Source organism: Vibrio sp. R15-SG3-ISO1B (assembly GCF_059833835.1).
This window is the reverse complement of the sequence record NZ_JCBDGG010000051.1, coordinates 56005-113675: the sequence shown is the minus strand read 5'-3', so window position 1 is coordinate 113675 and position 57671 is coordinate 56005. Positions and strand designations below refer to the sequence as shown.

Annotated in this window: 54 protein-coding genes (1 of these 54 running past the window's edge); 28 read left to right on the top strand and 26 right to left on the bottom strand. The window is 50.1% G+C overall.

Annotated features, from left to right (window positions below):
- Positions 1 to 9 precede the first annotated feature (9 nt).
- Together ispE and lolB are read right to left on the bottom strand one after the other, a co-directional pair.
- The gene (gene ispE, locus AC6R0S_RS16750; RefSeq protein WP_487903618.1) at positions 10 to 882 is read right to left on the bottom strand and encodes a 4-(cytidine 5'-diphospho)-2-C-methyl-D-erythritol kinase; all 873 of its coding nucleotides are present in this window, start codon (positions 880 to 882) and stop codon (positions 10 to 12) included.
- On the bottom strand, positions 882 to 1493 hold the full coding sequence (gene lolB / locus AC6R0S_RS16745) for a lipoprotein insertase outer membrane protein LolB (protein ID WP_334551489.1): 612 nt from the start codon (positions 1491 to 1493) through the stop codon (positions 882 to 884). Before lolB ends, ispE begins: the two co-directional genes overlap by 1 nt.
- Before the next feature lie 163 nt (positions 1494 to 1656).
- Here lolB and hemA point away from each other — a divergent pair, with 163 nt between their 5' ends.
- The 8 genes from hemA (at position 1657) to ybaK (ending at position 9759) form a co-directional block, all read left to right on the top strand.
- On the top strand, positions 1657 to 2913 hold the full coding sequence (gene hemA / locus AC6R0S_RS16740) for a glutamyl-tRNA reductase (RefSeq protein ID WP_500638407.1): 1257 nt from the start codon (positions 1657 to 1659) through the stop codon (positions 2911 to 2913).
- 67 nt (positions 2914 to 2980) lie between these two features.
- Positions 2981 to 4069 (top strand): peptide chain release factor 1, encoded by a 1089-nt coding sequence (prfA, locus tag AC6R0S_RS16735; RefSeq protein ID WP_334551174.1) that lies wholly within the window; start codon positions 2981 to 2983, stop codon positions 4067 to 4069.
- Positions 4070 to 4106: 37 nt separating this feature from the next.
- Entirely contained in the window at positions 4107 to 4964 is an 858-nt protein-coding gene (prmC, locus tag AC6R0S_RS16730) for a peptide chain release factor N(5)-glutamine methyltransferase (protein ID WP_500631843.1), read from the top strand.
- 23 nt (positions 4965 to 4987) lie between these two features.
- Positions 4988 to 5371 carry a SirB2 family protein gene (locus AC6R0S_RS16725; RefSeq protein ID WP_500638406.1) on the top strand — a complete coding sequence of 128 codons (384 nt, stop codon included), beginning with the start codon at positions 4988 to 4990 and terminating at the stop codon, positions 5369 to 5371.
- Positions 5372 to 5428: 57 nt separating this feature from the next.
- Positions 5429 to 6238, top strand: a complete 810-nt coding sequence (locus tag AC6R0S_RS16720; protein WP_487903621.1) for a SirB1 family protein — start codon at positions 5429 to 5431, stop codon at positions 6236 to 6238.
- Between the two features lie 78 nt (positions 6239 to 6316).
- Positions 6317 to 7168, top strand: a complete 852-nt coding sequence (kdsA, locus tag AC6R0S_RS16715; protein WP_334551169.1) for a 3-deoxy-8-phosphooctulonate synthase — start codon at positions 6317 to 6319, stop codon at positions 7166 to 7168.
- A gap of 379 nt (positions 7169 to 7547) precedes the next feature.
- Positions 7548 to 9209, top strand: a complete 1662-nt coding sequence (gene ushA, locus AC6R0S_RS16710; RefSeq protein ID WP_500638405.1) for a bifunctional UDP-sugar hydrolase/5'-nucleotidase UshA — start codon at positions 7548 to 7550, stop codon at positions 9207 to 9209.
- Positions 9210 to 9282: 73 nt separating this feature from the next.
- A complete protein-coding gene (gene ybaK, locus AC6R0S_RS16705; protein WP_500638404.1) occupies positions 9283 to 9759 on the top strand; it encodes a Cys-tRNA(Pro) deacylase in 477 nt (158 codons plus the stop codon).
- Positions 9760 to 9766: 7 nt separating this feature from the next.
- Here ybaK and AC6R0S_RS16700 read toward each other — a convergent pair whose 3' ends face one another.
- Positions 9767 to 11017 (bottom strand): uracil-xanthine permease family protein, encoded by a 1251-nt coding sequence (locus tag AC6R0S_RS16700; protein WP_500638403.1) that lies wholly within the window; start codon positions 11015 to 11017, stop codon positions 9767 to 9769.
- 331 nt (positions 11018 to 11348) lie between these two features.
- Between AC6R0S_RS16700 and AC6R0S_RS16695 the strand changes: the two genes are divergently transcribed.
- On the top strand, positions 11349 to 12635 hold the full coding sequence (locus AC6R0S_RS16695; protein ID WP_500638402.1) for a DUF2066 domain-containing protein: 1287 nt from the start codon (positions 11349 to 11351) through the stop codon (positions 12633 to 12635).
- 110 nt (positions 12636 to 12745) lie between these two features.
- Here AC6R0S_RS16695 and AC6R0S_RS16690 read toward each other — a convergent pair whose 3' ends face one another.
- From AC6R0S_RS16690 to bepA, 4 genes are read right to left on the bottom strand one after another with little or no spacing between them, the layout of a single operon-like run.
- Positions 12746 to 13186, bottom strand: a complete 441-nt coding sequence (locus AC6R0S_RS16690) for a DUF2069 domain-containing protein (protein WP_500638401.1) — start codon at positions 13184 to 13186, stop codon at positions 12746 to 12748.
- Between the two features lie 2 nt (positions 13187 to 13188).
- On the bottom strand, positions 13189 to 13761 hold the full coding sequence (wrbA, locus tag AC6R0S_RS16685) for an NAD(P)H:quinone oxidoreductase (RefSeq protein WP_500638400.1): 573 nt from the start codon (positions 13759 to 13761) through the stop codon (positions 13189 to 13191).
- Complete coding sequence (gene arsC, locus AC6R0S_RS16680) at positions 13758 to 14102, bottom strand: arsenate reductase (glutaredoxin) (RefSeq protein WP_500638399.1); 345 nt, start codon at positions 14100 to 14102, stop codon at positions 13758 to 13760. Before arsC ends, wrbA begins: the two co-directional genes overlap by 4 nt.
- 36 nt (positions 14103 to 14138) lie before the next feature.
- Positions 14139 to 15614 carry a beta-barrel assembly-enhancing protease gene (bepA, locus tag AC6R0S_RS16675; RefSeq protein ID WP_334551160.1) on the bottom strand — a complete coding sequence of 492 codons (1476 nt, stop codon included), beginning with the start codon at positions 15612 to 15614 and terminating at the stop codon, positions 14139 to 14141.
- A gap of 253 nt (positions 15615 to 15867) precedes the next feature.
- Between bepA and AC6R0S_RS16670 the strand changes: the two genes are divergently transcribed.
- The 3 genes from AC6R0S_RS16670 to AC6R0S_RS16660 all read left to right on the top strand — a co-directional run bounded on the left by AC6R0S_RS16670 (position 15868) and on the right by AC6R0S_RS16660 (position 19461).
- Positions 15868 to 16113 (top strand): sulfurtransferase TusA family protein, encoded by a 246-nt coding sequence (locus tag AC6R0S_RS16670; protein WP_500632791.1) that lies wholly within the window; start codon positions 15868 to 15870, stop codon positions 16111 to 16113.
- A complete protein-coding gene (locus AC6R0S_RS16665) occupies positions 16114 to 17181 on the top strand; it encodes an AI-2E family transporter (protein ID WP_334551158.1) in 1068 nt (355 codons plus the stop codon).
- Positions 17182 to 17589: 408 nt separating this feature from the next.
- A complete protein-coding gene (locus AC6R0S_RS16660) occupies positions 17590 to 19461 on the top strand; it encodes a methyl-accepting chemotaxis protein (protein ID WP_500638398.1) in 1872 nt (623 codons plus the stop codon).
- A gap of 115 nt (positions 19462 to 19576) precedes the next feature.
- Here AC6R0S_RS16660 and bcp read toward each other — a convergent pair whose 3' ends face one another.
- On the bottom strand, positions 19577 to 20047 hold the full coding sequence (bcp, locus tag AC6R0S_RS16655) for a thioredoxin-dependent thiol peroxidase (protein ID WP_500638397.1): 471 nt from the start codon (positions 20045 to 20047) through the stop codon (positions 19577 to 19579).
- Between the two features lie 14 nt (positions 20048 to 20061).
- On the bottom strand, positions 20062 to 20604 hold the full coding sequence (locus AC6R0S_RS16650) for a glycine cleavage system transcriptional repressor (protein ID WP_500625749.1): 543 nt from the start codon (positions 20602 to 20604) through the stop codon (positions 20062 to 20064).
- 313 nt (positions 20605 to 20917) lie between these two features.
- Between AC6R0S_RS16650 and dapA the strand changes: the two genes are divergently transcribed.
- Positions 20918 to 21796: a 4-hydroxy-tetrahydrodipicolinate synthase gene (gene dapA, locus AC6R0S_RS16645; protein WP_500628592.1), complete on the top strand. Its 879-nt coding sequence runs from the start codon at positions 20918 to 20920 to the stop codon at positions 21794 to 21796.
- Between the two features lie 52 nt (positions 21797 to 21848).
- Positions 21849 to 22874 carry an outer membrane protein assembly factor BamC gene (gene bamC, locus AC6R0S_RS16640; RefSeq protein WP_500631857.1) on the top strand — a complete coding sequence of 342 codons (1026 nt, stop codon included), beginning with the start codon at positions 21849 to 21851 and terminating at the stop codon, positions 22872 to 22874.
- Between the two features lie 99 nt (positions 22875 to 22973).
- On the opposite strand, the gene AC6R0S_RS16635 is transcribed toward bamC, so the two are convergent.
- Positions 22974 to 24299 (bottom strand): Na+/H+ antiporter family protein, encoded by a 1326-nt coding sequence (locus AC6R0S_RS16635; RefSeq protein ID WP_500638396.1) that lies wholly within the window; start codon positions 24297 to 24299, stop codon positions 22974 to 22976.
- A 36-nt stretch (positions 24300 to 24335) separates the two neighbouring features.
- Positions 24336 to 24983: a ribonuclease T gene (gene rnt / locus AC6R0S_RS16630; protein ID WP_334551149.1), complete on the bottom strand. Its 648-nt coding sequence runs from the start codon at positions 24981 to 24983 to the stop codon at positions 24336 to 24338.
- A gap of 195 nt (positions 24984 to 25178) precedes the next feature.
- Between rnt and motY the strand changes: the two genes are divergently transcribed.
- A complete protein-coding gene (motY, locus tag AC6R0S_RS16625; RefSeq protein ID WP_334551147.1) occupies positions 25179 to 26060 on the top strand; it encodes a flagellar protein MotY in 882 nt (293 codons plus the stop codon).
- Positions 26061 to 26157: 97 nt separating this feature from the next.
- On the opposite strand, the gene AC6R0S_RS16620 is transcribed toward motY, so the two are convergent.
- The 12 genes from AC6R0S_RS16620 to znuC form a co-directional block, all read right to left on the bottom strand.
- Entirely contained in the window at positions 26158 to 26595 is a 438-nt protein-coding gene (locus tag AC6R0S_RS16620; RefSeq protein ID WP_500638395.1) for a DUF2753 domain-containing protein, read from the bottom strand.
- Positions 26596 to 26706: 111 nt separating this feature from the next.
- Complete coding sequence (gene gloA / locus AC6R0S_RS16615; protein WP_334551144.1) at positions 26707 to 27123, bottom strand: lactoylglutathione lyase; 417 nt, start codon at positions 27121 to 27123, stop codon at positions 26707 to 26709.
- Positions 27124 to 27134: 11 nt separating this feature from the next.
- Positions 27135 to 27776 carry an endonuclease III gene (nth, locus tag AC6R0S_RS16610; RefSeq protein WP_334551142.1) on the bottom strand — a complete coding sequence of 214 codons (642 nt, stop codon included), beginning with the start codon at positions 27774 to 27776 and terminating at the stop codon, positions 27135 to 27137.
- A gap of 25 nt (positions 27777 to 27801) precedes the next feature.
- Positions 27802 to 28488 carry an electron transport complex subunit E gene (locus AC6R0S_RS16605; protein WP_334551141.1) on the bottom strand — a complete coding sequence of 229 codons (687 nt, stop codon included), beginning with the start codon at positions 28486 to 28488 and terminating at the stop codon, positions 27802 to 27804.
- Entirely contained in the window at positions 28481 to 29116 is a 636-nt protein-coding gene (gene rsxG / locus AC6R0S_RS16600) for an electron transport complex subunit RsxG (protein ID WP_500633259.1), read from the bottom strand. The genes AC6R0S_RS16605 and rsxG overlap by 8 nt, the downstream gene beginning before the upstream one ends.
- Positions 29117 to 29124: 8 nt before the next feature.
- Entirely contained in the window at positions 29125 to 30171 is a 1047-nt protein-coding gene (rsxD, locus tag AC6R0S_RS16595; protein ID WP_500638394.1) for an electron transport complex subunit RsxD, read from the bottom strand.
- On the bottom strand, positions 30171 to 32606 hold the full coding sequence (rsxC, locus tag AC6R0S_RS16590) for an electron transport complex subunit RsxC (RefSeq protein ID WP_500638393.1): 2436 nt from the start codon (positions 32604 to 32606) through the stop codon (positions 30171 to 30173). Before rsxC ends, rsxD begins: the two co-directional genes overlap by 1 nt.
- Positions 32607 to 32614: 8 nt before the next feature.
- Positions 32615 to 33199, bottom strand: a complete 585-nt coding sequence (gene rsxB, locus AC6R0S_RS16585) for an electron transport complex subunit RsxB (RefSeq protein ID WP_334551134.1) — start codon at positions 33197 to 33199, stop codon at positions 32615 to 32617.
- On the bottom strand, positions 33199 to 33780 hold the full coding sequence (gene rsxA / locus AC6R0S_RS16580) for an electron transport complex subunit RsxA (protein WP_334551133.1): 582 nt from the start codon (positions 33778 to 33780) through the stop codon (positions 33199 to 33201). The genes rsxB and rsxA overlap by 1 nt, the downstream gene beginning before the upstream one ends.
- 134 nt (positions 33781 to 33914) lie before the next feature.
- Entirely contained in the window at positions 33915 to 35060 is a 1146-nt protein-coding gene (locus tag AC6R0S_RS16575; protein WP_500638392.1) for an HD domain-containing phosphohydrolase, read from the bottom strand.
- A gap of 256 nt (positions 35061 to 35316) precedes the next feature.
- Positions 35317 to 36099: a zinc ABC transporter permease subunit ZnuB gene (gene znuB / locus AC6R0S_RS16570; protein ID WP_500638409.1), complete on the bottom strand. Its 783-nt coding sequence runs from the start codon at positions 36097 to 36099 to the stop codon at positions 35317 to 35319.
- Positions 36092 to 36880 (bottom strand): zinc ABC transporter ATP-binding protein ZnuC, encoded by a 789-nt coding sequence (gene znuC / locus AC6R0S_RS16565; RefSeq protein ID WP_334551129.1) that lies wholly within the window; start codon positions 36878 to 36880, stop codon positions 36092 to 36094. The genes znuB and znuC overlap by 8 nt, the downstream gene beginning before the upstream one ends.
- A gap of 80 nt (positions 36881 to 36960) precedes the next feature.
- Between znuC and znuA the strand changes: the two genes are divergently transcribed.
- The 5 genes from znuA (at position 36961) to AC6R0S_RS16540 (ending at position 44587) form a co-directional block, all read left to right on the top strand.
- Positions 36961 to 37851 carry a zinc ABC transporter substrate-binding protein ZnuA gene (gene znuA, locus AC6R0S_RS16560; RefSeq protein WP_500638391.1) on the top strand — a complete coding sequence of 297 codons (891 nt, stop codon included), beginning with the start codon at positions 36961 to 36963 and terminating at the stop codon, positions 37849 to 37851.
- Between the two features lie 282 nt (positions 37852 to 38133).
- Positions 38134 to 41415 carry a helix-turn-helix domain-containing protein gene (locus AC6R0S_RS16555; protein WP_500638390.1) on the top strand — a complete coding sequence of 1094 codons (3282 nt, stop codon included), beginning with the start codon at positions 38134 to 38136 and terminating at the stop codon, positions 41413 to 41415.
- 441 nt (positions 41416 to 41856) lie between these two features.
- A complete protein-coding gene (locus tag AC6R0S_RS16550) occupies positions 41857 to 42087 on the top strand; it encodes a FeoA family protein (protein WP_500631867.1) in 231 nt (76 codons plus the stop codon).
- The gene (gene feoB, locus AC6R0S_RS16545; protein ID WP_500638389.1) at positions 42084 to 44360 is read left to right on the top strand and encodes a Fe(2+) transporter permease subunit FeoB; all 2277 of its coding nucleotides are present in this window, start codon (positions 42084 to 42086) and stop codon (positions 44358 to 44360) included. The genes AC6R0S_RS16550 and feoB overlap by 4 nt, the downstream gene beginning before the upstream one ends.
- Positions 44357 to 44587 (top strand): FeoC-like transcriptional regulator, encoded by a 231-nt coding sequence (locus AC6R0S_RS16540; RefSeq protein ID WP_500631869.1) that lies wholly within the window; start codon positions 44357 to 44359, stop codon positions 44585 to 44587. The genes feoB and AC6R0S_RS16540 overlap by 4 nt, the downstream gene beginning before the upstream one ends.
- A gap of 30 nt (positions 44588 to 44617) precedes the next feature.
- On the opposite strand, the gene AC6R0S_RS16535 is transcribed toward AC6R0S_RS16540, so the two are convergent.
- A complete protein-coding gene (locus AC6R0S_RS16535; protein WP_500631870.1) occupies positions 44618 to 45046 on the bottom strand; it encodes an HIT family protein in 429 nt (142 codons plus the stop codon).
- A 91-nt stretch (positions 45047 to 45137) separates the two neighbouring features.
- The gene (argS, locus tag AC6R0S_RS16530; RefSeq protein WP_500638388.1) at positions 45138 to 46871 is read right to left on the bottom strand and encodes an arginine--tRNA ligase; all 1734 of its coding nucleotides are present in this window, start codon (positions 46869 to 46871) and stop codon (positions 45138 to 45140) included.
- Between the two features lie 245 nt (positions 46872 to 47116).
- Here argS and AC6R0S_RS16525 point away from each other — a divergent pair, with 245 nt between their 5' ends.
- A complete protein-coding gene (locus AC6R0S_RS16525) occupies positions 47117 to 47713 on the top strand; it encodes a VOC family protein (protein WP_500631872.1) in 597 nt (198 codons plus the stop codon).
- Here the strand turns inward: AC6R0S_RS16525 and AC6R0S_RS16520 are convergent.
- Complete coding sequence (locus AC6R0S_RS16520; RefSeq protein WP_500638387.1) at positions 47705 to 50479, bottom strand: insulinase family protein; 2775 nt, start codon at positions 50477 to 50479, stop codon at positions 47705 to 47707. The genes AC6R0S_RS16525 and AC6R0S_RS16520 overlap by 9 nt on opposite strands.
- Positions 50480 to 50792: 313 nt before the next feature.
- Here AC6R0S_RS16520 and sixA point away from each other — a divergent pair, with 313 nt between their 5' ends.
- The 7 genes from sixA to AC6R0S_RS16485 all read left to right on the top strand — a co-directional run.
- Positions 50793 to 51257 carry a phosphohistidine phosphatase SixA gene (sixA, locus tag AC6R0S_RS16515; RefSeq protein WP_500625768.1) on the top strand — a complete coding sequence of 155 codons (465 nt, stop codon included), beginning with the start codon at positions 50793 to 50795 and terminating at the stop codon, positions 51255 to 51257.
- Positions 51258 to 51426: 169 nt separating this feature from the next.
- Complete coding sequence (gene flhA / locus AC6R0S_RS16510; protein WP_500625769.1) at positions 51427 to 53520, top strand: flagellar biosynthesis protein FlhA; 2094 nt, start codon at positions 51427 to 51429, stop codon at positions 53518 to 53520.
- A gap of 29 nt (positions 53521 to 53549) precedes the next feature.
- Positions 53550 to 55049 (top strand): flagellar biosynthesis GTPase FlhF, encoded by a 1500-nt coding sequence (flhF, locus tag AC6R0S_RS16505; RefSeq protein ID WP_500628705.1) that lies wholly within the window; start codon positions 53550 to 53552, stop codon positions 55047 to 55049.
- A gap of 13 nt (positions 55050 to 55062) precedes the next feature.
- Entirely contained in the window at positions 55063 to 55950 is an 888-nt protein-coding gene (locus AC6R0S_RS16500) for a MinD/ParA family protein (protein ID WP_334551112.1), read from the top strand.
- Entirely contained in the window at positions 55943 to 56677 is a 735-nt protein-coding gene (locus tag AC6R0S_RS16495; RefSeq protein ID WP_334551111.1) for an RNA polymerase sigma factor FliA, read from the top strand. Before AC6R0S_RS16500 ends, AC6R0S_RS16495 begins: the two co-directional genes overlap by 8 nt.
- A 44-nt stretch (positions 56678 to 56721) precedes the next feature.
- Positions 56722 to 57090 carry a chemotaxis response regulator CheY gene (cheY, locus tag AC6R0S_RS16490; protein WP_017635949.1) on the top strand — a complete coding sequence of 123 codons (369 nt, stop codon included), beginning with the start codon at positions 56722 to 56724 and terminating at the stop codon, positions 57088 to 57090.
- A gap of 41 nt (positions 57091 to 57131) precedes the next feature.
- Positions 57132 to 57671: the 5' portion of a protein phosphatase CheZ gene (locus tag AC6R0S_RS16485; protein ID WP_500625771.1), read on the top strand. 180 nt of this gene lie beyond the right edge of the window; the window shows 540 of its 720 coding nt (coding positions 1-540); its start codon is at positions 57132 to 57134; its stop codon lies off the right edge, out of view.

Below are 57671 nucleotides of genomic sequence, written 5' to 3'. Positions count from 1 at the left end.
CGTCCAGTTTTAGATAGATTGTGTGTGGGCTAAGCGATACTTAGCCAAAGTCTCGTGTAAAGGCGAAATGTTTTTCCCTTGGGCTACAAAAGCCGAGACGGCGTCAGGTAATTTTTCGAAGACAGATTGTGCCGCATTTTTGCTCGAAAATTCGGCAAAAATGCACGATCCAGTCCCAGTCAATCTTGACGGCGCATATTGTAGCAGCCATGAAAGTTGCTTATCAACCTCTGGGTAAAGCATTCGAACAATTTTTTCGCAATCGTTTCCGTAAGGATCGGCGAGAAGGGTTGTCAGCGCTCGCTTTGGTGAATTTCTGCACAAATCTGGATGGGTGAATATATCCACCGTCGCAATGCTTACGGAGGGTTTGATAACTAAGTACCACTTTTCCTCTGGCGATGCCGGCGTTAGCTGCTCACCCACACCCTCAGCAAAGGCGGCAAAACCTCGGGTGAACACTGGGACATCTGCTCCTAGAGCCAATCCAATCTCGGCGAGAGCATCGTCGCTCAGTTCGGTTTGCCATAAGTGATTGAGCGCGACAAGCGTTGTTGCGGCGTTAGAGGAACCGCCGCCAATGCCACCGCCCATAGGTAAAATTTTGTTGAGTTCGATATGAGCGCCGAGTGGACATTGACTCGCACTTTTCAGTGCCATTGCCGCTTTCCAGATCAAATTGTCCTCTAGCGCAACGCCCTCGATAGCAGGTGAGAGCGTAATGTTTCCACTGTGATTGGCGGTGATGGTTAGCTCATCGCCATACTCAAGGAATTGAAACAGCGTCTGCAGTTCATGGTAACCATTGGCTCGTCGGCCTGTGATGTAGAGAAAGAGATTCAGTTTGGCCGGTGAGGGCCAAGTGGTGGTTTGGGTAATCATCAGTTCAGTGTCCAAGTCGAAATAATGATGTTGATGGTCGTGTCACCTTGGCGAAGGGCAATGCGTTGTGGTAACGGTGTGGGTAGCCCAGCGACGAGCACATCTTGATACCGTTGGTATTCCAACTGCCAGGTTTGGCCGCTGACCGTTTTGGTTAAGGTAGCGAGCGTGTTAGTTGGGTTGAGTGTGTAATCGTCGGCTTGCGTAGGGCGGCCCAATAGCCAGTCATGGAGATAATCAACGGGAATCGACAGACCGGTTAAGTGTTCAATCAGAGTTTGAGCACTCGGCGCTTGAAAGGTTTGCTCATCCATGGTCTCCACTTTGGCCATGGTGGGCGTGTCTTCTAGCAGTAACACGGTTTGGCCGAGGAAGGTGGTCAGCCTGAGGCGATTCGATTCACTGGCATGGTGCCACTGGAAATTGAGCGATTGTCTTTGGTCTGGGGCGATGTAGCCCAGCTTGCCATTGGCTCGGTATTGCTCGATGGCCGCAAGCTGTTGTTGATGAGTTTGCCACTGCACGTTGGTGGTGCTCTCCATCGTCGCACAGCCATTAAGTAACACAAGCGTCATAAGCGCAAGGATTAGGGGTCGCAAATAGAGCGTCATTGCTGATAATTTGTCCGTTTCTTCTGCTGCCATGGGAATCACTATATCATTGATATCACGAACTCATGAAAACATATCCTCAATGCCCTTTCATTAACTTGGGGCATAAAGTAAAATTCCGTCCTCATTTGTTAACTGCCTGATTCAGAGAACCTTCGAATACATGTCTTTGCTTGCTATAGGTATCAATCACAACACGGCCTCAGTGGAACTTCGTGAAAAAGTTGCCTTTGGACCGGAAAAGCTGCCTGAAGCACTCAAGCAACTGAGCGACAATGCCGCCGTCAATGGCAGCGTGATTGTCTCTACCTGTAACCGAACGGAAGTCTACTGCGATGTCAAATCCTCCGGTAAAAGCAAGCTTATTGAGTGGTTATCTCAGTTTCATCAGGTCAGCCCTGAAGAGTTAAAGCCCAGTTTATACATCCATGAAGAGCAGGCCGCTATCAAGCATCTGATGCGTGTTTCGTGCGGGTTAGACTCGCTTGTTTTGGGCGAGCCGCAAATTCTAGGTCAGGTGAAACAAGCGTATGCCGATTCGCGTGAACACCGCTCGGTGGACAGCGCGATGGAGAAGCTGTTTCAAAAAACCTTTTCCGTTGCCAAGCGCGTGCGCACAGAGACGGACATCGGCGGCCAAGCGGTCTCGGTTGCCTACGCCGCTTGTACGTTGGCGAAGCACATTTTCGAATCGCTTGAAGCCTCCACCGTGCTGTTGGTGGGCGCTGGCGAGACGATTGAACTGGTCGCTAAACACCTCTCTGCCAATGGCTGTAAAAAGATGATCGTGGCTAACCGAACCCGAGAGCGGGCCTTGCCACTGGCGCGCGAGTTTGGCGCTGAGATCATCAGTTTGCCCGAGATTCCAGAGCATCTTGGCCGAGCTGACATTGTGATCAGCTCGACGGCTAGCCCGCTACCGATTATCGGCAAAGGCATGGTGGAAAGTGCCATCAAGGCAAGACGTCACCGTCCTATGTTGTTTGTTGATATCGCCGTACCGCGTGATGTTGAATCTCAGGTCGGCGATTTGAGCGATGTGTACCTTTACACCGTCGATGATTTGCAGTCGATCATAGACAGCAACATCGAGCAGCGCAAAGTGGAAGCCATTCAAGCCGAAGCGATTGTCAGCGAAGAGAGCGCGGCGTTTATGTCTTCACTGCGCTCGTTGCAGGCGGTAGATAGCATCCGCGATTATCGCCGCAGCGCGAATGCCATTCGTGAAGAGTTGTTGGCGAAAAGCTTACAAGCATTGGCAACCGGTGCCGATCCTGAAAAACTGCTCCATGAACTCAGCAACAAATTGACCAACCGATTGATTCACGCTCCGACGCGCGCCATGCAAAGTGCTGCGGAGCAGGGCGAGCCTGCAAAGCTTGCTATCATTAGACAAAGTTTAGGCCTAGACGATAACTAGCGGAGTCACTTTGCCGTGCCCTTACGTTATTGATTGTGCCCACTTACCCTATCTTGAGAAATACAATATGAAACCCTCGATTCTAACTAAGCTAGAAACACTGGTTGAACGTTACGAAGAAGTTCAACACTTACTTGGCGATCCGGATGTGATTGGTAACCAAGATAAATTCCGTGCTCTGTCGAAAGAGTACTCGCAACTTGAAGAAGTCACTCAGTGTTTCCAAGCTTACCAACAAGCTCAAGAAGACTTAGTCGCGGCGCAAGATATGGCCAATGAAGACGACGAAGAGATGCGTGAAATGGCGCAAGAAGAGATCTCAGCGGCCAAAGACGCGATTGAGCGTCTGGAAGCGGAGCTGCAGATTCTACTGCTGCCAAAAGATCCTAATGACGATCGCAACTGTTTCCTTGAGATTCGTGCGGGTGCGGGCGGCGATGAAGCGGGCATTTTTGCCGGTGATCTGTTCCGTATGTACAGTAAGTTTGCTGAAAAGAAAGGCTGGCGCATCGAAGTGATGTCTGCCAGTGAAGCCGAGCATGGTGGTTACAAAGAGATGATTGCCAAAGTGAGCGGTGAAGGCGCTTACGGCATCTTGAAATTTGAGTCAGGCGGTCATCGCGTGCAGCGCGTACCGGCAACCGAGTCGCAAGGTCGTGTGCATACCTCAGCATGTACCGTCGCGGTGATGGCGGAAATTCCAGAAGCGGAGATTCCTGAAATCAAAGCGGCAGATCTGAAAATTGATACCTTCCGAGCGTCAGGTGCCGGTGGTCAGCACGTCAACACCACGGACTCGGCGATTCGTATTACTCACTTACCAACAGGCACGGTAGTCGAGTGTCAGGACGAGCGTTCTCAACACAAAAACAAAGCGAAAGCGATGGCGGTGTTGGCGGCGCGCATCATTCAAGCGGAAGAGGCAAAACGTGCGGCTGAAGTGTCAGACACTCGTCGCAACCTGTTGGGTTCAGGGGATCGAAGCGATCGCATTCGTACCTACAACTATCCACAAGGCCGCGTTTCTGATCACCGTATTAACCTGACCATTTACCGTTTGAACGAAGTGATGGAAGGGGATTTGGTGAGCTTGGTTGACCCAGTGATCCAAGAGCACCAAGCGGATCAGTTAGCCGCATTAGCTGAAAACCATTAATGGCATTCCGTTACTACGGAATGGAGATGAGCTTGATATGACGATCACCACGGTGGAACAAGCGCTTGCGCGAGCGACTCAGCAACTTGAGCAAAGCGGCAGTGAGTCGCCAGCGCTTGATGCGGCGGTACTGCTTTGCCACGCGTTGGAGAAACCGCGTTCCTTTTTGTTCACTTGGCCAGAAAAAACACTCGACGACGCGCAGCTTGCCGCTTTAGATGCACTATTAGTGCGCCGCTGCGCGGGAGAGCCTGTGGCGTATATTTTGGGTGAAAGAGAGTTTTGGTCTCTGCCACTACTGGTGTCGCCATCGACCTTGATCCCACGGCCTGATACTGAGCGTTTAGTCGAAATTGCGCTCGATAAAGCGCCAGACATTGAAGGGCCGATTCTGGATTTGGGCACAGGAACGGGCGCCATTGCCTTGGCGCTAGCCAGTGAGTGCCCTCAGCGTAAGGTAATCGGGGTTGACCTCAAGGATGACGCACGCGACTTAGCCACTCGCAACGCAGAGCGTCTTGGCATCACCAATGCTGCGTTCTTAGCGGGTAGTTGGTTCGAACCTATTGAAGCTGGTACGCAGTTTGCTTTGATTGTGTCTAATCCTCCTTATATCGAAGAGAGTGACCCACATTTGACGCAAGGTGATGTGCGGTTTGAGCCTTTGAGTGCGCTAGTGGCTGAGGATGAAGGCCTCGCAGACATCAAATGGATCGCGAGAGCGGCACGCGAGTATTTGCTGTCGAATGGCTGGTTGATGTTTGAGCATGGGTTTGAGCAAGGTAAGGCGGTGCGAGAGATTCTGCAAGCCAATGGCTATCGCCAAATCGACACCCTCAAGGATTACGGCGGTAACGATCGAGTAACCATAGGTTGCCACGTTGCTGACTCATAGAGATAAAAAATAGAGAAGAGAACATGTACGAAGGATTAAAGCATTTTCACCTATTGACCATTGCCATCAGCGCCACGCTGCTTTCGGTACGATTTGCACTGATGATGGCCAACTCAAAGCTACTCGAGAACAAGTTTCTCAAAGTGTTTCCTCACATTAATGACACCTTCTTGCTGTTGTCAGGTATTTATCTGATTGTCATCACGGGCTTCATTCCGTTCACACCAGCGGCCCCATGGTTAACAGAAAAGTTAACCTGCGTGCTGGCGTACATTGCCCTTGGTTTTTTCGCCTTGAAACTGGGCCGAAACAAACTGCTGCGCACGTTCTCCTTTTTGGGCGCGCTCGGGTGGTTGGCGATGGCGGGCAAAGTCGCCGTCACCAAAACGCCGATGTTTTTTGGTTAATCAACCAGAACGAGAAAAACACTAAGATAGACAACAAAGCAGGTGGTTAGGCGAGATATGCTGGAGTTATTTGACGAAGATTTTGATGCAATGGAGCTGGTAGAAGGCGCTTTGGCATTGAATAAGGCCATCAATTCAGACACTCAAGTGGCGTGGGCAGAGGCAGAATTACTTCGTTTGGTTAAAGAAGCTGAGCTGGCGCTAAGCCACGAGTATGATGAGAAGCAACGTTTTGATGCGCTATTGCGACTTTTCTACCATGAGTGGGGATTTCGCGGCGATCAAGATGCCTACTTCGACTCCGCTAATGCTTTTGTCGATAAAGTGCTAAAGCGGCGCAAGGGGATTCCGGTGAGTTTAGGCTCGCTGCTGCTTTATCTTGGCCGTCAACTGGACTTTCCTCTTAAGGCCGTCACGTTTCCTACCCAGTTTTTGCTCAAACTGGAGTGGTTCGGTGAGCCGGCGCGTTACATCAATCCTTTTAATGGCGAGTACGTGTGTGAGCACACGTTGGGCGCTTGGTTGATAGGGCACAGCGGTCCGTTGGCGACACTCAAATCTGAACACCTTAAAGAAGCGGACAATCCAACCGTGATTGGTCGCTGGCTAGCATTGATTAAATCGGCGCTGCTGCGTGAAGAGCGCTACACTTTAGCGTTAAAATGTACCGACTTGGCGCTGACGTTTGTCCCGGATGACCCTTATGAAATCCGCGACCGTGGTTTTATCTATCAGCAGCTTGATTGTCATCAAATTGCACTCAATGATTATCAGTATTTTATTGACCAATGCCCTGATGACCCGGCGTCTGAACTGCTCAAGAGCCAAGTCAACGCGATGAGCGATACGCGCGTCACTTTACACTAGCGCTAGGCGGTGTTTGCCGCCAACGCACACAAACCACTGTGGTTGTTAAGCGCAGTGACTAAATAAAGAGAGAACAAAATGGAACAGAAAATCGTTCAGGTTGGCGATATCCCCGTTGCCAACGACAAGCCGTTTACCCTATTTGCGGGCATGAATGTGCTCGAGTCGCGCGATCTTGCGATGCAAATTTGTGAGCACTACGTGAAGGTCACTGACAAACTTGGTATTCCTTACGTATTTAAAGCCTCTTTCGATAAGGCCAACCGCAGCTCGGTACACTCTTACCGTGGGCCAGGCCTAGAAGAGGGCATGAAGATTTTCCAAGAGCTCAAAGAGACATTTGGCGTAAAAATCATCACGGATGTCCACACTGAAGCGCAAGCTCAGCCTGTTGCCGATGTGGTTGATGTTATTCAGTTGCCTGCGTTTCTTGCGCGTCAAACCGATCTCGTGCAAGCGATGGCGAAAACGGGCGCCGTAATCAATGTCAAGAAACCGCAATTTATGAGTCCAGGTCAAGTGGGCAATATCGTCGAGAAATTTGCTGAGTGTGGCAATGAGCAGGTGATTTTGTGTGAGCGCGGTTCTTGCCACGGCTACGACAACTTGGTGGTGGATATGTTGGGCTTTGGCGTTATGAAAAAAGCCTCCAATGGTAGCCCGATTATTTTCGATGTGACCCATTCATTACAGATGCGTGACCCGTCTGGCGCGGCATCTGGTGGTCGTCGTGAGCAAACGGTCGAGCTTGCGAAAGCCGGCCTTGCAACCGGTATCGCCGGTTTGTTTATCGAGGCTCACCCTGATCCAGATAAGGCGCGTTGCGACGGTCCTTCTGCGCTGCCGCTAGATAAACTGGAGCCTTTCTTGGCGCAAATGAAAGCCCTTGATGATTTGATTAAGGGTTTTGCTCCGATCGACATTAAATAGTCTGTCGCGAAAAACATCGATTAAGCCAGCATTTGCTGGCTTTTTTCGTTTATAGGCGGTGAACGTTGGACAATGGGTGCAAAACTGTTGGTTAAACGCTCTCTGTCGCAAAATCAAGCTTGGGAGACCATCAATAAGCTAAACGTTTGCCTGTGATCGCTTGATGCGGCCAATGAAAACTCTGTGGTTTGTTTCATCCTTTCAAGCGAAATAAAGTGATCGATACATCATAAATATGAAAACAGACTGTTGCGCAAGAACCCTTAATTTAAACTAGTTCAAGTTTTACTGTTCTCAGAGCCGTTTTTTGACTCCGTTTAACTCGTTGAGAGCACAGTAATTTCGGCAGTGGAAACCCCCAAGTTCAAAAGGTATGACAATGAAGCAACGCCTGATCGTAAAAAGCGCTATAAGCGCAGCAATTCTGGCAACTCTGGCTGGCTGTGCCACCGCACCGCAGCACGAGTGGGAAGCAGACACAACGTACAAGCTCACCGTCCTTCACACCAATGACCACCACGGTCGTTTTTGGCAGAACAAATACGGCGAGTATGGGATGGCCGCGCGTAAAACTCTGATCGATGAGTTGCGTGCTGATATCACTGCACAAGGCGGCAGCGTGCTGCTGTTGTCTGGTGGTGACATCAACACTGGCGTGCCAGAATCTGACTTGCAAGACGCGGAGCCCGATTTCAAAGGCATGAGCAAAATCGGCTATGATGCGATGGCGCTTGGTAACCACGAGTTTGATAACCCACTTGAGGTGTTGTTCAAGCAAAAAGAGTGGGCCAACTTCCCAATGCTGTCCGCTAACATCTACGACAAAGCTACGGGCGAGCGTATGTTCCAGGCATACCAGATGTTCAATAAGCAAGGTATTAAGATTGCCGTCATCGGTTTAACTACCGAAGATACGGCGAAAATCGGTAACCCAGAGTTTATTGCTGGCATCGATTTCCGCGACCCGAAAGAAGAAGCGAAGAAGCTGATCGCTGAGCTACAAGAAACGGAAAAGCCAGATCTGATTTTCGCTGTGACTCACATGGGCCACTACGAAGATGGTAAGCGTGGCGTGAACGCACCGGGTGATGTGGCTTTGGCTCGTTACCTAGATGAAGGTTCTCTGGATATGATTGTGGGTGGTCACTCCCAAGAGCCAGTCTGTATGGAAGCGCCAAATGTCGTGAAGAAAAACTTCGCGCCATCCGATGAGTGTAAACCGGACATGCAAAATGGCACCTACATTGTCCAAGCGCACGAGTGGGGCAAATACGTCGGTCGCGCGGACTATGAGTTCCGTAACGGTGAACTGCAGATGGTGAGCTACGACCTGATTCCGGTCAACTTGAAGAAAAAAGTCAAAGTGGATGGCGAATCAAAACGCGTCTTTATCGAAGACGAGATTGCCGAAGACAGCGAACTGCTCGAGTTTTTGCGTCCTTACCAAGAGCAAGGTCAAGCTCAGTTGAATGTGAAGATCGCAGAGACCAATGGCAAGCTGGAAGGGGATCGTAATGTGGTTCGTTTCCAACAGACCAACTTAGGCCGTTTGATCGCGACCTCGCACATGCAACGTGCCAAAGCGGATTTTGCTGTGATGAACTCAGGTGGCGTGCGTGACTCGATTGAAGGCGGTGACGTGACCTACAAAGACGTACTAACGGTTCAGCCGTTTGCCAACATTTTGACCTACACCGATATGTCTGGCCAAGAAGTGTTGGATTACCTCAACGTTGTGGCGACCAAGCCAGTGGACTCTGGCGCTTACGCTCAGTTTGCCGGCATTTCAATGACAGTGGAAAACGGTGAAGTGTCAAACGTGTTTATCGGTGGTAAACAGTTGCGTCTTGACGGCACTTACCGCTTCACAGTACCAAGCTACAATGCTGCAGGGGGCGATGGCTACCCTAAGCTGACGGACCACCCAGGTCACGTCAACACGGGCTTCGTTGATGCAGAAGTGCTCAAAGACTACCTAGAGGCGAACAGCCCAGTAGATGTAAACCAATACGCACCAGCAGGTGAGATGGTTTACAAGTAATTGACCTAACAAGCTAAATCTTATTAACTGAATGCGCAGCCTAGAGCTGCGCTTTTTTATTCTCGGAGTGTGTATGACCCCAGCGATCAATCTTGCTAAAAAACGCAAAATTCCTCATCAAATACACCAGTATCAGCACGACGCGCGTGCCGAGAGTTACGGGCTCGAAGCCGTACAAGCATTAGGGCAAGATCCCAATAGCGTGTTTAAAACTCTACTGTTTTCACTCAATGGTGAGGCGAAAAACCTCGCTGTCGCTGTGATACCTGTTAACCAAAAACTCAATTTGAAGCAGGCGGCAAAAGCGGCAAAGGCTAAAAAAGCAGAGATGGCCGATCCGGCTATTGCGCAAACAGTGACAGGGTATATTGTGGGCGGAATCAGCCCGCTCGGGCAAAAGAAGCGATTGGCGACGTTTATCCATCATAGTGCGTTGGAGCGTGAAACGATCTGTGTCAGTGCAGGTAAGCGAGGGTTGGAAATCGAATTGGCGGCGCAAGATTTGGCAAAGCTGACCCAGGGCCAGTTTGCCAATCTTTGTGAAGGCTGAGCGTGGATTAGCGCGCTTCTTCCTCTTCCATTTGTGCGTTGTCGACGACGTGGTTTTCACCCAGATCTTTTGGAAGAACCAGATTTAGCACAATCGCGACGATACCACAGAGGCTCACGCCTTGGAGACTGAACTCACCGATGCCAAACGCCATACCACCAATACCAAAGACTAAGGTAATGGCAACGATGACAAGGTTACGAGATTTGTGCAAATCGACGTGATTTTTGATTAAGGTGTTCAATCCCACGGTCGCAATTGAGCCAAACAACAGAATCATGATACCGCCCATCACTGGCATAGGGATGGTTTGCAGCGCAGCGCCAAGCTTGCCGACCAACGCAAGGACAATAGCCGTCACTGCAGCATAGGTCATGATCACAGGATTGAAGGCTTTGGTCAGCATAACCGCACCTGTCACCTCTGAGTAGGTGGTGTTGGGTGGCGCACCAAACAGTGATGCCGCCATCGTCGCGACCCCGTCCCCTGCAATCGTGCGATGAAGGCCGGGCTTTTTCAGGTAGTCTTTTCCGGTGACGTTTGAAATGGCCAGCATGTCCCCAACGTGCTCCACCGCTGGCGCGATGGCAACGGGAATCATAAATAGAATGGCGTTAATGTTAAATTCAGGCGCCGTGAAGTTTGGTAGCGCAAACCATGCCGCTTCTTTGACCGGCGTGAAATCGACAATGCCGTAGCCCAAGCTCAGGCAGTATCCCACCACAATGCCCCCCAAAATAGGGGTGAGCTTGAGGAAGCCTTTGGCAAAGACACTCAGTAGAATCGTGGTGAGCAGTGAAACAGAAGAGATTACTAGCGCCGCTTGTCCATCAATCAGTTGGGTGCCATCGCCCCCTTTACCCAGTGCCATATTGACGGCGACGGGCGCCAATCCAAGACCAATCACCATAATGACCGGCCCAACCACAACGGGAGGCAGCAATTTATGGATAATCTCAACCCCACGAAGTTTGATTAGACCACCCATTGCGACATACACCAAGCCAGCGGCCATCAAACCACCCATAGTGGCTGGTACCCCCCAGGTTTGTACTCCGTAAAGGATAGGGGCGATAAAAGCGAAGGAGGAGGCGAGGAAGATGGGAACAGAGCGGCGAGTCATTAATTGAAAGAGTAAGGTACCAAGGCCAGCACCGAAGAGGGCAACGCTAGGGTCGAGTCCCGTCAGCAGCGGGACGAGAACCAGGGCCCCAAACGCAACAAACAGCATTTGTGCGCCTTGAATGGCATTTTTCATGTCGTCATTCCTTTGTAAAGCGGATAGTTTCGGTCTAGTACATAGCGATAGAGCATAGGTACTAAAAATAAAATCGCGAGATTTTAACATTAAAGCAAACGATTGCAATCTGAGCTTGATCAAATATTGCTCGTTTGAATAGGCAGGTGAACTGCGTTTACTCGGTGCTTTGCTATTTTAATCCGTGCGTTGCTGTTTCACTCCGAGAGTGGCTACGAGGAGAGTGTTAGCCATATCGCGCTTGCTGCTGCCAACCGACCGGGAAAGTTGCCCCGCAGCGGATAGTTGCTTATCATCGCTGTTTGTGAATTCGATTAGATGTAGGAAATGTATGCGCCGTTTAGCTTTACTCGCGCTCGGACTGATGGGTTTGCCAGCGATGGCCTTGACCAATGTGGATCTTTACCGAGCTGAAATCGTCATCGATCAAAGCGAGAATAACGCCGATACCCGAGCTCGCGAAGCTGGGATGAAGCAAGTCATCATTCGCGCGTCTGGCGACCCGCAAGCTGCGGATAACGAAGTCGTCAAGAAGGCCCTCTCTCAGAGCGCTCAGTACGTTTCTCAACTCGGCTACGGCAAAATCGGTGAGGAGACCTCACTGCGTATGTCGTTTAGCGGCCCTCATATTCGCTCTCTACTCAGTCAAGCGCAACTGCCGCTTTGGCCAGCAACACGTGCGAACGTTTTAGTTTGGATGGTGGAAGAGACGCCCTACGATCGCACCATCATCTGGGAGCATTCTCGCTCTGAGACACTGGTCAACTTGCAGCAGCAAGCGCGAGAGCGAGGCTTGCCCGTGACCGTACCGGTTGGCGATTTTGATGACGTTACCGGAGTGGCTGTCTCAGACTTGTGGGGCGGCTTTATTCAGCCAGTGGGTCAAGCGAGTCAGCGCTACCCGGTTGATGCTGTCTTAGTGGTGAAAGTGCAAGGCGAATCACTACGTTGGACGTTATACGATCAAAAGCCTGCGACCATAGGGGTGACTCGTCAAGCACCGATTAGCGGCGCCAATAATGGTGCAGATGCGGCGAATAAAATGATTAACCAAATCAGCGACTACTACGCGAAAAAGAGTGCGGTGCTGGTGGCGAGTGAGTCTTCTGAGTCCGTGAAAGCACGCTTTATTGAACTCAATGACGCGATGGGCTTTTTCCAACTTGAGAATAAGCTCAAGGCACTGAGCTCAGTCGCCTCGTTAGACATCATCAAAATTCAAGGCAATCAGGTGACGTTTGATGTCCACTTGCTTGCCAGTGTTGAAGAGTTTGAGCAGCAGGTCTCTGCACTCGAAGTGACGCAACTGGAGACCCAGTTTATTCAAACTGAACCCGAGGTAGGGGAGCTCACGCCAACGTTGCCAGTGCAAGGCAGCGATGAGCTCAATCAGCCTAGCGATACGACGACGGCCGATTCAACTCTTGTGGCGACAGAGAGTTCGCTGGCGGCTTCAGCCCCGCTTATTCAGACTGAAACGGTGCTGCTGTTCCAGTGGCAAGGTAAACCGTATCAACCTGAGCCGCTACTGATCCAGCCAGACAGTGACGTCTCTGCCAACGAAGCAGTGGCAGAGACTGAAGGTGTGGAGATTGAACCTATTGAGGTAGTAGAGTAAACCACATCAAGATTTGAGATGAGAAAGGGGCTGGATGATCCGCCCCTTTTGTCGTTTTTTACCCGGAGTATAAGGGTGAGTTGGCTAGATGGGTGACCATCAGTGTGACCTTATCCCTCAGACTTATCTTCAGTGCCGAATTTAGCACGCTCTTCTTTTTCCACTTTGGACAATCTTTTTAGTTTCATGCCCAACTCTTGTCCCCGTGCTCGTGCATAAAGGATGTTGCCAGCAAACGCGAGACTGGTGAGTAGCAGTTCAACCAGTGCTAAATAACGTTCGCCGTCGTCAATCCAAAGGATGGTCAAAGCGTGCAGGAAGTAGAGCATTAAAACAAAGTTTGCCCATGCGTGTGTATATGGTTTGCCGGCCAAAATCCCTGGCATAGGCAGCAGCAGTGGGATAGCCCAAGCAATCGCGAGTGTGGTGCTGTTGAGGTGAGGGTGAGGCGATAACGATAATTGCCACAGTCCAATCCAAGCGAGCAGCGCCAGATTGCCAAGCAGCGCCATGAAACGGTATCGTTTTGTGGTCGCTTGCATCTCTTGCATGGTTAGAGTTCCTTTAATTGAAGTGCGCAGCGGGCAAGACGTTTGCCGACTTGCTGAGCTAATGCTATTTCGTCTTGCGACAAGGTGCGTGGTTGATGTGTAGTGACCGCACTGGCGCCATAAGGCGTGCCACCAGAGCATGTGGTATGCAGAGCTGGCTCAGAATAAGGAATCCCCAAAATCAACATCCCATGGTGCAGTAGCGGCAACATCATAGACTGCAAGGTGGTTTCTTGGCCGCCGTGCATGGATGAGGATGCGGTGAAGACACAAGCGGGCTTATCAATCAGATCGCCCGCTAGCCATAATGGTGTCGTCTTATCCCAAAAGTGCTTTAACGCACCAGCCATATTGCCAAACCATACAGGGCTGCCCATCGCAAGCCCCGCGCAGTTTTTCAACTCGTCCAGAGTAATAATGGGATCGAGGGGATCATCGCGGCTCTCTATCTCGTTGACGGTGCGAAGCAACGCTTCACAACCGTCAATCGACTCAATGCCTCGCGCAATCTGCTGTGCGAGAGAGCGGGTTGCACCGTGTCGACTGTAGTAGAGGACAATCAGGCGGCAGCTCATAGTAGCTCAAGCACCTGCTCTGGTGGTCGGCCATGTTTGGCATGACCTTTGTTGACAACAATAGGTCGCTCAATCAACTTCGGATGTTCCGCCATTGCGCGAAACAGGGTTTCATCGTCGGCATCGGCCAGTTGCAGCTCTTTGTAAATCTCTTCTTTGGTGCGCATCATGTCACGAACTTCAGAGAAGCCGAGTTGGCTAAAGAGTATCTTGAGTTCATCGACATTTGGGGTTTGATCAAGATATTTGACGATGTGTGGCTCGACACCGTTTTCTTCCAATAGCGCCAGTGTTTGACGGCTTTTTGAGCAGCGAGGGTTGTGATAAATCACGACAGACATAGTTTTTCTCCATTATTGTTATCGTTAGAACTTGTGTTATTGCAGCGCCATAAAGCGATCACGCTGAATCATAAGTTGGTCAATGCGTGCATCGTATCTCGCCTGTTTTAGGCTGCCAAGGTCAGCGAGTTGGCTCGCTTGGGTGTAATACTGAATTGCTTTGTTCCAGTTGGCTTTCAACGCCAAAATCTCCGCACGCGCGGCCAAATCTTCGTCACTGTAACCTAAATGAATGCTGGCTTCCGAGAGCAAGTGCCATCCGTTGACATCATTTGGGTTGTCGTGGGTATAGCGCTGCAATACTTTGGACGCGTCTTGATTCTTATCCATTTGCATCAAGACGTTGGCGTAGTTGATGGTCAGGACGGGGTTATTTGGTGTTGCTTTCAGAGCTTGCTCTAACAGCGTTTTGGCTTTCTCAGGTGTTTTTTGTGCGATATAGAGATCGCTCATCGCATCGAGGTAAAAATGATTGTTCGGTTGCTGCTTATAGAGTTCATGCAGGGTTTTGCTCGCTTCGTCGAGTTGGTTGTTGTCCATTTGTACCAGTGCTCGACCGTATTGGAATGCGCGTTTAATCTCGGGCTCTGCTTTTGCCTCAGTGCGCTCAAACCAATCGAGTGCCGCTTTCGAACTGATACCCGCATAGCGGGCGACGATACGCGCGCGCGCTAAATGATAATCGAGCGACGAATCGACCCGTCTTGCCGGATAGTTTTGTGCACGAGCTCGGCTATCGGTGATGCGATCTTCAGGTAACGGGTGAGTGAGCAGCATTGGCGGTGGCGTACTCGCGTAACGGTACTCATCCGCTAAGCGACTGAAAAAGCGTGGCATGGCGTTGACGTCAAATCCCGCTTTCGCCAGCGTGGCGATGCCAAAGCGATCCGCTTCTTTTTCGTTCGAACGCGTGTAGTTGATTTGGCCCTGCATGCTGCCTGCGGTTGTCGCAGTAATGGCCGCAATTCCCGCTTCTGGCGCCGCAATCGCAAGTAGAAGGGCTCCCGCGAGAGCCGCCATGGTGGCAGGTGAACGTCTGGCTTGATCTTCCATACTGCGCGCTAAATGACGCTGCGTGACGTGAGCGATTTCGTGCGCCACGACGGAGGCGAGTTCACTTTCACTCTGTGCATGCAAAAATAATCCGCTGTGTAACGCGACATAACCACCGAAGAAGGCAAAGGCGTTGATGTTGCGGTCGCGGATCATAAAAAAGGTGAAGGGGGTTTTCACATCGTCCGCATTCGCCACCAATCGATGGCCTAAAGCGTCGATATATTCGTTGAGAACTGGGTCATTGACGATCGGCTGGCCGTTTCTCAACATGCGCATGTAGGCGTCGCCGTATTGCATCTCTTGCGCAATCGTCAAGGTGCCACTGGCGGCAGTACCAATGTCGGGCAAGTCTATTGTGTTGGCATACACAGGTGTAACAGGGCCGAAGCTGGCGGTAGATGTCCCTAAAACAGTCGCTACACACAAGCAAACGATAGAACGCGTACGTTTAAGCATAAATTTCCTGAAATGCTCCGTGGATATTGTCTCGACAGCAAGCTGAGCTGCACTTACTGCTTGGACACCGAGTTTTGCGGTTGGTTTCGAGTGCAATGTCTCGGTGGTCTCCCTGTGTTACCCGTCATTCTCTTAGTTGGTTGAGGGAGAGTCAAATAGCGGTCAAAGTTTGTCTAGCCGCCTCTATTTACACTGTCTCTTTTAAAAAAACACTATACAATACTTCACGATATAATATGCATCGAGCGGAAGAATGGAACCCAATATTTTGGATCTGCGCCAGGAGCGGTGCCCGATGGCGCTGTTATTAGCCAAACGTTACCTCACATCGCTTCATGAGCAGAGTTCAGCATCACTTCTTACCTCTGACCCGCAATCGTTGAAGGATATTCAGCGTTTTGTTACGGCGAAAGGGTGGCAACATGACTGCCAACCCCAAGAAGGCCACTTCGCTTTGCATGTTACTCTTTGTCTAGATGTCACAAGGGAAAACAGTTAAATGCTTGAAATGATCAATCGCTGGTACAAGCGACGCTTCTCTGATCCTCATGCCGTGAGCCTAGTGGCCATACTGCTCTTTGGTTTTATTACTATCTACTTTTTCGGCAACTTGATTGCGCCTTTGTTGGTGGCGATCGTGTTGGCTTATTTACTTGAATGGCCGGTCAATCAGTTGACCCGAGTTGGGCTGCCCCGCACCTTATCGGTGGTGGTGGTGATTCTGGGCTTTATCAGCATTATGCTGGTGGCTGTATTTGGTCTGGTACCAACGATTTGGCAACAGGTCGGCAACCTCATCAATGATATTCCCACCATGTATGTCGGTTTACAAAAAGTCATTGCTGAGTTGCCTAAGCGCTATCCAGAACTTGAGAATTTCCAGATCGTCGAATCTCTGGTGAGCAACACGAAAAATCAAGTATTGGGAATGGGAGAAAGCGTTGTCAAAGGGTCGTTGGCGTCTTTGGTGAGCTTGGCCACATTGGCTGTGTATTTGGTTCTCGTGCCACTGTTGGTGTTTTTCCTATTGAAAGATAAGCAAGAGATGCTAGAGATGGCCAGTGGCGTACTGCCGAGAAATCGTCGTCTCGCCAACAAAGTGTGGCTTGAGATGAATGAGCAGATCTCCAACTACATTCGCGGCAAAGTGATGGAAATCCTGATTGTGGGTGGCGTGAGCTACATTACGTTTGCGATTTTGGATCTGCGTTACGCGGTGTTATTGGCGGTGTCTGTCGGGCTTTCTGTGCTCATTCCTTATATTGGCGCGGCTGCCGTTACCTTGCCAGTGGCTATGGTCGGATTGTTCCAATGGGGATTCACACCACAATTCTACTGGCTGCTGTTGGCTTACGGCATAATCCAAGCGTTAGATGGCAATGTGTTGGTTCCGGTTCTGTTTTCTGAAGCGGTCAACTTACATCCGGTGGCGATCATCGTTGCTGTTTTAGTCTTTGGCGGATTGTGGGGTTTTTGGGGGGTCTTCTTCGCAATTCCTCTGGCCACTTTGGTTAAAGCGGTATGGCGTGCTCTTCCGAGTAGTGAAGAAGAGAATATTATTTCTTAGTAAGTCGTCAGTTGTCGGTGAAATAACGCCGCTAGAGTTAAAACTCTAGCGGCGTTATTTTTTATGCACTATTCATATTAGGGCAGAATTTTATTCGATAAAACCTCGATATTGCCAAGGGAGGTGTACCGAACAAACCCAATGTGGACGAGGCGAGGTTGCATAAGGGCTAGGTGACAAAAAAGTCGACTAGTACTTTTGAATTATCTGGTTTATGCAGCTAGATTTATACAGTTAGGTAGGAGTTGCCTGATAGAGCGATGAAATATTGAAGGGTTGAGTGAAAAAATTCACTCTTTTTGTTTACAAGCTATCGTTTCTATAAGAATTTACTCAAGTCAACGTCAGCACAGTCGATAGATATAACTACAATAATACGAACGACCTATACATTTTTCGAGGGAAGTTATGAGATTTAGTCAAAAGATTGTCGCCGCATCGTCCGCGCTGCTATTTGTGACGGTCGCCCTGTTGTCCGTCCAGCAACTGTCCATTGTGAAAAACGAAGTCGAGGAGCTGGTGGATGTCAGCTTGAGCGAAATCGTTAACGGCGTAAGAAACACGGTGGTGTCCGAGATGGAAGCGAAAAAATCGTTGGCCCGCTCGTCGACTGAAGTGTTGCAGTTAGACCCATTCAATAAAGCACGTGTGAGTGAAATCCTTGAGCAGCCCAATTTGAAATCGAGCTTTCTTGCTGTGGGATATGGTTATGAGTCCGATGGGTCTGTGGTCGAAAACGACGATGGATGGGAAGCGGACTCAAGTTATGACCCTCGCGTTCGTCCTTGGTATAAAGATGCGAAAGCCAAAGGGGCGTTGATTGTCACTGCGCCATACGTGGATGTCTCATCGAAGAAAGTCATTATTTCGATCGGCACGCCAGTGAAAGAAAACGGCAAAATGGTCGCCGGTATGTTCTATGACATGGAACTGGGTGGCTTGGCGGATTTGGTCAACACAGCCAATCTTCATGATGCGGGTTACCTGTTTATTATCTCAGGTGATGGCACGACCATTGCGCACCCTAACTCGGACTTTAACGGCGAGAACTTGTCGACCTACCTGCCTGAAGTAACGCTTCAAGAGGGTGAACAGCGCATCACGCAAGACGGTAAAGATTTCCTTATTAAATTGGCGCATGTTCCCAGTGAAAACTGGTACATTGGCGCGATTGTCGATGAAAGCGTCGCGTTTAAAGCCATCAGCGATATGCGTAATAGCTCGATCATTTACGTGATTATCGGTGTGGTGTTGAGTATTCTTGGCCTGACCTTCCTCATCAAAGTGTTGATGCGCCCACTAGGTACACTCAACGCGGCGATTCAAGATGTGGCATCTGGGCAAGGGGATTTGACCAAACGTCTTGATACCAACACAGATAAAGAGTTTGCCGAGCTTGCGTATGGCTTTAACCAGTTCACGGAAACGTTGCAGCAACAGATTCAACAATCGAAAGCGATCGGTGCAGAGATCCTACGCGGCACAGAGATGACGGTTCAAGGCTCGCACGAATCTGCCGAAGCAATGCGCAGTCAGTTACAAGAGCTTGAACAGTTGGCGACTGCGATGAACGAGATGGCGGTCACCGCGACGGAAGTGGCCAACAATGCACAAGGTGCTGCAGCTGCCGCGCGTGAGGCCGATGAAGCAACGCTTGATGGTACCTCGGTGGTGAGTGACACCACAGCCTCGATCGACATGCTTTCTGCTCGCATCGATCAAGCGGTTGAAGAAGTGCAAGGGCTTGAGTCGGCGACGGCCAACATTGAGACCATTTTGAAGGTCATCAATGACATTGCCGATCAAACCAACCTATTGGCACTGAACGCTGCGATTGAGGCTGCGCGTGCGGGTGAGTCGGGGCGTGGGTTTGCGGTCGTCGCTGATGAAGTTCGAACTCTAGCGCAAAGAACGCAAGAGTCAACGACCGAAATTCGCAACATGATTGAGCAGCTACAAGCAGGCGCGAGCTCAGTGTCGGCCGCCATGAGCGAAAGTAAAGCGACCGCGGTCGACGCTGTGGACAAAGCGCAAGCGGCCGATGGTGCACTGCAACGTATTCGTGATGCGATTCAGCGAATCTCGGATATGAATATGCAAATTGCGTCGGCGGCTGAGCAGCAGAGCTTGGTTGCAGAAGAGATCAACAGCAACACAGTGAAAATCAAAGATCTCTCTACACAGGTGACCAACGCGTCAGAAGAGGCCAGTATTGCCATGCAGGTTCAAACTGAGAACGTGCGAGAGCAAGACGCGATTCTCAACAAGTTCATTGTGTAGTTCCTGCCTTTGATAGTAAAAATGCCAGCATTTCTGCTGGCATTTTTGTCTCTGTAATTTTCTCTATCCAACTTTTTCACGGTAAGGCGCGATGAGTGGGTGGTAAACGCAATCGTTAGGCTTTCTCATTCAGGTAGTTCAGAACCACTTCGTGATGGTCTTTCGTTTTGAACTTGTCGAACACGTGTTCAATCACACCGTCTTCGTTGATTAGGAAGCTAATGCGGTGCAAACCGTCATACACTTTACCCATAAATTTCTTTTCGCCCCACACACCGAACTGCTCGGCGACAGCGTGGTCTTCATCGGAAAGTAAGGCGAAGTTGAGCTCGTCACGTTCGATGAATTTACCGAGTCGTTTCACTGGGTCGATACTTACCCCCAACACTACCACGTTGTGCTTATCTAGCTCGGTTTTCACGTCACGCAGACCTTGTGCTTGAACTGTGCAGCCTGGCGTCATCGCTTTAGGGTAGAAGTAGAACAGCACTTTCTTGCCAGCGAAATCGGACAATGACACGGTATCGCCGTTTTGGTCGAGAAGAGAAAAAGCAGGAGCAGGAGAGCCGGCTTTGAGTGTATTCATGAAGTATTCCTTTCTTACTGACTATTTTTTAGAAAATTAAGTGAGCCTCGAACTTGTAGCTCTTTACATAAAGCGTTGAAGTCTTCTTGTAACTGCATCAGGTTACAACCCGAGTCGACAGAAGCAGAAATAGCGATATGGAACTGGTCTTGCGGCGCTTGAATCTTATCTTTATTGATCGTCTGGGCGCTAAGAGAAGAAAGGCCAATCTCTTTGCTGGCAAAGAACTGGGTGAGCTGTTCCGTTAAGCCCGGTTTATCGTCCGACTCAATGAAGACTTCGACCATATAGCTATTGTCTGACAGAGTGTGAGGAGAAGTACGTTTCATCATGGTGATGAGATCATGTTCCTGGCCAAGTAAAGGCAAGGTGGTCTCGACGCGAGTGATGGCTGCGTTGCTTCCCGACAGCAGCATGATAAGCGTGAATTCACTACCAAATAGCGCAATACGACTATCAACAATGTTGCAACCCGAGTGCGTCACAAGGTGAACGACTTGGTTACAGATGCCTGAGCGGTCTGTCCCTACCGCGGTAATCACCAGATGTTGGTTCATAATGTCACTTCAGTCATTGTTAACTTTGTTAATGAGATAGCTTAGCACAGTTAAAAGGGAGAAAGTTGCGGGATCTGTAGGTTTTCTAATCACCTACATTGAGTGTTTTCACATTGTAGAGTGAAAGCGCGCAGCCTAAGTCAAATCGGGCTGTGGAGTGGTCTAGGTTGGGATAGATTTTACCCAGAATTGCGCCAACGCTAACATATGATAAATATTCACAGATTTAGGTGATTTAAGCGTGACGAACCGCTTGTGTTTTTCAATCCCCATACAGTAACATGCGATAAGTATCGAAATTAGGGAGAGAGACATGTTTTCAGGAAGTATCGTCGCGTTAATTACACCGTTTAATCAAGAAGACGAAGTCGATTACGCGAGTCTGAAAAAACTGGTCGAATACCACATTGCTGCGGGCAGCAGCGGTATTGTTGCGGTAGGTACGACGGGTGAATCATCGACGTTATCGATAGAAGAGCATGTCAAGGTTGTACTCAAGACGCTGGAATTCGCGGATGGCCGTATTCCTGTTATAGCAGGCACAGGCGCGAACGCAACCCACGAGTCAGTCACCTTTAGCCGCCTATTGAATAATACGGGTATCGCCGGTTGTCTGAGCGTTACACCATACTACAACAAGCCAACACAAGAAGGTTTGTACCAGCACTACAAAGCGATCGCTGACGTCAGCGAAGTGCCGCTGATCCTATACAATGTACCGGGTCGTACTGCGGTAGACCTTAAACCTGAGACGGTTGCTCGCCTTTCTGAAATCGACAACATCGTTGCATTAAAAGATGCGACCGGTGATTTGAGTCGAATTGCGATTCATCGTGAACTTTGTGGCGAAGATTTTATCTTACTAAGTGGTGATGACTCGACGGGTTTGGATTTCGTCAAAATGGGTGGTCAAGGTGTGATTTCTGTGACCAACAATATTGCGGCTGCGGATATGGCGACCATGTTCCGCTTAGCCAGCGAAGGCAAATACGATGAAGCGGAAGTCATCAACCAACGTTTGATGCCTTTGCACAAGAATCTATTTGTGGAGTCAAGCCCGATTCCGGTCAAGTGGGCGGCGCATAAGTTGGGTCTGATTGACCACGGTAGCCTAAGATTGCCGCTGACAGAGCTGTCAGACAACGCGCAGCCGATTGTATCGCAAGCCATGACGGATGCGGGCATCTACTGATTTAGGATAACTGCCGAAGCTTAGCTTCGGCTTTGATTTCTTAGGAGTTTCAATGAAATTGTCTCACCAGCTAGTTGTTAGTTCACTAGCTGTTTTTGTTTTAAGCGCCTGCTCAGGCAGCGCCACGCAGCGTCGCCAAGCCAAAGACGACTTTGAGTATCTCAATGCCCCTGATTTAACCGAGTGGACGTTACCGGCGGGCGCAGAGCCTCAGTTTTACCCCAACTACCAAATTCCTCAAGGTGAGTTTAGCGGTGGAATTGGTCGTGAAGTGGATATCCGCCCTCCCCAGCAGGTCCTAGCCTTGATTCCTGGCGCGCGAGCAGAGCGCAAAGAAGGGGAAACGACATTATGGCTGCTACGCGAAGACGAACTGGATCGCGTTTGGCAAACTGCGCAAACCATGCTGAGTGAGCGCAACATCGGTATCGTAGAGCAAACGGCAGACCATATTGAAACTGATTGGGTGACATGGAATTCTGCTGATGAAGATGTGGAACTCAGCTCTCGCTACGATATCTCTCGTCTTGTGGCAAACAACCGCTACGGCTTCAAAATTTCTCTTATCGATTGGCGCGAAGGCGGTAAATCTATGCCTGTTACTGCGACCAATAAATCTCGCTACAACGCATTGATGACCAATCTTGTCACCGCTCGCTATGATTTGGACTTGCGTGAAGAAGCGACGCGTAAAGCGCAAGAGCTGGTTAAACAGATCCCTATTACAATGGGCCGAGATCGCAGTGGCTTCCCGGTTATCATCGCTCGTACTCCATACGATGTCCTATGGCAGCGTTTGCCAGAATTGCTACCTAAGATGGGCTTTACCATCGAAGCGCGCAACCAATCTCAAGGCACCATCAAGGCCAAGTATGCCTCACCGGATGATGCGTTTTGGGATGATATCGGAGTGAAACCGACCGAGCTGAAAGCGGGAACTTATACCTTCCTCTTTGGCGATCTTGGGAACCGTACGTCCATCAACATTACCGATTCATCGGATGCCCCTGTGAATGAAGAGTTGTTGAAAGATATGGCGCCAGTGCTGGCGGCGGTGGCAGAAAAACATGCCAAATAGGTGTTGTCTGCATCATCCAAACGTAAAAAAGCTGACCTAGAGTCAGCTTTTTTGATCTTAATTGTCTTTAGATTTTCATTTATCCAAAGACCAACGCGTTTAGAGCGTCATCGCGGCAATCCAGCCAAAGACGATCAATGGGATGTTGTAGTGGATAAAGGTCGGGACAACCGTTTCCCATACGTGCTCATGTTGCCCATCGGCATTCAGGCCAGACGTCGGGCCTAAGGTCGAATCAGAGGCCGGAGAGCCTGCATCACCAAGCGCTGCCGCCGTACCGACAAGGGCAACGGTCGCCAGTGGTGAAAAACCAAACGCAGCAGCAAGTGGAACGTAAATGGTGGCGATAATAGGAATAGTGGAGAAAGAAGAACCGATCCCCATGGTGACTAATAGGCCAACAATGAGCATCAGAAGCGCAGCGAGCGGTTTGTTGTCACCAATGCTGGTAGAGAGTGCTGCAACCAAAGATTCAACACCACCGGTTTGCTTCATGACCGCGGCAAAGCCTGCGGCTGCAATCATGATGAAGCCAATCATAGCCATCATGTGCACACCCTTAGTAAAGACATCCTGAGTTTCACGCCAGGCAATCACACCACCAAAGGTAAAGACCATAAAGCCAGCTAGGGCACCGACAATCATTGAACCGGTCGAGAGCTGAACCGTCAATGCCGCGATAATACCCAATGCGGCAGTCAGAACGTTCTTCTTGTCCACTTGGGTGGTGTTCTCTTCCACATGCGTCAGCTCCGTCTCTTTGTAGATTCGAGGCTTACGGTAGCTGACAAAAATAGCCGTGATCAGACCAAACACCATACCCGCAGCAGGGAGCAGCATCGCCATAGGCACTTGGCTTGCGGTGACAGACTCAAGACCGTTGTCGTGCAAGTTTTTCAGCAAGATGTTGTTGAGGAAAATGCCACCAAAACCGATCGGCAACACCATGTATGGCGTGACCAGGCCAAAAGTCAGCACACAGGCAATCATGCGGCGGTCAAGGTTCAGTTTTGCAAATACGCCTAGCAAAGGTGGAATAAGAATAGGGATGAAGGCGATATGGACAGGAATGACGTTTTGCGATGACATGGTCACTAGAATCAGGGCAACCAGCACGGCGTACTTAAGGCCAAGTGACGCATTGGCATTCTCTTTACCATGAATGCGTTTGATCACGCTGCTTGCTAGAAGGTCGGTGATGCCGGATTTTGAAATCGCAACGGCAAACGTACCTAGCATCGCGTAGCTCAGTGCAATCGTTGCGCCGCCACCTAGACCACTTTCAAACGCGGAAACCGCCTCATTTAAACTCATGCCAGAGACGAGGCCGCCGATGATAGCACTGAATGTCAGCGCGACCACGACGTTCACGCGCATTAGGGCAAGCGCTAGCATAACGCAAACGGAAATAACAACAGGGTTCATAACTTACTCGATAATTGTGTTTACATGTTTTTAGTATTAATCGGCGTCGTCGCTCAGTGGCCAGCCGCCTAGGGCTTTCCATTTATTGACGATGCCACAGAAAAGCTCTGCGGTTTTCTCCGTGTCGTAGAGCGCAGAGTGGGCTTCTTTGTTGTCAAATTCCATCCCTGCGGTTTTACACGCTTTGGCCAGAACAGTTTGACCGTAGGCCAAACCACTTAATGCGGCAGTATCAAAGGTGGCGAAGGGATGAAATGGGACGCGTTTGAGCTTGCTACGTTCGCTTGCTGCCATGACAAAACTGTGGTCAAAAGTGGCATTGTGCGCAACGATGATAGCTCGGCTACAGTCCGCCGCTTTTTGCTCGCGGCGAACGAGCTTATAAATCTCTTTTAATGCTTCGGCCTCTGTCACTGCGCCGCGAAGCGGGCTAAATGGGTCACGAATCCCATTGAATTCTAGGGCTTCTTTTTCTAAGTTCGCCCCTTCAAATGGTTCAACATGGAAGTGAATCGTTGACGCAGGGTGGAGGTCGCCATTTTCATCCATACGTAAGGTGACCGCGCAGATTTCCAAGAGGGCATCGGTTTGGGCGTTAAATCCTGCGGTCTCGACGTCGATCACCACTGGGAAATAGCCTCGAAAGCGTTTTTTAAGCGTCAATGCTTCGTTTTCTGAACTCATGTTGGTCTATTGTTATGTGACAGGGGCAGCATTATTGCAGATTCTGTCAACAAGAAAAACCGTTAATCTCTTTGATGGCGACGCTGTGGAATGAAAGTGTTGGCGAGCTTTTTGCATTATTCTCACCAAAGTCATGCAGACAGAGTGACAAGCGGCAACGCCAGTCACCCAGCAGTATTAGAGATGAAGCATACTATGAACAAATTCTACGTTGCCTGTTTAGGGCTAGTCATTGCCGGTTTTGAAGCGAACGCCTTTGCGCTTGAGAAGCGCTATGTGGCAACGCCGATGCAGTCAACCTGGCAAATGGTTGCCAATACGCCGCTAGAATGTAAGTTGGTTCATCCTATCCCAAACTACGGCGATGCGGTGTTTTCTTCCCAAGCCAGTAAAAAGATCAATCTGGACTTTGAGTTGAAGATGAAACGGCCAATGGGGCAGACAAGAGACGTTAGCTTAGTGTCGATGCCTCCAGCTTGGAGACCCGGCGATGGCGCCAGCCGCATGTCGAGCATTCAGTTTTTTCAGCAATTTGATGGTTACGTTGGTGGACAAACCGCGTGGAGCATTTTGGGTGAGCTTGAAAAGGGGCGTTATCCCACGTTTAGCTATCAAGAGTGGCAAAGTCGTGACGAGCGGGTAGAGGTGGCGTTGTCGTCGGTGCTTTTTCAGCCCACCTACAACGTATTCAGTGACTGTATTGCCAACTTGTTGCCTTACAGCTTTGAAGATATCGCCTTCACCATTTTGCATTATGACCGTTCTAGCGTAGAGCTGAATAAAGCTTCGCAAAAGCGCCTTGCACAAATTGCGGAGTACATTAAACACAACCAAGATATCGACTTGGTGTTGGTATCGACATACACCGACTCGTTAGACAGTAAAGCCGCCAGCCAAAGCTTATCTGAGCAGCGTGCTGAAGTGCTGCAACGTTACTTCCGTTCGCTTGGTTTACCGGAAGACAGGATTCAAGTTCAAGGTTATGGGCGTCGTCGTCCGGTGGCGGACAACGCATCACCGCTTGGCAAAGATAAAAACCGCCGCGTAGTGATTTCTCTCGGTCGTACCCAAGTCTAAAAGAACAGCGCCAAAATTTGGCGCTGTTTTTGTATCCGCTGCATAGCTTCAGTATGTAAGGTAAAACATGAAGCCAAGTTTTTAGCAAGATAGCCGATCAATTCAGCTTAAACTGTGCGATTAAGTTGCAATTGGTCGCTGTATCGATGTCTTGTACCATGCGAGCGATGGTCGGATTGGGGTGGCGTTTCATAAACTCCACTAACGCCTTTTTACAGCAGCCGATCGAAGAGACAAAGGCGTCACAGTCTGAATTCGGGCATTGAGGGAGCAGCGTCAGCACTTTCTCTGAAGCGAGCTGTAAATACTTCAGTTCATACTTTTCATCGCCCATCGAGCGCCAGAAGGTCGCTAGGTTGTGGCACGAAATCACCGAGATCATCAGTCGGTCTTCGATATCGACATCGACCTGTTCACCCAGTCGTTCGCTCAGTGTTAATGCCTGTTGATAATGCAGAATACTGCGTAAGTGGTCTTGGTCCTTAAACGCGACGTCTGCGAGCAGTGTGTGTTTTTCCCATTCTGCCAGTTGCATGCTTGTCTCTCCTCTCTATGAGAAGGATAAGATTAAGTGATAATCATTATCATGTAAAGCAAATAAAAATGGGCAGCCGAGGCTACCCATAGGTTGAATTGATTGGCACTGTTAGCCTTCAAGCCCTGCTGTCGCTTGCTTGTTTTGAATCAACTCAATCTTGTAACCGTCTGGGTCTTCAACAAACGCGATGTGTGTCGTGCCACCTTTTACGGGGCCTGGCTCACGGGTCACATTGCCGCCAGCGGCTTTGATCGCATCACAAGTAGCGTAGATGTCATCGACACCCACCGCTACATGGCCAAATGCGTTGCCAAGATCGTAACTGTCGGTACCCCAGTTGTACGTTAGCTCAATCACCGCGCCTTGCGACTCATCGCCATAGCCAACGAAAGCCAACGTGTATTGGTATTCTGTGTTTTCGTTTTTACGTAACAGAGACATGCCCATTACGTCAGTGTAGAACTGAATAGATTTGTCGAGATCACCTACGCGTAGCATGGTGTGTAGAATGCGTCCGTTTGACATGTGCCTAGCTCCTAGTTGTCGGGGTAAACTTTCTCTTTATATTCACACAGGTCTTCAATCAAGCAACTGCCACACCTTGGCTTACGGGCCAAACAGGTGTAGCGGCCATGAAGGATCAACCAGTGATGTACGTCGAGTTTGAATTCTTTGGGGACCACCTTAAGCAGTTTCTCTTCTACTTGGTCAACGTTCTTGCCCATAGCGAATTTGGTGCGATTGGAGACGCGGAAAATGTGCGTGTCGACCGCAATGGTTGGCCAACCAAAGGCAGTGTTGAGGACGACATTCGCCGTCTTGCGACCCACTCCAGGTAGTGCCTCGAGTGCCTCACGGTTTTCAGGCACCTCACCGTTATGTTGGTCGAGCAGAATACGACAGGTTTTGATGACGTTTTCTGCTTTTGAGTTAAATAAGCCAATGGTTTTGATGTACTCTTTCACGCCGTCAACACCGAGATCAAACATCGCTTGTGGCGTGTTGGCAACAGGGTAGAGCTTGTCAGTGGCTTTGTTGACACTGACATCGGTGGCTTGAGCCGAGAGGAGAACCGCGATCAGCAGCTCGAAAGGCGTGTTCCAATTCAGCTCCGTTTGCGGGTGCGGATTGTCATCTCTTAGCCTCTGTAGAATTTGAATGCGTTTCTCTTTGTTCATTATTCGCTGACTTCCCGTGTGTTGATTAGCTGGTCACCCGCGCTCGTTCTATCGTTGGTTTGGTTTTTTCTTTGCGCGCGCTCAGTCGACTATCGATGGTGTTTTTAATCGCAATCAGCAGCCCAACGCCGATGAAGGCACCTGGCGGCAGCATTGCCAGCAGGAAATTGCTGTCAAATTGGAACACTTCAATTCGCAGCGCCGTTGCCCATTGCCCTAGCAGCAGCTCTGCACCATCAAATAAGGTACCGTTGCCAAGAATCTCACGCATTGCTCCCAAAATGACAAGAATAATCAGCATCCCCATGCCCATCCAAAAACCGTCTTGAGCGGCAAGAAGTGGCACGTTTTTCGAGGCAAACGCTTCAGCGCGTCCGATGATGATGCAGTTGGTCACGATAAGTGGGATAAAGATACCCAGCGACAAATACAAACCGTAAGCGTATGCGTTCATCAGCAGCTGCACGCAGGTCACTAACGAGGCAATGATCATCACAAAGACCGGAATGCGTACCTCTTTTGGGACATAGTCGCGTACTAAGGAAACGGTCACGTTCGATCCAACCAGAACCAACAGGGTCGCAATCCCCAAGCCAAGCGCATTGGTGACGGTAGAGGAAACCGCCAGTAAAGGGCATAGGCCAAGTAGTTGGACCAGTGCGGGGTTGTTGTCCCACAAACCATTCTTAATCAGTGTTTGATGTTCAGTCACGCGCACCTCCGCAATTGAGCGGTTGAGATTGAATGTCACCACGATGGTCGTTGACATACTCTAACGTATTACGTACCGCCTTGACGACCGCTCTTGGGGTGATGGTCGCCCCAGTAAATTGATCAAATTGCCCGCCGTCTTTGCGCACTTTCCAACTGGCCTGGTTATCCGCAGTCAGCACTTTGCCGGTAAAGCCGAGGATCCAATCTGTGATACGTAAATCAACTTTGTCACCGAGTCCGGGGGTCTCTTGATGGCTCAATACTCGGGTGCCGGTGACGGTACCGTCTTGTTTCACGCCAATAATGAGTTTGATGGAACCGTTATAGCCATCGGGCGCGATGGCTTCAATCGCCATGGCGCTAGGCTCGCCATTTAAGGAAGCGAGGTAGACTGGCATAGGTTCAGCCGTGCCAAGCAGCGGATCCGTCACCAAGGTACAGGCTTGGTAGAGATCATTGTCGTGCAGATCATGTGGGATGACCTGATTGAGTACCGAGAGCAACTGCGCTTGCTCCTGGCGCTGGATCTGATCGGCGGTCAAGTAGTGAGTCAGCGCAACTAAGCCTGTAGAAGCACAGGCAAAGATGGCAAGGATTGCGCCGTTGTTACGTATAGCGTTCAGCATGATACCCCTCAGTGACCGTAAGTTTTGGGTTTGGTGTAGTAATCAATCATGGGTACACACATATTGCCCAGTAGCACCGCAAAGGCAACGCCATCTGGGAAGCCGCCCCACGTTCGAATGATAAAGACCATAGCGCCAATAAAGGCCCCAAATACCAAGCGTCCCTTGACAGTGGTCGACGCCGACACCGGATCGGTTGCGATAAAAAAGGCGCCGATCATGGCTGCGCCAGACAGGAGGTGCAAGATGGGTGAGGCGGTCTCTCCTGGCATGATGAGCATAAAAATGCCGCTCATGGCAGCGAGGCTAGCGAGAAAACTCACAGGGATGTGCCAACTGATGATGCGCAGTTTTATCAGCATCAAACCACCGAACAAATACGCCAAGTTGACCCATTCCCAACCGACGCCGCCTAAACCGCTAAATTGCGCTTGTCGCATCACTTCCACACTGGTATTTCCTGCAAGCAGGCCAGTTTTAAACGCATCGAGTGGCGTGGCCATAGTGATGCCATCGATACCGGTGCGAATTTGTTGTAGCGACAGCCCCTCTTGACTGTAACCGCTAAAGATTAGCGACAAGGTATCGGCAAGGGAGGTGCTGACGGGTTGCAGTGTGCTTGGCGCCATCCAACTGGTCATCTGGACAGGGAAGGAGATGAGCAACACCACGTAGGCGACCATTGCTGGGTTAAAGAGGTTTTGTCCAATACCGCCGTAGAGGTGTTTTGCGATGACGATGGCGAACACCAATCCAATCACCATCATCCACCAAGGGGAAAGAGGCGGAATGGCCACAGCCAGCAACCAAGCGGTCACGATGGCGCTGTTATCACGCAGTGCCGACATGGGTGAGCGGCCACGAACCAGCATCACCACGCTTTCAAGTAGCAGTGCCAGTGCAATGGCAAAAATCAGTTGGATCAAAGTGCCCCAACCAAAAAAGTAGATTTGAGCGGCAAGCCCGGGCAAGGCGCAGACGGCGACCCATTTCATCAAATCCGGCGTGCTTTTACGGCTGTGAGCATGGGGGGAACTTGCGATAAAGAACGCCACTAGTTGTTCTCCTCAGAAGGTTTAGATGATTGTTGGGCGGCTTTACGAGCTTTTGCGCGAGCAATCGCTGCCGCGACTGCGGCTTTTTTCGGATCCTCAGCAGGCTCATTCTTAGCTTGAGTTTCTTCGCTGCTAGAGTCTGCGTCGCTCTCTTGCTGCGCCTTACGCGCTTTGGCGCGCGCAACCGCTGCCGCCACGGCGGCTTTTTTCGGATCCTCAGCAGGCTCATTCTTAGCTTGAGTCTCTTCGCTGCTGGAGTCTGCGTTGCTCTCTTGCTGCGCTTTACGCGCTTTAGCGCGCGCAACCGCTGCTGCGACGGCGGCTTTTTTCGGATCCTCAGCAGGCTCATTCTTAGCTTGAGCCTCTTCGCTGCTGGAGCCCGTTTCGTTCTCTTGCTGCACCTTACGAGCTTTAGCGCGAGCAATCGCTGCCGCGACGGCGGCTTTTTTCGGATCCTCAGCAGGCGCATTCTTAGCTCGAGCGTCTTCGCTGCTGGAGCCCGTTTCGCTCTCTTGCTGCACCTTACGAGCTTTAGCGCGAGCAATCGCTGCCGCGACTGCCGCTTTTTTGGGATCCTCTGCTGGCTTGTGCTCTTCAGGTGTCTCTTCGCTACTGTTACTTGCTAATGCGGCTTTGCGCGCTTTCGCTCTGGCCACAGCAGCGGCGACGGCGGAAGATTTGTCTGTTTCGCTTTGCTCATCACTTTGAGTGGTTTCTTGTTGCACTTTCTGCGCTTTTTTCTCGCGGGCTTGACGTTTACGCTCTTCTCGCAACTTGGCCATTTCCGTGTTGTCCGGTTGGTCGCTGCTGCTTGTCGCTTGCTCTCTAGCCGCTTCTTGTTTCGCTTTGGCTCTGGCAATCGCGGCGGCAACCGCTGGCTTGGTTTTGCTGTCTTCGCTTGTGGTTTTTTGCGCTTTCACACGCGCGATGGCGGCGGCGATGGCGTCAGCTCCTCCACTGGCTTTCATCTCGCTGCGACGTTCATCCGCGGCTTTTTTGAAGCGATTCTCACGTTCGGCTTTGTCGCGTTCCATACGCGCTTTTTTCTCTTCAAAGCGGAGTTTGGCACGCTCTGCTGCTTGCGCTTCTTCTTTGCGCGTGCGTATTTCCGCTTTGGCCTGGCGATAATATTGCACCAGTGGGATCTCGCTAGGGCAGACGTACGCACAAGCGCCACATTCAATGCAGTCTTTTAGATTGAGCTCTTCACATTTTTCATACTCTTGCGATTTCGCATACCACTGCAACTGTTGAGGCAATAGTGACGCGGGGCAAACCTCAGCGCACTGAGCACAGCGAATGCAAGCCATTTCCGTACCCGCAGGGGCGATCTCGCGGCGAGTTGGGGCAAGAATACAGTTGGATGTTTTTGTGATGGGCACATTGGCGTGCGGCAAGGTAAAGCCCATCATTGGCCCACCCATGATCAATCGAGGTAGGCGCTTATCTGCTTGATAGCCGAACTCGTCGAGCAGCGCTTGAACTGGGGTACCCAAAGCCGCAAGGACGTTGCGTGGTTGACGAAATGCATTGCCCGTTAACGTAACGATGCGCTCAATCAAAGGTTCACCATCCACAACGGCGCGTTTGATGGCGTACAGAGATCCGACGTTTTGTACCATCATCCCAATGTCCGCTGGGATGCCATCGGCGGGGACTTCTTTGTTAGTCAGCAGTTTGATGAGCTGCTTTTCGCCGCCCGAGGGGTACTTAGTCGGTACGACACGAATGATCAGGTCTTTGTCTTGCGCTGCCGCTTCTAAGGCTGCAATCGCCTCAGGTTTGTTGTCTTCAATGCCGATCACGGTCAGCTTTGGCTTGAGAATATGCTCGACAATCTCGATGCCCGTGATCACCTCTTGTGCAAACTCTCGCATCAAGGTGTCATCGGCGGTGATGTAGGGTTCACACTCAGCGGCATTGATGATCAAAATCTCGGTACGCGAGAGGCCTGATTGAATCTTTTTCGCGGTAGGAAAGCCAGCGCCTCCCATACCAGAAATCCCTGCTAGGCGGATCTTTTCAATCAGAGCTTCTGGAGAGTGTTGGCTGAAATCAGGCCAAGGGGCTTTGTCATACCAGGTGTCTTTGCCATCGGGTTGAATGACAATGCAGGTCTCCGCCAAACCGGAAGGGTGGGCGGTGGTACGAGGCTCAATCGCCGTAATGGTGCCTGAGGTGGACGCGTGCACGGGCAACGTGAACGTGACGTCGTACTTGGTTAACGGCTCACCTTTTAAGACGTGCGCGCCGATATCAACCAGTAAGGTCCCTTCTTTGCCGATGTGCTGTTTGAGAGGCAGCACAATTTCAGTTGGCAACGAGGCGCGAACCAATTCACTGCCCAGCGACTGCTGTTTATTCTCTGGTGGGTGAATTCCCCCAGGAAACTGCCACAGCGTACCTGATTTAATTTGTTCGATTAATGACAACATACCAGTCCTTAATTCACGCTTTTCTGCGCGGAGGCAGAATCGGTAATATCAACAACAGGAATGGCGTCCAGTTGCCACTTCCAGTTCGCTGTAGTGTTTTCTACAGGAATCATTTCAATGCAGTCCGTTGGGCACGGCGCGACACACAAATCACAGCCAGTACATTCATCTTTAATCACGGTATGCAGTGCTTTGGTGCCGCCAACAATGGCATCAACCGGGCAGGCTTGAATACACTTGGTGCAGCCAATACACATATCCTCATGAATAAAGGCGACTTTTTTGACGGCTTCATCTAGGTCATGCGCAGACTCTGTCGCTTCGACACCCATTAAATCCGCCAGCTTCTCAATGGTGGCTTGACCGCCGGGAGGACACTTGTTGATCTCGTCTCCCGTGGCGATCGCTTCCGCATAAGGGCGACAGCCAGGGTAGCCGCACTGGCCACACTGCGTTTGCGGTAAAATCGCGTCGATTTGATCGACGATCGGATCGGCTTCTACTTTGAAGCGGATGGAGGCGAAGCCCAAGATTGCGCCAAACAGCGCAGCAAGCGCGGCAATCGCGATAACGGCAATTAGGATGGCACTCATTACAGCTTCACCAACCCAGTAAAGCCCATAAAGGCGAGAGACATCAGTCCTGCGGTGATCATCGCAATGGACGCCCCTTTAAATGGGACTGGCACATCCGCAGCGTTAATACGTTCACGCATCGAAGCGAACAAAATCAGCACCATAGAGAAACCCACAGCAGCGCCAAAGCCGTAGATAATCGATTGGATAAAGTTGTGGTTTTCATTGATGTTAAGCAGGGCAACACCCAGCACCGCACAGTTGGTGGTGATCAACGGCAGGAAGATGCCGAGTAAGCGGTAGAGTGTCGGACTGGTTTTGTGTACCACCATTTCTGTGAACTGCACGACGACGGCGATAACAAGAATGAAGCTCATGGTACGTAAGTATTGCAACCCAAGCGGCAGCAAGATGTAGTTTTCTACTAAATACGCGCACACGGAAGCGAGGGTTAACACGAACGTCGTCGCGAGCCCCATACCAATAGCGGTCTCTAATTTCTTAGACACCCCCATAAATGGACATAAACCCAGGAATTTTACCAGTACAAAGTTGTTTACCAGCACAGTGCCGACCAACAACAAAAGATATTCGGTCATAGTTATATAATTTAGATATTCCGATCCCGACATTATCCTGCTTTGGATGCCTAATAACAACCAAGGAAAGATAAGGTTTTATATTGTTGAATGAAAATTATACGGGATCGTGCGTCGTTTGGTCAGCCAAGTCACTAATTTGTCGTCGCTCGTTCACTTGGGTCGAGTTCAGGATAGCGCTCTGATATCGCTTTTAGTTCGCTTTGATGCTCGCGCAGTGCATTGACGCAATCACGATCCAATTTACCCATCTGAACCATCTTTTCCAGCTCTAGTAGTGCGTAAAGAATCGACGATGCCTGTTTATACGGGCGATGGGTGATCAAAGCGTCAAAGATGTTCGCGACGCAGACAATACGAGCGGCGAGAGGGATCTCATTGCCTCTTAGATGGCGAGGATACCCCGAGCCATCGAGAAACTCATAGTGGTGCGCAATGATGTGTAAAAACAGTTCAGCACTGGGGTGACCACTTGCGCCCGCTTGCTCAATGAACTCATGAATGATGGCTTCGCCCGCTTGAACATGTTCTCTGAGTGTGGCGAGCTCTACCTCGGTCAACTTACCGGGTTTACACAGTAGCTCGGACGGTAGCGTGACTTTGCCAATATCGTGATACTGCGAAAATAAGCTGAGGTGTTCAATGGTTTCGTCATCGAGATCGTATTTGAGCGCAAGGCCCGTTGCTATTACATGTGTAAAACTGGCGACGCGCTGTTTGTGCGCGCGAGATTCTCGTTGATAGAGCGGAAACTGCGCAGCGTGCTTGCAAGCGCAATTGATCAAGGTATCCACCAGCTGATACTCAGAAAAAATCAACAACCTCATCATTTCCAAGTAAGGCTTGAGGGTATCGAGCACCGCCGGTGTAAACGCACTCTCTTGATAAGAGCTGAGGAAGATGAACCCAAGGAATCGATCATGGATAAAGGTTGGTATGGTCGCCGAAGATCGGTAGCCATCGCGCAGTAAAGACTCAGTATGCGGCGAGCGGCGCAATGTTGTTAGGTGCGTCAAAATGACCGGGCTGCGCGATTGCAGACTTTGGCGCAGTGTTGGTAATGAACTCAGTGGCGCTTCGTAATGGGTAATATTGAGCGAAAGCGAGGTACTGTCTGCGTAACTGCGCAGCAAATGATCTCTGTCGTCATACAGGGCAAAACTTAAGTGGTCGAGAGCGGGATGGTGAACTTGCATACGCTCCAACAATCCGGTCATTTGCTCGTTTAAGTGATGGGATTGTGCCAATGAAGAGTGGCGATGTAGTGTTGAGTTTTCCATGATGCCCCCCTTACAAAATCAACGCCAACGATGAATCAAGAACGAACCGATTGTTGTGCCTCATTGCGTAGTGAACTTTTTCATACTCAGCTTCGGCCGCGCGGTAACCAGCAATCTGCAACTTACCTACTTAAGTGTAGACAGGGATAACTCGCTTGGCGGGGAAAGGCAGAGCTAAATGCGAAAGGCTTGATCCATCGCAAACTTGGGGAGAAAAAATGTAAAGCGCCGCTGATCGCGGCGCTTAGTCTATTGGTCAATCAATACGTTTTAACTGAGCGAAGATAAAACAGGCCGTCGCGCAGATGACGACAGATGGACCTGCCGGGGTATCGTAATGCCAAGAGAGCGACAGTCCACAGATCACCGCGACACTGCCAATCAGCGATGCAAAGCACGCCATTTGCTCTGGGCTTTTGGCAAAACGTCTTGCCGCCGCAGCAGGAATGATCAGTAGTGAGGTCATGATCAAGGCCCCGACGTATTTCATACCAATCGCAATCACTAGGCCGACCAGCAACATTAAAATCAAGCGCATCAAATCGACGTTATGGCCTTCGACAGCCGCCAACTCTTCGTTGACGGTGGTAGAAATGAGCGGACGCCAGAAGACGATAAGCACCGCGCCAACGACGAGCGAGCCAAGGTAAATGTAGATCAAATCTGTGGGCGTGACGGCGAGCAAATCTCCGAACAAGTAGCTCATCAAATCAATACGTACGTGATCAAGAAAGCTGACGGCGACCAAACCGAGTGATAGGGCACTGTGAGCCAAGATCCCAAGTAAGGTATCGGTGGCGACCAACTGCTGGCGTTGCAACGTGACCAGAATCACCGCGAGCGCCAAACAGCAGACCACCAAGGCGAGATACAAGTTGATATTGAGCAAAAAGCCGAGTGCGATACCCATTAGCGACGCATGAGCCAAGGTGTCCCCAAAATAGGCCATTTTTCGCCACACGACGAATGAACCCAACGGACCGGAGATCGCCGCAATACCAAGACCGGCAAAGAGTGAGGGGAGTAAAAACTCAATCATGATGATGGTGTCCGTGAGAATGGTGAGAACAGGCCGTTGCATCGCCCGCTACGGGTTGACCGGATAAATCATGATGATGGTGGTCATGCTGGTGGTGATAAAACGCCAGTGACTCACGCTGAGCTTGGCCAAACAGCGCAATATAATTGGGGTGCTGTGCAATGTCGGCAGGTGCGCCGGAGCAGCAGATGTGATGTTGCAGACAAATCACATCATCGGTCTTGGCCATGACGAGATGTAAATCATGGGAGACCATAAACACCGCGCAGTTAAAACGGCGGCGTAGCGTATCAATCAGCTCATACAGATCGATTTGCCCTTGCACGTCGACCCCTTGCGCCGGTTCGTCAAGCACCAATAAATCTGGACGTTGTAACAGAGCCCGCGCGAGTAATACGCGCTGCGTTTCACCGCCAGACAGCGAATGCATATTGGCCATGAGCATGTGTTCTGCGCCCACCAATTTGAGCGAGTCGATGATCTCTTGTTGGCTGTAACGTCCGGCCAGTTTAAGAAATCGCTCAACGGTCAAAGGGAGCGAATCATTCAGCTTGAGTTTCTGTGGGACGTAGCCGGTGCGCAGCCCTTTTTGGCGTGTAATCTGGCCGGTAAAGCGCTTTTGCAAGCCAAGCAGCACTTTGACTAAGGTAGATTTACCAGCGCCGTTTGGGCCGATCAAGGTGGTGATTTCGCCGCGTTTGATGGTCAAGGAGACCTTATCGAGCACTTTGCGCTCATCAAATTGGACCGAAATATTAGCTAGTTCGACGAGAGTCGACATCAATAGAACTCATTTGCAATTCAGTATTGTTATAATGTAACATTTATACTTTCTCAACGCTATAGAGCAGTCGTACATAAATGAAACGTTTCCTTCCTCTCTTGTTGCTTATCTTGAGCAGCAAGAGTGTCGTGGCCAGCGATATTATCGCGAGTATAAAACCGATCCAATTAATTTCGTATGAATTAACACTAGGCATCAACGAGCCGGATGTTTTATTGGCGGCCAACACCTCGCCGCACGATTATGCGTTGCGTCCGTCTGACGTGCGCCGAATCAACCAAGCGGATTTGATTATTTGGTTTGGCCCAGACCTAGAGCCTTTCCTTGACAAAATCTTAGAGGGGCGTGACAACGTGCTAGCACTGAGCAAAATTGACGGTCTCCCTTTGCGTGAATATCAGGGCGATCATCATGATCATGACGGTCACGATCATGACGGTCACGATCATGGCAGTCACGATCCCCACTTTTGGATGGGCGTGGACACGGCTTCTCAGGTGGCCAAAGCGATCAGTGCCAAGTTGATTGAGATAGACCCAAGTCAGCAAGCAGCATATCAAGCCAACCTTGCTCAGTTTGAAGCGCGCCTGCGCCAGCAGCACAATGAGATTGCCGCTCAACTCAGCAAGGTAAAAGATCAAGGCTACTACGTGTTCCACGACGCGTATGGTTACTTTGAAGAGGATTATGGCCTCAATCAATTGGGTTTTTTCACTGTCAGCCCAGAGCGCAAGCCAGGCGCGAAGACCTTGATTGCAATAAGGCAAGCACTGTCGAAGAAAGAGGCGAAATGCGTCTTTTCTGAGCCACAATATACGCCTGCGGTGGTCGAGTCCGTGACGCGAAACACCGACGTCAACCAAGGCGTGCTTGACCCCATCGGCGCAGACATCGTGGTAGAATCTGGCGGTTATTTCAACTTTATGCAGCAGATGGCGGACAGTTTTGAGCAGTGTTTATCGAACTAAGACGTTCAGATATAAAAATGTTCAGATATAGAGCGTAGCGGACGTTTGGCGTAACGCACTAAGCGCAGAGAGCTAAGGATAAGGGAGACGACGTGTCTCCCTTTTTGCTTTCGGTCACAACGATTTGCCACAAAGAATGTGATAAGTGAGACGCAAACACCTTGTAATGACCAAGCGTTGTTAGATAATTATCGACTCAAAATAACTGCGCAGCGACTCTTGTCGCTGCGCGTCACTGATAGCAACAGGTGTATTTTGCGCGTCGTCCCTTTATCAAAACTGATGACTCAACTCATCGCTTTCTGGCTGTGCTTGAGCGCACACGTTGTAGTGGCCTCTTCAGAGGTCTTTTATTCTCTACCCAGTCAAAGTCAGGGTAAGGTCTTTGCCGCCAAACAGTTGTTTCTTGCTGAGGGCGGCGGTTTGTGGCTGCAAGATGTTCGAGCCCAAATCCTCTTTTTTGACGGTCAAAACGTGGCGCCGAACGTCGGCTCGGCGCTGACGCATGATGTCGATAAAGTGGCGTACGCTGACCATGCATTTTGGTCTTTCTTTCGCAATGAAATCTATCGAACGCTGCCAAATCAGGAGCGCGAACTGGTGTTGAGCCTCACTCCTGGCACTGATATTCATTCCATCGGCGCGTCGGGAGATTACATTTGGTTGGCCGATGAACGCTATTTTTACACCTACCATATCCCCAGTGGTGAACTCGATACGCTCTCTTTGATGGAGTTGTATCAGTTTACCCAATCCTCAACCATCATCATCAATGATGCGCAATTTGTCGTCTCCAAATGGGTGCTCGCCACCAATGCGGGCGCCTACGTCTCCGACCGACGTCATTTCGAACACGTGCCACTTTCGCAGCAGCATTACATTGAAAAGCTCCATTACTCCGCGAAGCGAGGCGAAATTGTGGTTGGGACCTTGTCGGGAGCGCTGGTGTTTAATATCCATCGTCCTACTCAAATGGTCGCCGACATTCCGGGTTCGCACGTGCTGAGCTTGGCAGAAACAGATGACGCGTATTGGATTGGCACTGAACACGGCTTGATTATTTACTCCCATAACGATGGTGCTGAACGCCGTCTTGGCTCCCAGCGTTTGGCTGGGCACCCGCTTTATGGAGAGCGTATCTACTCCATCGTCAACGATGAAGCGGGCGGTATTTGGTTGGCAACCGATAAGGGCGTGCGCTATTACTCCTTGTTCTCTCCCAATTTCCAGCGCTTTAATCCGCAATTGCTCAGCGAAGGAACGGAGCGAGAGCAACCCCTAATGTTGGAGCCAATGGCGCAGCGTCAAGGGTATTGGCTCTTAACGACACTCGGGCTCTATCAACTGGACCTTACAGATAGAGGGCAGAGGACATTAGTGTATCAAGGCGCTGTTAGTGATGTGATGGAGCATCAAGAGACCTTGTGGCTAGCGACCCCCAATGGCGTGATCACCTTACCACCCAGTCGCCTTGCTGAGCCACAACTGGTATCGAATGCACCGGTTGCCAAGTATCTTGAAGTTGACAGTCAGGGCCACATCTGGGGGGCCAGTGACCAGCAGTTATGGCGCTATGATCCCGAGCGCGCAGTGTTCCGTGATTTTGTCTCGGATTGGATGTTAACGCAGTACCTCCCAGCGCAACTGACGTATCTCAAATCGGCCGGTGAGCGTTTGCTGATCGGCACCGATCATGGACTCTATTTGCTCGAGCGTGGTGTGATCAAGTTTGTTGATGACAGCAGCCAATACGGCGGCGTGAGCCACATTATTGAGGTGGCAGATGATGAGCTTTGGGTGGCCGGTCAATACGGGCTCTATCGTGTTGATACGGCGACAGGGATCACCGAATCGCTAGCGTTGATTGAAGGCCATATCTCGCCAAAATGCTTGATGAGTAATGAGCAAGGTATCTGGCTAACGACATCTGCAGGGCTGTCGCAATACACATTGGCGGGGGCGCTCAAGGAGCACTACGGCGAGCCTTTAGGGCTGAGGAATAATGAGTTTGTCACTGGGCTTTGCGGCGCTAAATCTGGCCGCGAACACACCTTGCTGATGGGCTCAAGCCATCATTTGATGACAGTGGATACTGAGCGCTTAGCAAATCAAGCGCTCCCATCTGGTCGCGTCGTAGTCAGTCAAGTGAACGTTGGTCAGGAACGGGTCGCTTTGGGCCATTCACCGGATAGAAGACTAACCACAGAGTTTGGCGAGTCACTCTCCTTCCAATTTGGTGTGATGCCTCAGTTGAGTGGCGCGCAGATTGAGTATCGTTTAGATAACGAGCCTGAATGGCAAGTGTTGGAGGGGGTGACGCTGACCATCGAACACGTGCTACCCGGCTTGCATCAATTGAGCGTGAGAGTGACACACAACGGCCGACGCACCGGTCAGGAAGACCGCTTTCAATTTCTCGTTAATAAGCCTTGGTACTTAGAGCACAGCTCGATAGGGGCGGCCGTGTTGTTGCTCTGTGCGTGTATCGTCTGGATAGTGTATTGGCGATCGCGGCTAATGGCCAAAGCAAACCGAGCGCTTAAAGCGCAAGTGGAACTGAAAACCCACCAGCTTGAACACCAAAGCCGAGTGCTATTGGCGAATAATGTCCAGTTAAGGAAACAACTTCACATTCGGCGTCTTATTTACGCCCACTCTGTGGCGAGTTTACAGCGTAAGTTGACGATGCCGCCATACAACAGTGCGGAGTTTAAACCAGTGGTCGATAGGCTCAGTCAAGAGCTCGCGTTATCGATTTTTGCCCGCGAAGCGAATAAAGAGGCGGATCCGGTTTACCACTTTAATCTCATTTTTCATGCGGCGATCGATGGTTGGCAAGAAGAGATTCGTAAATCAGGGCAGAGCTTGGATATTGAGTGGCCACAAGATCAAGCGGTTTATCTCTCTCTAAATGCGTTCAACCTCGACGAAATACTTAACGTGCTGATTGATAATGTCATTAAGCGCGGCTATCGCAACCAGACGGTGATGATGCGTATTGACCACAATGTTGAGCGCCTTGCCTTGACGGTGCTAGATCAAGGGGAGTCGATCGACCATGCGGACCTCGGCCAAGATTACCTGATGAAAATGAGCCAGTTGGTTGAGGCGAGCGGTGGTAGTGTGACGATTCACTGCTCAAAAGAGCGCAATATGCAGGAGTTTACGTGGCCAGTGAGCGATCACTTCACTGAGCGCTCAGCCGTCAAGCAACTGCCGCACTCTGTGCAAGAAGAGAGGGACCCTTGGTTCGCCAAACTGAAAACCATTGTTGAAGCGCACTATGCGGAGGCGGATTTTGGCTTATCAAAGGCGGCGCAATTGCTCTATGTCTCAGAGCGCAGCCTTCAGCGCCGCTTAAAAAGCCATCAGCACACCACTTTTACCGAATATCTCAATGAAGTACGCCTCGATCATGCATGTCGACGTTTGCTAGCGGGGGAAAAAGTGTCGGATGTGGCGTTTGAATGTGGCTTTAACGATCCCTCGTATTTCAGTCAACGGTTTAAATATCGCTTTGGAGTGTCGCCGACTCAATTTGTCGAAGGGCAGGGGGAAGAGTAAAAAAATAACGTGGTATAGCCGGGGGGACTATACCACGGGTGTCAATGACACCTTCGCTTGCTGCCGGAGTGGCGCGCTGCGCCACCTCTGGAATTCAATGTCACTTCAGGCTGTGCCCTAGCGACCTGTTCACTATAAATACCCGCACTTATTTTACTTATAAAATTAACGCCATTTTACTATAAGAATTGCGCCAATCGTTTTAAATATATGAATTTTATTTACTTTATGTGGTTTTTTGATGATTTTATGTCATGTGGAATGTGGGGACGGTCTGAACAAGTGTCCCATTTTGACGGTATTGACGAGGCGAAAATTAACAAAAGTGACGAGGACAAAAATGCAAAGATTGATTTCAGACAATATCTGACCGGGTAGAGAGAGATATCATCTCAATAACTAATAGTAATATTTCTCATTTACACTATCGATTGGTCTGTTATGCAATTATCTCAGCTTTCTCCGGGTCAAACCGCGACCATCATTGGCTTTGGTCAGATGTCAAAAGAAGTACGCAAGAAACTCATGGTCATGGGGCTTCTGCCTAACACGGCGGTAACCTTGATTCGTGTCGCACCAATGGGAGACCCACTGCAAGTTGAAGTACGCGGTGTCTCATTGGCCGTTCGTCAATCTATGGCCAACTCGATTGATGTGGAGGTGCGCGCATGAATTACCAAATTCTCACTGTCGGCAATCCAAACAGTGGCAAAACGACCTTGTTTAACGGCTTAACGGGCGCGCGTCAGCAAGTGGGTAACTGGGCTGGCGTGACGGTAGAGAAAAAGACCGGCCGCTTTCACCATGCCGGCGATGATTTCTCTTTAACCGATCTGCCGGGTATCTACGCGCTTGATAGCGGGAACGATGGCAACAGCATAGACGAGTCTATTGCCTCCCGGGCAGTGCTTACTCATCCTGCGGATCTTATCATCAATGTCGTTGACGCGACCTGTCTTGAACGCAGCCTCTATATGACTTTGCAGCTACGCGAGCTCGGCCGACCGATGATCGTGGTGCTCAATAAGATGGACGCCCTAAAACGAGTCAGACAAACCATTGACGTCAACGCGCTAGAACGCGCTTTAGGTTGCCCCGTCTGGGCGCTCTCTGCCAACCGAAAGAGTGACGTTGAACAGTTTAAGACGCATATCCATAAACGTTTAGTGCAAGGCATTGCGCCGAAAGCATTTTGCTTGAATTACGGTGATGCGTTTGAAGCGGCGATTGATTCGCTCACATCGACCTTATCGAGTCAGGCTGAAGTGAATCCGCGTGCGTTGGCGATCCGAGCGCTGGAAAGTGACCGCTTGGTGCTCAACGGACTCACTCAAGCGTCAAGAGAAAAGGTACATCTGGCTCAGAGTCAATTGACGATGGATATTGATCTGCTGGTGGCAGATACCAAATACACCTATCTTCACCAATTGTGCCAACAGGTGCGTCGAGCCCAGGGAGTGTTAAGCCATTCATTCACACAAAATGTTGATAACGTCATTCTCAACAAGTGGGTTGGCGTGCCGTTTTTCTTTGTTGTGATGTATTTGATGTTTATGTTCTCCATCAACATCGGCAGCGCATTTATCGACTTCTTTGATATTGGTGTCGGCGCTTTGTTAGTCGATGGCGGCCACTATTTGCTCGATGATCATCTGCCCGTGTGGTTGGTGACTTTACTTGCCGATGGCATTGGTGGCGGTATACAAACCGTCGCCACTTTTATTCCTGTGATCGCGTGTTTGTATCTGTTTCTCGCCATTTTGGAAAGTTCAGGCTACATGTCTCGCGCTGCGTTTGTGCTGGATAAGGTGATGCAAAAACTCGGTTTACCGGGTAAAGCATTTGTGCCTTTGGTGCTTGGGTTTGGCTGCAACGTACCCTCCATTATGGCCACGCGCACGCTCGATCAGGAACGAGAGCGTAAGCTGGCTGCCTCAATGGCGCCGTTTATGTCCTGCGGGGCTCGTCTACCGGTTTACGCGCTGTTTGCTGCCGCTTTCTTCCCGCAAAGTGGGCAGAACGTTGTCTTCGCCCTCTACTTACTTGGCATTGTCGCCGCAGTGTTGACGGGTTGGGTACTTAAGCACACACTCTACCCAGGTTCGAGTGAGAGTTTAGTGATGGAAATACCGGACTATGAGCTACCGACGATACCAAATGTGTTGATCAAAACTTGGCAAAAGCTCAAACGCTTTGTGCTTGGCGCGGGGAAAACCATTGTCATGGTTGTCGCGATCTTGAGTTTTATGAACTCGCTCGGTACTGATGGCAGTTTTGGGAATGAGGACAGCGAGTACTCGGTACTGTCTCAAGCGGCGATGTGGGTCACACCGGTATTTGAGCCTATCGGTATTGAAGCGGACAATTGGCCGGCAACCGTCGGCATCATCACCGGCATTTTTGCTAAAGAAGCGGTGGTCGGCACCTTGAATAACCTCTACGCGCCCGCGCAAGGTGAAGAGAGTGAGTATGATTTATTAGCCAGTATGGAAGAGGCGTTTGCCTCGATCGGCGATAACTTGATTGGCCTGAGCTTTAGCGACCCGTTGGGCATTTCCGTGGGAGATTTATCCGACACCGAAGCGGTGGCAGAAGAGCAAGCGGTGGACGCATCGATTTTCGGGAACTTAAAGCAGCATTTTGCTTCTTCTCACGCAGCGTTCGCCTATCTGGTATTCATATTGCTCTACACACCGTGTGTGGCGGCGATGGGAGCGTATGTGCGTGAATTTGGCGCTCGATACGCGCGCTTTATTGCCGTATGGACGATGGGGCTGGCTTACGGCAGCGCGGCCTTGTATTACCAAGTGGCGCATTTTGCCGATCATCCTCTAAGTAGCAGCGTGTGGATTGCGGGGATTGTCGTTGTCAGTGCAGGCGTTTGGCGTGCTCTTAAAGTGGCGGGAAGACGAGAGCAAGCGTCGCTAGAGGTGCAAACCGCATGATCGTATCAGAGCTAAAAGCTTACATTGATCAATGTGGTACGGTGACCCAAGCGGAGCTTGCCAAGCGTTTTTCATTGTCGCTCGATGGGGTTGATGCCATGTTGGCGATATGGTTACGCAAAGGGAAACTGTCTAGGATAGATGATGTCAATGAGCACAACATTACGGTTCGGACACGATATGTGTCCGTCCGAAATGACCAGATTGCTATCATCACTAGCATGTAGACGTCTGCTGCTGTGGTGCTCGACAGAAGTTCAAACTCGTGTAAACAAGTGACTAAGCGACAGAACATTGCTCAAGCGAGTTGATATCTCAATTTGTGCCTCGTCGCTACGATGTTCACCCGGCGTATTGCCCCAAACAGGGCCAGGCCAAGCCACATCATCCTTAAAGCGAGCGATATGGTGAATGTGCAGTTGCGGCACCATGTTGCCCAGCGCCCCAAGGTTCAGTTTATCAGGTCGAAAGGTGGCTTCCAGAGCTTGGCTCACCGCTTGTGACTCCAGCAAAAACTGTTGCTGTTCTTGCATCGGCAAATGGTGCAGCTCTTTGAGTTGCGCTCGTTTGGGCACCAAGATAACCCAAGGCACGGCACTGTCTTTGTGTAGCAGTGCAACACAGAGTGGGAAGTGACCAAGTAAGGTCGTGTCTTTAACCAGCTGGGGATGAAGTTCAAAACTCATGGTGAGGGTCCTTAGTCCATGGATAACAAAAAGGTTGATGCTTTCACACCAACCTTCGTTTCGTCGCCTGAATGCTCAAGGCTAGGCGCGATTACATGCGCTCAAGGGTATCGATACCCAACAGAGAAAGACCTTGTTTGATGGTCTTCGCGGTCAATGCCGCCAGTTTTAAGCGGCTTTGCTTGATGGACTCATCTTCGCTGCTCAAAATTGGGCATGCTTCGTAGAAGCTAGAGAATTGACCCGCTAACTCAAACAGGTAGCTACACATGATATGAGGTTGACCTTCGCGAGCCACTGACTGTACTGCTTCTTCAAATTGCAGAAGCTTAGCGATCAGCGCTTTCTCTTTCTCTTCCGTCACTTTAATCTCACCAGACAACGCGTCCATTTCGATTCCCGCTTTGGCGAAGATCGACGCAACACGCGTGTAGGCATACTGCATGTACGGCGCTGTATTGCCTTCAAATGCGAGCATGTTGTCCCAGTCAAACACATAATCCGTGGTACGGTGCTTAGAGAGATCCGCGTATTTCACCGCTGCCATCGCTACGGTCGTCGCGATGTTGGTTTTCTCTTGCGCATCAAGATCTGGGTTTTTCGATTCGATCAGTTTGATGGCACGCTCTTGCGCTTCGTCCAACAGATCAGCAAGGCGCACAGTGCCGCCCGCGCGAGTTTTGAATGGGCGACCATCTTTGCCAAGCATCATACCGAATGCGTGGTGCTCAAGGGTAACCTCTTCTGGTACGTAACCTGCCTTACGAACGATGGTCCACGCTTGCATTAGGTGCTGATGCTGACGTGAGTCGATAAAGTACAACACGCGATCAGCGCCTAGCGTTTCATAGCGGTATTTGGCACACGCAATGTCTGTTGTGGTGTAGAGGAAGCCGCCATCGCGTTTTTGGATGATGACACCCATAGGCTCACCGTCTTTGTTCTTGTACTCGTCAAGGAAGACGACCTGCGCGCCATCGTCTTCTTGCGCCAAGCCTTTTTCTTTGAGATCGGCAACGATGCCTGGCAGCATGTCGTTGTACATGCTTTCGCCCATGACGTCGTCACGCGTCAAAGAAACGTTGAGGCGATCATAGTTGCGCTGGTTCTGGATCATGGTGACATCCACCAGTTTTTTCCACATTTCTGCGCAGTATTCGTCACCACCTTGCAGTTTGACCACGTAGTTACGGGCTTTCTCTGCAAATGCTTCATCTTCGTCGTAGAGCTTTTTCGATTCGCGGTAGAAGGCTTCAAGATCTGACAGTTCCATCGACACTTCGCCAGATTCTTTCTGTACGCGCTCTAGGTTGGCAATCAACATACCAAATTGCGTGCCCCAGTCACCGATGTGGTTAGCGCGAATCACTTTGTGGCCCAAAAACTCCAGTGTGCGCACCACCGCGTCACCAATGATGGTTGAGCGCAAGTGACCAACGTGCATCTCTTTGGCGACGTTTGGCGCTGAGTAGTCTGCGACGATGGTTTGCTGTGCTTCAGCCGCCACGCCAAGGCGCGCATCGGCAAGCGCTGCATCGGCTTGTTTTGCAAGGAAGGTTTCATCAAGGAAGATGTTAATGAAACCTGGGCCAGCGATTTCCGTTTTGCTGGCGATGCCATCGAGGTCTAGTACGTCCAATACTTTTTGTGCAAATTCTCGTGGGTTGGTGCCGAGTTTTTTCGCGACGCCCATAACGCCGTTCGCTTGGTAGTCACCAAACTGTGGTTTTGCAGATTGACGTACCGCTGCAGGGCTGCCTGCAGGTGCGCCAGCGGCTTCTAGAGCCTGAGAAACTTTGTCATTAATAAGTGCTTGGATATTCACTCGCGCTTCCTTCAATTCTCGGGAATTGGTTGGGTATGCATTCAATTTCGGCGAGCAGATGGGCATCTTGCTGCGCATAATATCCGTGGGGATAGGGTGAATGCATATCTCGATCTAGTTCATAAATTGGCGCACATAATAACAACTTTATCGCGGCGCTTATAGGGACTTAATTGGGAAATTTTCTACTTTTCAGCGCGAACTTGTTACTATTGCCGCAATCTCAACGTACTGGATGCAAAACCATGGCTCAATCCCTGTCAGACGCAGCGCTGTTGCCAGCGCAAATGAAAGCTAATTTGGATAACTTCATGCATAAAATTCGCGATTTAAGCGAGTTGCTGCATTTGGATTTGAGTCCTTACCAGGCGGATCACATCGCAATGCGCATCAATGACAATGCGTTGGCTGAACTTGCCCATCAGGCCTGGCGTGAAGAGGGTAAGGAAATCTCGACAGCGCGTATTAATGGCCGTCCCATCGTTGTGCTTGAGTTTCATCAACCTCTTGAAAGCTTGGGCTGGTCGATTGAGTGCTTAGAGCTCCCTTATCCGGCGCCCGGAAAAGTGTATCCAGAGCAAAGTTGGGAACATGTTGAATTTGTGGTTCCCTCACAGGCACAAGATGCCGAGGCTTACCTTGAAGAGATCAAGCATCGTTTTCCGCTATTGAAAGCGCATTGGGGGAAGCTGGATGAGATGGGAGTGAAAGTGAAATTGTCGAGTCCGAAAGGAGAGGGCGAGCGGCTCAGCAACCCGACGGTCGCCTTTAAATATCAAGGGGTGTGCATCAAGCTCCACCCCCATTCGTTAAAGGCCATTGTGGCGTCTGAGTTAGCCTAGTTCGACATCTTTAGGTCGGAGTTGGAACTGTTCGATAGATCCAATCTCTAGACCTAAATTGAGCGGCGGGGCATCACTGTGTGCGTTGCCTTGAGTGTGCATGATCAAACGATCGGCGGTGCGCGGTTTGAGTTTATTGACCACGAAGCGAATCATGTCCGTTCTGGTCAGGCTCTTAAGTTCACGCAGTACCACTTCTTTCTGATTAAACTCTTTGTCTTTATTACCAATCGCGACCCAAAGACGCTGCGCGCGGCCGCGCAATGTGGTGTCTGGGGTGGCGATTTGGTTCCAAAGCCCTTTCTTACTGCTGTGCCATTGGTACTCGTTCAGTTCAAGCAATACCATGTAAAAAGCATTAAGGAACTCGTCAATCGACGCAATTAAATCAATCGGAGCGGCATTGGGCGACTGTACGTACAACACAATACCGGGGTGTTTGTTGAGGGGCAGATTGCCGGTGCCCACCATATACCCCAGTTGCTGTTTGGTGCGAATTTCATGGAAAAATGTCGCCGACATCAAATGGTTTGCTAACAAGTAGAGGGCGATGTTTCTTGGCGAGGAATCCTCGCATTGGTAATAAAGCACCACCGCTGAGTCTTCTTGGTTGCAGTGCACTTCTCGTTGGAAGGTGCCGTTTTCGCCAAGCATGACCAATGGACGCAGTGCTTCTTCATACTGCTGATTTTTGACGCGCAACGCGTGTTTCAATGTCTCACCGAGGGCGAGCGCATCGCGTTTGGTCCAGTCACCATAGACGAACATCTCAACGTGCAACTCGGCTAAAATAGCATCGACAAAACGTGCTAGCTCGTCGACGTTAATGGTATCTAACGCGTCAAGTAACGTCGCATACGGTGGGTTATTGGGTTGGAGTATGCCTGTTAGTGCATTGAACAACTGCGATATAGGGCGATCTTGCGCCGAGTTTTGCCAATTTCGTTTCAACTGCGCTTTGATGGTCTCAAAACGTTGAGCACTGAACTCTCGCGCTGCAAATCGTTTCAGGATCATCGCCATCAACTCAGGTTGTTTCTGGCTAAAACCGGAGAGGGTGAGCGTCACGCCCCCTTGATGTGCGTACATGTTGTAGCCAAGGCCAGCGATTTCAGCTTGGTAGGTCTCTTTGGCCAGCGAGTCTAAAAACATCTCCACACACAGACGCGTCATGACAATATTGCGCGGATTGGCGACCGCATGTGGGCTATCAATCGCCACATAGACAACGCCTTTTGGCACGCGAAACTCGCTGTCTTGCATGTGCCAGAGAGTAAATCCAGGCAAATTCTCAAGGATTTCAGGGACAAGCTGATGCTCAGCAATAGGCTGAGGATCGAGATCGTAGGCGATAAACGGGTTTTTCTCTGGCAGAGCAAACGTCAGCGTTGATGGCGCGTGATAGAACGCCATCTGTTCATCACTGAGTGGCTTAACCGAGTAGGGCGTGAAGTACCATTTGGCTTGCTGGTCACACGGCAAGTTTTTGGCAATCACGGTGATGCGCAGGTTCTGCGGCGTGAAATAGCCCATCAATTCGCGCAGTAAAGCCTCATCGTAGCCCGCCATCATAAAGTCGCCGTAGACGATGTCTTGCGCTTGGTAATGCTGCATGTTGACGACCAAATGGCTGACTAAATCGAGTGGACGAGTAGGCTCTTGAAAACGAAACGCTGACTCCAACACGGCGCGTTTTTCCATGTAGCGCCATTCGTCAAAACCGTGCGCTTTGATTAAAGTCAGGTAGCTAAACACCGCCTGAACCAGTTCATCAATGTGCTCAAGCCCTTCAGGAGTCAGTGCGCAGCTGACGGTAAATTCGCGGTAGTTGCTGCCACTGGTGCCGCCCCCTGCGGACAACGAAGTGATCCATCCAGCGTCTTTGAGTGCCAACATCAAGCTGCCTTCGCCTTCATAGCCAAGCAAATGAGCGAAATAAGAGAGAGGCTTGGTTTGATAATGATTATCCATGCTTGGCATGGGGAAGGTGAGGATGATTTTTCGCAGATCTTTAACCGGTTCGACATTAACACGGATAGCGGTGGAACCCGGATGAGTGTAGGGCGCCTCTATCTGCTTGCCCGCCAAGCGCTGATTGCGCACTGTAGTGAATTTCTCTCGCACCCATTCCTCAAGTTGAGACAACGACTGCGGGCCGACCACTGTGAGTGTCATGATATCCGCTGAGTAGTGATCGCGGTGAAAGGCTACGATTTCGTCGCGGATCGATTGGCCTTCTCGGTCGCCTAAGGTGTCGATATTACCCACTGAAAACTTGCTAAACGGGTGAGCAGGATTCACCAACTCTTTGTGGACTTGGTACAGTCGGCGCGAGTCATCATTGAGTTTCAGTTTGTATTCAGAGTCGACCGCTTGGCGTTCTTTATCGAGTGCTTCGGAGTTAAACAGTGGTGCGGTGAAGAACTGACTAAAACGATCTAGGCCAGATTCAAATGCCGTGGGAGAGACATCGAAAAAGAAGCAGGTATGTTCAGTGCCCGTCCAAGCGTTATTTGACCCGCCGTGTTGACTAATAAAACTTTGGAACTCCCCCACTTTAGGGTATTTCTCTGTGCCGAGAAATAGCATGTGCTCAAGGTAATGGGCTAACCCTTGACGATCTTCAGGGTCGTCGAAGTGACCGACATTCACCGCCAATGCCGCAGCGGATTTCTGTGCGTTTTTATCGTGAATCAACAATACCCTCAAGCCATTGTCCAACTCGAGATAATGGTATTGATTGGTATCATTTGGGCTAATGTGCACGATGTTCTCCAAAAAGTGGGCGAGTGATGTGAATGGCGATTAGGGTAATGCAAATAGTCGTCGTTCTTTTTAACAATTATGAACGCGATGTGCCTGTCTGCAAACCATATCGTCAAGAAAAGTCATTGATTTTATAAAACGCTCGTCGGAACCTGCCCGAGATTGCGATCGTTTCGTCAACAATTCATTAATAAAATCGGTGTCTTTAGCCACGCTCTTGATATACTTGAGAGTAAAAATGGCCAGCAGGACTGGCACGATAATAAATTCGCCACGTCGAATGGGCGCTGGCAGGGTAGTGTAGGATTTAGCCATGAAAATTTTTATTATGCGCCATGGGGAAGCAGAGCATTTTGCCGACAGTGATGCCCAGCGTGAGTTAACCGCGAATGGTCGACAAGCGTCTCTAGCGGTCGCAAAAGCGTGTGTCGAGCAGGGCTATCGCTCTTTTGATAAGGTTCTTGTTAGCCCTTATATCCGTGCTCAGCAGACATGGCAGGAGATCGCTCACTGCTTTGACGCTAATAAAGTAGAGACACTGGATGACATCACGCCCTATGGGGACTCTGAGCAAGTCGCGCAGTATATTGACGCCTTGATTGATGTTGAGCAGCTAGAGTCTGTGTTGCTCGTCTCTCACTTACCTCTGGTCGGATATTTGACCGCGGAGTTTGTGGTGGATATGGCGCCGCCACTGTTCCCTACCTCAGGGTTGGCTTGTGTCGATTACCAACCTCAGACTAAACAAGGCGAGTTGCTGTTTAACCTCAGACCCTAACGCCGTCAGCAATATCCAGGCGTGAACGTCAGTCGTGCTACAGGTGTCACTTCGAAAGATGGGTCGCCTAGTTCTTGTCTCTAGCCAGTTTTTTGACAACATCACTGGACTAAAAATTGCATAAACAGCTGACGTTGACTCTTTTTCCATAGATTCTCATTACTTACCTATGAAGTTTTCTTTGCCGTTTGCAGATAAGCTGCCACCGATACCTCAGCGAGCCTTACCCGCGATAGGCGCGCCTGTCATGGTGCTGTCGACATTGGCGATGATCGTATTGCCGATCCCGCCTTTTTTGCTCGATTTGTCTTTTACCTTCAACATCGCTTTGGCGATGGTGGTGCTGCTCGTCACGGTTTACACACGCCGCCCGCTTGATTTTGCGGCTTTCCCCACGGTACTGCTGATTGCGACCTTGCTGCGTTTGGCGCTCAACGTTGCTTCAACGCGTGTGGTACTGCTGTACGGTCATGAAGGACCTGAAGCGGCAGGTTCTGTGATTGAAGCCTTCGGTAACGTGGTGATTGGTGGTAACTACGCTGTCGGTTTGGTGGTCTTTCTCATCTTGATGATCATCAACTTTATGGTCGTGACCAAAGGTGCAGGGCGTATCTCTGAGGTGAGTGCTCGCTTTACCTTGGACGCTTTACCTGGTAAGCAAATGGCGATTGACGCAGACTTGAACGCGGGACTGATCGACCAAGATCAAGCGCGTACTCGACGTCAAGAAGTGACCAAAGAAGCCGATTTCTACGGTTCGATGGACGGTGCGTCAAAATTTGTTAAAGGTGACGCCATCGCCGGTATCTTGATTTTGTTTATCAACATTATCGGCGGCTTATCGATCGGTATGGCGCAATACGGCCTCGGCTTTGGTGAAGCGATTCAAATCTATACCTTGCTGACTATTGGTGATGGTTTGGTCGCCCAGATCCCATCATTGTTGTTGTCGATTGGCGCCGCGATCATGGTGACGCGTCAAAATACAGACGAGGACATGGGGCAGCAGGTTGTCTTTCAGATGTTTGACAACCCCAAGGCGCTGATGATCACCGCCGCGATTTTGTTTGTCATGGGCATCGTTCCGGGTATGCCTCATTTTGCGTTTTTGCTCCTCGCTCTGTTGGCGGGCGGCGGTGCGTACCTCATTCAACGCAAGCAGAAAAAACAGGCCGAGAGCAAGAACCTGCCCGCCACGCAAGAGACAGAAGCTCCCACGCCGAAAGAGCTCTCTTGGGATGATGTTCAGCCGGTCGATACCATTGGTCTTGAGGTGGGATACCGCCTGATCCCATTGGTGGATAAAGACCAAGGGGGTGAACTGCTTGAGCGAGTGAAAGGGGTGCGTAAAAAGCTCTCTCAAGATTTTGGCTTCCTCATTCCAGCTGTGCACATTCGTGATAACCTTGAATTGACGCCAAATAGCTACCGCATCACTTTAATGGGCGTTGCGGTAGGCGAGGCGGAGATTCGCCCAGATATGGAGCTGGCAATCAACCCAGGCCAAGTGTACGGGATGATTGAGGGTGAACCGACCATTGACCCCGCGTTTGGGCTTGAAGCGGTGTGGATTCGCGAAGAGCAGCGCGAGCATGCTCAGGCGTTAGGCTACACCGTCGTTGACTCGTCCACGGTGTTGGCGACGCACTTAAGCCAGCTGTTGACCAACAACGCCTCTCAATTGCTCGGTCATGAAGAAGTACAAAACCTCCTTGAAATGTTGGGTCGCAGCGCGCCGAAGTTGGTGGAAAACTTTGTACCCGATCAGCTGCAACTTGGCGTCGTGGTGAAAGTTCTGCAAAACTTACTCAACGAAGCCGTGCCCATTCGAGACATTCGTACCATCGTTCAGACCTTGTCGGAATACTCATCAAAGAGTCAAGAACCCGACATCCTAACGGCCGCTGCACGAATCTCATTGAAGCGCTTAATCGTTCAGGAAATCAACGGTATAGAGCCAGAGTTGCCGGTTATTACCTTGATTCCTGAACTGGAACAAATATTGCATCAGACAATGCAAGCTTCGGGAGGAGAGTCCGCAGGGATAGAACCTGGTTTGGCAGAGCGATTGCAATCATCACTGAGCCATGCCACACAAGAACAAGAGCTCAAAGGTGAGCCTGCTGTGCTCCTGACATCAGGGGTGTTGCGTTCAACCTTAGCCAAGTTCGTGAAGAATACGATTCCATCACTGCGTGTACTGTCATACCAAGAAATACCTGACGAAAAACAAATCCGCATTGTTCAAGCTGTCGGTAACTAGAACAGAGTCGGTAAAACACGGTATCTAATTTGAAAATTAAACGATTTTTTGCAAAAGACATGCGTGGCGCTCTGCTTCAAGTGAAAGCAGAGTTAGGCGATGACGCAGTAATCATGTCGAACAAAAAAGTCGCTGGTGGCGTAGAAATCGTGGCGGCTGTTGACGGAGATTCCGCAGCGAAGCGAGCGGCGCCAAGTCACAGCTACAACTCCAACCCACGACATGTCCCCGCCTCTCAGTCCGCTAACCAGCATAGCCAAGCCAGTGCGAGCTTAGCCTCATCGAATCAGCGTCGCCTTGATGATGATAAGGTGAGCCTACAATCACAAGGTGATTCTGGACGTTCGATGACCAAACGTTTTGCCAATATGCTGGCCCAATATCGTGGCGGGACTCCGCCTCGTGATGAGGAAGAAGAAGACTCGCTGGCGGCGTTGTTGAAGCGTCAAAATACCTCTTATAAATCAGGTCAGGATAACGATGTTCGCGTACGTGAAGATTCGCCTTTGGCCAAGCTGATTGCAGAAGACCGCCGTATTGAAAAACCGGCTGCGCGCTTGGATCCTTCTCGTTATGAGCGTGGTCGCGCGCAAGAGTCAGCGATGCCCAACGAAGATTTTGAAGAGATGAAAGAGGAAATGTCCTCGATTCGTCGTCTGCTTGAGCATCAAGTATCGGGGTTAATGTGGCAAGAAGTGGAGCGAAGAGAGCCCCTTAGAGCCATGTTAATTAAGCGCCTTGAGCGGATGGGCGTCTCTTCGGATTTGGCCGATCAATTAGCGTGTTACATACCTGAAGACACGCCGCCTACCAAAGCATGGAAAGCATTGCTGGGTTTAGTCTCAGACCAGATCCCTATCTCCAAACAAGACATCCTTAAACGCGGTGGCGTGGTCGCATTACTTGGCCCAACCGGTGTGGGGAAAACCACGACAGTGGCCAAATTAGCCGCACGCGCTGCCATGGAGTTTGGCGCGGACAACGTGGCGCTTGTGACCACAGATACTTATCGAATTGGTGCTCATGAACAGTTGGCTATTTATGGTCGAATTATGGGGTGCCCAGTAAAAGTTGCTAAAGATTCCAATGAATTAGCCGATGTTATTTATCAGTTGAGAAATCGTCGCCTAATTTTGGTCGATACTGCCGGCATGGGACAGCGCGATGTCCGATTGTCAGAGCAGCTTGACACCCTAATGCACGAAATTGGTGAAGTGATTCATAGCTACTTGGTACTGCCTGCCACGGCGCAGCGCAAAGTATTACAAGAGACCATTGATCACTTTAAACGTATTCCACTTTCTGGATGTATTTTGACCAAGCTCGATGAGTCACTGAGTTTGGGAGAGTTTGTCAGTGTTGTAGTGCAAAACGCATTGCCCGTCGCGTATATCGCGAACGGACAACGTGTACCAGAAGACATTGTGATTGCTCAGCCAAAATACATGGTAGCGAAAGCAAATGAGTTGCTAGAGAAGTCGACAGATAACGAACCTCACTATTGGAATAGTGACGCAGACAGGTTCTAGGCGGCGGACGATTATGACGAAGAATATGATTCAAGACCAAGCTAGCGGGCTACGCCGCTTAACCCAACCCTCGTTGACTAAAGTTATTTCGGTAACCGGAGGCAAAGGCGGAGTTGGTAAGTCAAACGTAACCTTAGGCATGGCAATTTGTATGGCGCGCCAAGGTAAAAAAGTCATGGTGCTCGATGCTGACTTAGGTCTGGCCAACGTGGACGTGATGCTCGGCATTCGACCTAAACGCAATTTAGGCCATGTATTGGCCGGAGAGTGTGACCTGCAAGACGCCATCGTTGAAGGACCACACGGTATTCGCATCATTCCTGCAACATCAGGGACACAGTCGATGACCGAACTCTCCCACGCGCAACATGTGGGCTTGATTCGCGCTTTTGGCAGTCTCGAAGACGAAATGGATGTGCTGTTGATTGATACAGCGGCAGGCATTTCTGATATGGTAGTGAGTTTTTCGCGCGCGGCCCAAGATGTGGTTGTCGTCGTGTGTGATGAACCTACGTCAATTACCGATGCGTATGCTTTAATTAAACTATTGAACAAGGACCACCAAGTGCAGCGATTCAAAATTGTTGCAAATATGGTCAGAAGCTATCGAGAAGGCCGAGAATTGTTCGCAAAGTTGACCTTGGTCACAGAGCGATTCTTGAATGTGAGTCTTGAGCTCGTAGCATGTATTCCTTTAGATGATAAAGTTCGACAAGCTGTTAAAAAGCAAAAGATTGTTGTGGACGCCTTCCCGCGCTCCCCTGCTGCTCTCGCCATCGGTTCATTGGCCAGTAAAGCGCTAACTTGGCCAATTCCGAAAGTGCCGAGTGGACATCTTGAGTTTTTTGTAGAACGCTTAGTAAATAAGAATGAGATGCTAGAGGAACCGTTTGGTGAATAAGGCCCTGACCTACGACCAATATGCCAATCACGATAGCCAGCGAGCGTTTTTAGAAAAATACTCGGTGCTGGTGAAGCGTATTGCTCACCATTTGCTTGGACGTTTGCCTCCGAGTGTGCAGGTAGAAGATCTTATTCAGGCGGGCATGATTGGTCTGCTAGAGGCACAAAAAAACTACGATGGTAGTAAAGGCGCCAGTTTTGAAACGTATGCGGGCATACGGATTCGAGGCGCGATGTTGGATGACATCCGACGTGGAGACTGGGTTCCTCGCTCTGTGCATAAGAACAATCGAGAAATCAGTCAAGCTATCGCCTCGTTGGAAGGGCAACTGAATCGAGACCCAACCGATGCGGAAGTGGCGCAGTTTATGGGCATCAGCCTGGATCAGTACCACACCATACTAACGGACATTAACTGTTCACGTTTGGTTGGGATAGAGGACTTAGGCGTCTCGGAAGATTCGATTTCGCCTGAGGACCAAGAGGAAGACAATGTCCCTTTTAAAGGGGTGGCAGATGAGTATTTTCGCACCGCACTTGTCGACTCGATCAAATCTCTACCAGAACGAGAGGCACTAGTACTTTCGCTTTATTACGATGAAGAGTTAAACTTGAAAGAAATCGGTGAGGTAATTGGGGTTAGCGAGTCACGCGTTAGCCAGATACTAAGCCAATCAATGCAACGTCTACGCACAAAGTTGAGTGCTTGGACAAATAATGACTAACATCACTGATATCAAACTCAGTGGAGGCAATTTTGAATAAAAACATGAAAATCCTAATTGTTGATGACTTTTCAACAATGCGCCGAATCGTTAAGAACTTACTTCGTGACTTGGGTTTTAATAACACTCAAGAAGCCGACGATGGTTTGACTGCGTTACCTATGCTGAAAAAAGGTGATTTCGACTTTGTCGTGACCGACTGGAACATGCCAGGCATGCAAGGTATTGACCTACTCAAACACATTCGCGCCGATGCTGAGCTTAAGCACCTTCCTGTTTTGATGATTACTGCGGAAGCAAAGCGTGAACAGATCATTGAGGCGGCACAAGCGGGTGTGAACGGCTACATCGTTAAGCCATTTACCGCGGCAACACTAAAAGAAAAACTAGACAAAATTTTTGAGCGTTTATAAGTCAAGGAATTGACGACGTGGCGCAATAGGCCAAATTCAGAATGATTTCATTAGAACAGGCAAAACAACTTGTCGAACTATTAGAAAACGGTCAACAGCAGGAAGCAGACCTTCTTGTTAAAGACATTCATGAATCAAATGCCAATCCGATGCTTCAAGAGATTGGCGAGTTAACCCGTGATCTGCACGAGTCTATCAAGCAGTTTACGCTCAGCGAACGAGTTAACGAAATCGCGAATGACGAAATTCCTGATGCAAGGGATCGCCTCCAATACGTCATTGACAAGACAGAAGTCGCCGCGAACAAAACCATGGATGCCGTCGACCGTTGTATGCCGATTGCAGACAATCTGCACGAAGGGCTACTGAAGGTACGTCCTCAGTGGAACGAATTGATGCACGGGCGCATTGACCTTGCAGAGTTCAAAGCCTTGTGCCACCGCATTGATGACCTGCTCGGTCAAGTCGAAGGCGACAGTTCAGAGTTACGCGGTCAGTTGACGGAAATACTGATGGCTCAAGATTTCCAAGATTTGACCGGACAAATTATTAGACGCGTGATTACTTTGGTTAGTGAAGTT

Bases quoted from the DNA above. Each gene is read 5' to 3' on its own strand.
- ispE (WP_487903618.1), bottom strand. From the start codon at position 882: ATGATTACCCAAACCACCACTTGGCCCTCACCGGCCAAACTGAATCTC.
- lolB (WP_334551489.1), bottom strand. From the start codon at position 1,493: ATGACGCTCTATTTGCGACCCCTAATCCTTGCGCTTATGACGCTTGTG.
- hemA (WP_500638407.1), top strand. From the start codon at position 1,657: ATGTCTTTGCTTGCTATAGGTATCAATCACAACACGGCCTCAGTGGAA.
- prfA (WP_334551174.1), top strand. From the start codon at position 2,981: ATGAAACCCTCGATTCTAACTAAGCTAGAAACACTGGTTGAACGTTAC.
- prmC (WP_500631843.1), top strand. From the start codon at position 4,107: ATGACGATCACCACGGTGGAACAAGCGCTTGCGCGAGCGACTCAGCAA.
- AC6R0S_RS16725 (WP_500638406.1), top strand. From the start codon at position 4,988: ATGTACGAAGGATTAAAGCATTTTCACCTATTGACCATTGCCATCAGC.
- AC6R0S_RS16720 (WP_487903621.1), top strand. From the start codon at position 5,429: ATGCTGGAGTTATTTGACGAAGATTTTGATGCAATGGAGCTGGTAGAA.
- kdsA (WP_334551169.1), top strand. From the start codon at position 6,317: ATGGAACAGAAAATCGTTCAGGTTGGCGATATCCCCGTTGCCAACGAC.
- ushA (WP_500638405.1), top strand. From the start codon at position 7,548: ATGAAGCAACGCCTGATCGTAAAAAGCGCTATAAGCGCAGCAATTCTG.
- ybaK (WP_500638404.1), top strand. From the start codon at position 9,283: ATGACCCCAGCGATCAATCTTGCTAAAAAACGCAAAATTCCTCATCAA.
- AC6R0S_RS16700 (WP_500638403.1), bottom strand. From the start codon at position 11,017: ATGAAAAATGCCATTCAAGGCGCACAAATGCTGTTTGTTGCGTTTGGG.
- AC6R0S_RS16695 (WP_500638402.1), top strand. From the start codon at position 11,349: ATGCGCCGTTTAGCTTTACTCGCGCTCGGACTGATGGGTTTGCCAGCG.
- AC6R0S_RS16690 (WP_500638401.1), bottom strand. From the start codon at position 13,186: ATGCAAGAGATGCAAGCGACCACAAAACGATACCGTTTCATGGCGCTG.
- wrbA (WP_500638400.1), bottom strand. From the start codon at position 13,761: ATGAGCTGCCGCCTGATTGTCCTCTACTACAGTCGACACGGTGCAACC.
- arsC (WP_500638399.1), bottom strand. From the start codon at position 14,102: ATGTCTGTCGTGATTTATCACAACCCTCGCTGCTCAAAAAGCCGTCAA.
- bepA (WP_334551160.1), bottom strand. From the start codon at position 15,614: ATGCTTAAACGTACGCGTTCTATCGTTTGCTTGTGTGTAGCGACTGTT.
- AC6R0S_RS16670 (WP_500632791.1), top strand. From the start codon at position 15,868: ATGGAACCCAATATTTTGGATCTGCGCCAGGAGCGGTGCCCGATGGCG.
- AC6R0S_RS16665 (WP_334551158.1), top strand. From the start codon at position 16,114: ATGCTTGAAATGATCAATCGCTGGTACAAGCGACGCTTCTCTGATCCT.
- AC6R0S_RS16660 (WP_500638398.1), top strand. From the start codon at position 17,590: ATGAGATTTAGTCAAAAGATTGTCGCCGCATCGTCCGCGCTGCTATTT.
- bcp (WP_500638397.1), bottom strand. From the start codon at position 20,047: ATGAATACACTCAAAGCCGGCTCTCCTGCTCCTGCTTTTTCTCTTCTC.
- AC6R0S_RS16650 (WP_500625749.1), bottom strand. From the start codon at position 20,604: ATGAACCAACATCTGGTGATTACCGCGGTAGGGACAGACCGCTCAGGC.
- dapA (WP_500628592.1), top strand. From the start codon at position 20,918: ATGTTTTCAGGAAGTATCGTCGCGTTAATTACACCGTTTAATCAAGAA.
- bamC (WP_500631857.1), top strand. From the start codon at position 21,849: ATGAAATTGTCTCACCAGCTAGTTGTTAGTTCACTAGCTGTTTTTGTT.
- AC6R0S_RS16635 (WP_500638396.1), bottom strand. From the start codon at position 24,299: ATGAACCCTGTTGTTATTTCCGTTTGCGTTATGCTAGCGCTTGCCCTA.
- rnt (WP_334551149.1), bottom strand. From the start codon at position 24,983: ATGAGTTCAGAAAACGAAGCATTGACGCTTAAAAAACGCTTTCGAGGC.
- motY (WP_334551147.1), top strand. From the start codon at position 25,179: ATGAACAAATTCTACGTTGCCTGTTTAGGGCTAGTCATTGCCGGTTTT.
- AC6R0S_RS16620 (WP_500638395.1), bottom strand. From the start codon at position 26,595: ATGCAACTGGCAGAATGGGAAAAACACACACTGCTCGCAGACGTCGCG.
- gloA (WP_334551144.1), bottom strand. From the start codon at position 27,123: ATGTCAAACGGACGCATTCTACACACCATGCTACGCGTAGGTGATCTC.
- nth (WP_334551142.1), bottom strand. From the start codon at position 27,776: ATGAACAAAGAGAAACGCATTCAAATTCTACAGAGGCTAAGAGATGAC.
- rsxG (WP_500633259.1), bottom strand. From the start codon at position 29,116: ATGCTGAACGCTATACGTAACAACGGCGCAATCCTTGCCATCTTTGCC.
- rsxC (WP_500638393.1), bottom strand. From the start codon at position 32,606: ATGTTGTCATTAATCGAACAAATTAAATCAGGTACGCTGTGGCAGTTT.
- rsxB (WP_334551134.1), bottom strand. From the start codon at position 33,199: ATGAGTGCCATCCTAATTGCCGTTATCGCGATTGCCGCGCTTGCTGCG.
- rsxA (WP_334551133.1), bottom strand. From the start codon at position 33,780: ATGACCGAATATCTTTTGTTGTTGGTCGGCACTGTGCTGGTAAACAAC.
- AC6R0S_RS16575 (WP_500638392.1), bottom strand. From the start codon at position 35,060: ATGGAAAACTCAACACTACATCGCCACTCTTCATTGGCACAATCCCAT.
- znuB (WP_500638409.1), bottom strand. From the start codon at position 36,099: ATGATTGAGTTTTTACTCCCCTCACTCTTTGCCGGTCTTGGTATTGCG.
- znuC (WP_334551129.1), bottom strand. From the start codon at position 36,880: ATGTCGACTCTCGTCGAACTAGCTAATATTTCGGTCCAATTTGATGAG.
- znuA (WP_500638391.1), top strand. From the start codon at position 36,961: ATGAAACGTTTCCTTCCTCTCTTGTTGCTTATCTTGAGCAGCAAGAGT.
- AC6R0S_RS16555 (WP_500638390.1), top strand. From the start codon at position 38,134: ATGACTCAACTCATCGCTTTCTGGCTGTGCTTGAGCGCACACGTTGTA.
- AC6R0S_RS16550 (WP_500631867.1), top strand. From the start codon at position 41,857: ATGCAATTATCTCAGCTTTCTCCGGGTCAAACCGCGACCATCATTGGC.
- feoB (WP_500638389.1), top strand. From the start codon at position 42,084: ATGAATTACCAAATTCTCACTGTCGGCAATCCAAACAGTGGCAAAACG.
- AC6R0S_RS16540 (WP_500631869.1), top strand. From the start codon at position 44,357: ATGATCGTATCAGAGCTAAAAGCTTACATTGATCAATGTGGTACGGTG.
- AC6R0S_RS16535 (WP_500631870.1), bottom strand. From the start codon at position 45,046: ATGAGTTTTGAACTTCATCCCCAGCTGGTTAAAGACACGACCTTACTT.
- AC6R0S_RS16525 (WP_500631872.1), top strand. From the start codon at position 47,117: ATGGCTCAATCCCTGTCAGACGCAGCGCTGTTGCCAGCGCAAATGAAA.
- sixA (WP_500625768.1), top strand. From the start codon at position 50,793: ATGAAAATTTTTATTATGCGCCATGGGGAAGCAGAGCATTTTGCCGAC.
- flhA (WP_500625769.1), top strand. From the start codon at position 51,427: ATGAAGTTTTCTTTGCCGTTTGCAGATAAGCTGCCACCGATACCTCAG.
- AC6R0S_RS16500 (WP_334551112.1), top strand. From the start codon at position 55,063: ATGACGAAGAATATGATTCAAGACCAAGCTAGCGGGCTACGCCGCTTA.
- cheY (WP_017635949.1), top strand. From the start codon at position 56,722: ATGAAAATCCTAATTGTTGATGACTTTTCAACAATGCGCCGAATCGTT.